This window comes from Pradoshia sp. Z5_111, assembly GCF_058267535.1.
In genome coordinates this window covers 749,730-807,400 of record NZ_JBZCPQ010000001.1, presented here as the reverse complement: position 1 = coordinate 807,400, position 57,671 = coordinate 749,730, and the positions used below count along the sequence as shown (strand labels likewise).

Annotated in this window: 42 protein-coding genes, 15 tRNA genes and 1 pseudogene (2 of these 58 cut by a window edge); 51 read left to right on the top strand and 7 right to left on the bottom strand. The window is 38.0% G+C overall.

Features of this window, described 5'->3' with window-relative positions; all coding sequences use genetic code 11:
• The 14 genes and pseudogenes from AC4D4A_RS03945 to AC4D4A_RS03880 form a co-directional block, all read left to right on the top strand.
• Positions 1 to 799: the 3' portion of a carbohydrate ABC transporter permease gene (locus tag AC4D4A_RS03945; RefSeq protein WP_490994665.1), read on the top strand. 77 nt of this gene lie to the left of the window's left edge; only the last 799 of its 876 coding nucleotides appear in the window; its start codon lies off the left edge, out of view; it ends in the stop codon at positions 797 to 799.
• Positions 800 to 812: 13 nt separating this feature from the next.
• On the top strand, positions 813 to 1,661 hold the full coding sequence (locus AC4D4A_RS03940) for a carbohydrate ABC transporter permease (protein ID WP_490994664.1): 849 nt from the start codon (positions 813 to 815) through the stop codon (positions 1,659 to 1,661).
• A 6-nt stretch (positions 1,662 to 1,667) separates the two neighbouring features.
• Positions 1,668 to 3,392, top strand: coding sequence for a cache domain-containing sensor histidine kinase (locus AC4D4A_RS03935; RefSeq protein ID WP_490994663.1), 1,725 nt, complete (start codon positions 1,668 to 1,670; stop codon positions 3,390 to 3,392).
• Positions 3,389 to 4,963, top strand: coding sequence for a response regulator transcription factor (locus tag AC4D4A_RS03930; protein ID WP_490994662.1), 1,575 nt, complete (start codon positions 3,389 to 3,391; stop codon positions 4,961 to 4,963). Before AC4D4A_RS03935 ends, AC4D4A_RS03930 begins: the two co-directional genes overlap by 4 nt.
• 3 nt (positions 4,964 to 4,966) lie before the next feature.
• Positions 4,967 to 6,406: a glycoside hydrolase family 1 protein gene (locus AC4D4A_RS03925; protein ID WP_490994661.1), complete on the top strand. Its 1,440-nt coding sequence runs from the start codon at positions 4,967 to 4,969 to the stop codon at positions 6,404 to 6,406.
• Between the two features lie 294 nt (positions 6,407 to 6,700).
• Positions 6,701 to 8,026, top strand: coding sequence for a hemolysin family protein (locus AC4D4A_RS03920; RefSeq protein ID WP_490994660.1), 1,326 nt, complete (start codon positions 6,701 to 6,703; stop codon positions 8,024 to 8,026).
• A 903-nt stretch (positions 8,027 to 8,929) separates the two neighbouring features.
• Positions 8,930 to 9,238, top strand: coding sequence for an HIRAN domain-containing protein (locus tag AC4D4A_RS03915; RefSeq protein ID WP_066104124.1), 309 nt, complete (start codon positions 8,930 to 8,932; stop codon positions 9,236 to 9,238).
• Between the two features lie 264 nt (positions 9,239 to 9,502).
• A complete protein-coding gene (locus tag AC4D4A_RS03910; protein ID WP_066104120.1) occupies positions 9,503 to 10,108 on the top strand; it encodes a hypothetical protein in 606 nt (201 codons plus the stop codon).
• A 479-nt stretch (positions 10,109 to 10,587) separates the two neighbouring features.
• Complete coding sequence (locus AC4D4A_RS03905; RefSeq protein ID WP_148629657.1) at positions 10,588 to 11,085, top strand: hypothetical protein; 498 nt, start codon at positions 10,588 to 10,590, stop codon at positions 11,083 to 11,085.
• Between the two features lie 376 nt (positions 11,086 to 11,461).
• Positions 11,462 to 11,810: pseudogene (locus tag AC4D4A_RS03900) on the top strand (GyrI-like domain-containing protein); the annotation flags it as partial.
• Between the two features lie 234 nt (positions 11,811 to 12,044).
• Positions 12,045 to 12,719: a response regulator transcription factor gene (locus AC4D4A_RS03895; protein WP_066104114.1), complete on the top strand. Its 675-nt coding sequence runs from the start codon at positions 12,045 to 12,047 to the stop codon at positions 12,717 to 12,719.
• Positions 12,716 to 13,732 (top strand): sensor histidine kinase, encoded by a 1,017-nt coding sequence (locus AC4D4A_RS03890; protein WP_490994659.1) that lies wholly within the window; start codon positions 12,716 to 12,718, stop codon positions 13,730 to 13,732. Before AC4D4A_RS03895 ends, AC4D4A_RS03890 begins: the two co-directional genes overlap by 4 nt.
• A 297-nt stretch (positions 13,733 to 14,029) precedes the next feature.
• Positions 14,030 to 14,797 carry an ABC transporter ATP-binding protein gene (locus AC4D4A_RS03885; protein WP_066104111.1) on the top strand — a complete coding sequence of 256 codons (768 nt, stop codon included), beginning with the start codon at positions 14,030 to 14,032 and terminating at the stop codon, positions 14,795 to 14,797.
• The gene (locus AC4D4A_RS03880; protein ID WP_490994658.1) at positions 14,787 to 16,790 is read left to right on the top strand and encodes an ABC transporter permease; all 2,004 of its coding nucleotides are present in this window, start codon (positions 14,787 to 14,789) and stop codon (positions 16,788 to 16,790) included. The genes AC4D4A_RS03885 and AC4D4A_RS03880 overlap by 11 nt, the downstream gene beginning before the upstream one ends.
• A gap of 341 nt (positions 16,791 to 17,131) precedes the next feature.
• Here AC4D4A_RS03880 and AC4D4A_RS03875 read toward each other — a convergent pair whose 3' ends face one another.
• The 4 genes from AC4D4A_RS03875 to AC4D4A_RS03860 all read right to left on the bottom strand — a co-directional run bounded on the left by AC4D4A_RS03875 (position 17,132) and on the right by AC4D4A_RS03860 (position 21,997).
• Positions 17,132 to 17,866, bottom strand: coding sequence for an alpha/beta fold hydrolase (locus AC4D4A_RS03875; protein WP_490994657.1), 735 nt, complete (start codon positions 17,864 to 17,866; stop codon positions 17,132 to 17,134).
• A 729-nt stretch (positions 17,867 to 18,595) separates the two neighbouring features.
• Positions 18,596 to 19,552, bottom strand: coding sequence for an alpha/beta hydrolase (locus AC4D4A_RS03870; RefSeq protein ID WP_490994656.1), 957 nt, complete (start codon positions 19,550 to 19,552; stop codon positions 18,596 to 18,598).
• 53 nt (positions 19,553 to 19,605) lie between these two features.
• Complete coding sequence (locus AC4D4A_RS03865; protein ID WP_490994655.1) at positions 19,606 to 20,364, bottom strand: glucose 1-dehydrogenase; 759 nt, start codon at positions 20,362 to 20,364, stop codon at positions 19,606 to 19,608.
• A 13-nt stretch (positions 20,365 to 20,377) separates the two neighbouring features.
• Positions 20,378 to 21,997, bottom strand: a complete 1,620-nt coding sequence (locus tag AC4D4A_RS03860; protein ID WP_490994654.1) for a flavin-containing monooxygenase — start codon at positions 21,995 to 21,997, stop codon at positions 20,378 to 20,380.
• A 96-nt stretch (positions 21,998 to 22,093) separates the two neighbouring features.
• Between AC4D4A_RS03860 and AC4D4A_RS03855 the strand changes: the two genes are divergently transcribed.
• Complete coding sequence (locus tag AC4D4A_RS03855) at positions 22,094 to 22,786, top strand: LuxR C-terminal-related transcriptional regulator (protein ID WP_490994653.1); 693 nt, start codon at positions 22,094 to 22,096, stop codon at positions 22,784 to 22,786.
• Between the two features lie 205 nt (positions 22,787 to 22,991).
• Here AC4D4A_RS03855 and AC4D4A_RS03850 read toward each other — a convergent pair whose 3' ends face one another.
• The gene (locus tag AC4D4A_RS03850; protein WP_490994652.1) at positions 22,992 to 23,801 is read right to left on the bottom strand and encodes an SDR family NAD(P)-dependent oxidoreductase; all 810 of its coding nucleotides are present in this window, start codon (positions 23,799 to 23,801) and stop codon (positions 22,992 to 22,994) included.
• A gap of 136 nt (positions 23,802 to 23,937) precedes the next feature.
• Here AC4D4A_RS03850 and AC4D4A_RS03845 point away from each other — a divergent pair, with 136 nt between their 5' ends.
• From AC4D4A_RS03845 to AC4D4A_RS03835, 3 genes are read left to right on the top strand one after another with little or no spacing between them, the layout of a single operon-like run.
• Entirely contained in the window at positions 23,938 to 24,690 is a 753-nt protein-coding gene (locus AC4D4A_RS03845) for an SDR family NAD(P)-dependent oxidoreductase (RefSeq protein ID WP_490994651.1), read from the top strand.
• A 21-nt stretch (positions 24,691 to 24,711) separates the two neighbouring features.
• Positions 24,712 to 25,455 carry an SDR family NAD(P)-dependent oxidoreductase gene (locus tag AC4D4A_RS03840; protein WP_490994650.1) on the top strand — a complete coding sequence of 248 codons (744 nt, stop codon included), beginning with the start codon at positions 24,712 to 24,714 and terminating at the stop codon, positions 25,453 to 25,455.
• Between the two features lie 54 nt (positions 25,456 to 25,509).
• The gene (locus tag AC4D4A_RS03835) at positions 25,510 to 26,097 is read left to right on the top strand and encodes a TetR/AcrR family transcriptional regulator (RefSeq protein ID WP_490994649.1); all 588 of its coding nucleotides are present in this window, start codon (positions 25,510 to 25,512) and stop codon (positions 26,095 to 26,097) included.
• A gap of 1,036 nt (positions 26,098 to 27,133) precedes the next feature.
• Here AC4D4A_RS03835 and AC4D4A_RS03830 read toward each other — a convergent pair.
• The gene (locus AC4D4A_RS03830; RefSeq protein WP_490994648.1) at positions 27,134 to 29,728 is read right to left on the bottom strand and encodes an NEW3 domain-containing protein; all 2,595 of its coding nucleotides are present in this window, start codon (positions 29,726 to 29,728) and stop codon (positions 27,134 to 27,136) included.
• Between the two features lie 296 nt (positions 29,729 to 30,024).
• On the opposite strand from AC4D4A_RS03830, the gene AC4D4A_RS03825 reads away from it, so the two are divergent.
• The 24 genes from AC4D4A_RS03825 (at position 30,025) to AC4D4A_RS03710 (ending at position 46,314) form a co-directional block, all read left to right on the top strand.
• Entirely contained in the window at positions 30,025 to 31,230 is a 1,206-nt protein-coding gene (locus AC4D4A_RS03825) for an ROK family transcriptional regulator (protein WP_490994647.1), read from the top strand.
• A 12-nt stretch (positions 31,231 to 31,242) separates the two neighbouring features.
• Complete coding sequence (locus AC4D4A_RS03820) at positions 31,243 to 32,334, top strand: extracellular solute-binding protein (protein ID WP_490994646.1); 1,092 nt, start codon at positions 31,243 to 31,245, stop codon at positions 32,332 to 32,334.
• Positions 32,335 to 32,348: 14 nt separating this feature from the next.
• A complete protein-coding gene (locus AC4D4A_RS03815) occupies positions 32,349 to 33,452 on the top strand; it encodes an ABC transporter ATP-binding protein (RefSeq protein WP_490994645.1) in 1,104 nt (367 codons plus the stop codon).
• Positions 33,449 to 35,140 (top strand): ABC transporter permease, encoded by a 1,692-nt coding sequence (locus AC4D4A_RS03810; RefSeq protein ID WP_490994644.1) that lies wholly within the window; start codon positions 33,449 to 33,451, stop codon positions 35,138 to 35,140. The genes AC4D4A_RS03815 and AC4D4A_RS03810 overlap by 4 nt, the downstream gene beginning before the upstream one ends.
• 261 nt (positions 35,141 to 35,401) lie before the next feature.
• Positions 35,402 to 36,892 (top strand): argininosuccinate lyase, encoded by a 1,491-nt coding sequence (gene argH / locus AC4D4A_RS03805; RefSeq protein ID WP_490994643.1) that lies wholly within the window; start codon positions 35,402 to 35,404, stop codon positions 36,890 to 36,892.
• A gap of 109 nt (positions 36,893 to 37,001) precedes the next feature.
• Complete coding sequence (gene nagB, locus AC4D4A_RS03800) at positions 37,002 to 37,745, top strand: glucosamine-6-phosphate deaminase (protein WP_490994642.1); 744 nt, start codon at positions 37,002 to 37,004, stop codon at positions 37,743 to 37,745.
• Positions 37,746 to 37,801: 56 nt separating this feature from the next.
• Positions 37,802 to 38,290 carry a hypothetical protein gene (locus tag AC4D4A_RS03795; protein WP_490994641.1) on the top strand — a complete coding sequence of 163 codons (489 nt, stop codon included), beginning with the start codon at positions 37,802 to 37,804 and terminating at the stop codon, positions 38,288 to 38,290.
• A 390-nt stretch (positions 38,291 to 38,680) separates the two neighbouring features.
• Positions 38,681 to 38,762, top strand: a tRNA-Leu gene (locus AC4D4A_RS03790).
• Positions 38,763 to 38,769: 7 nt separating this feature from the next.
• Positions 38,770 to 38,844, top strand: a tRNA-Gly gene (locus AC4D4A_RS03785).
• Positions 38,845 to 38,858: 14 nt separating this feature from the next.
• Positions 38,859 to 38,944: transfer RNA gene (locus AC4D4A_RS03780), tRNA-Leu, on the top strand.
• An 18-nt stretch (positions 38,945 to 38,962) separates the two neighbouring features.
• Positions 38,963 to 39,039, top strand: a tRNA-Arg gene (locus tag AC4D4A_RS03775).
• Positions 39,040 to 39,118: 79 nt separating this feature from the next.
• Positions 39,119 to 39,194, top strand: a tRNA-Ala gene (locus tag AC4D4A_RS03770).
• A gap of 118 nt (positions 39,195 to 39,312) precedes the next feature.
• Positions 39,313 to 39,405, top strand: a tRNA-Ser gene (locus AC4D4A_RS03765).
• A gap of 47 nt (positions 39,406 to 39,452) precedes the next feature.
• A tRNA-Met gene (locus AC4D4A_RS03760) sits at positions 39,453 to 39,526 on the top strand.
• A 5-nt stretch (positions 39,527 to 39,531) separates the two neighbouring features.
• A tRNA-Asp gene (locus tag AC4D4A_RS03755) sits at positions 39,532 to 39,608 on the top strand.
• 16 nt (positions 39,609 to 39,624) lie between these two features.
• Positions 39,625 to 39,700, top strand: a tRNA-Phe gene (locus tag AC4D4A_RS03750).
• 43 nt (positions 39,701 to 39,743) lie between these two features.
• Positions 39,744 to 39,816: transfer RNA gene (locus tag AC4D4A_RS03745), tRNA-Thr, on the top strand.
• A 12-nt stretch (positions 39,817 to 39,828) separates the two neighbouring features.
• Positions 39,829 to 39,912 (top strand) — tRNA-Tyr (locus AC4D4A_RS03740).
• Positions 39,913 to 39,920: 8 nt separating this feature from the next.
• Positions 39,921 to 39,994, top strand: a tRNA-Trp gene (locus AC4D4A_RS03735).
• A 90-nt stretch (positions 39,995 to 40,084) separates the two neighbouring features.
• Positions 40,085 to 40,158: transfer RNA gene (locus AC4D4A_RS03730), tRNA-Gly, on the top strand.
• 84 nt (positions 40,159 to 40,242) lie between these two features.
• Positions 40,243 to 40,317, top strand: a tRNA-Asn gene (locus AC4D4A_RS03725).
• 3 nt (positions 40,318 to 40,320) lie between these two features.
• Positions 40,321 to 40,392: transfer RNA gene (locus AC4D4A_RS03720), tRNA-Glu, on the top strand.
• A 134-nt stretch (positions 40,393 to 40,526) separates the two neighbouring features.
• Positions 40,527 to 40,736, top strand: a complete 210-nt coding sequence (locus AC4D4A_RS03715) for a hypothetical protein (RefSeq protein WP_490994640.1) — start codon at positions 40,527 to 40,529, stop codon at positions 40,734 to 40,736.
• 1,036 nt (positions 40,737 to 41,772) lie between these two features.
• Complete coding sequence (locus AC4D4A_RS03710) at positions 41,773 to 46,314, top strand: NACHT domain-containing protein (RefSeq protein WP_490994639.1); 4,542 nt, start codon at positions 41,773 to 41,775, stop codon at positions 46,312 to 46,314.
• A gap of 1,220 nt (positions 46,315 to 47,534) precedes the next feature.
• Here AC4D4A_RS03710 and AC4D4A_RS03705 read toward each other — a convergent pair.
• Positions 47,535 to 48,569 carry a hypothetical protein gene (locus tag AC4D4A_RS03705; RefSeq protein ID WP_490994638.1) on the bottom strand — a complete coding sequence of 345 codons (1,035 nt, stop codon included), beginning with the start codon at positions 48,567 to 48,569 and terminating at the stop codon, positions 47,535 to 47,537.
• A 397-nt stretch (positions 48,570 to 48,966) separates the two neighbouring features.
• On the opposite strand from AC4D4A_RS03705, the gene AC4D4A_RS03700 reads away from it, so the two are divergent.
• The 9 genes from AC4D4A_RS03700 to AC4D4A_RS03660 all read left to right on the top strand — a co-directional run.
• Complete coding sequence (locus AC4D4A_RS03700) at positions 48,967 to 50,784, top strand: hypothetical protein (RefSeq protein WP_490994637.1); 1,818 nt, start codon at positions 48,967 to 48,969, stop codon at positions 50,782 to 50,784.
• A 205-nt stretch (positions 50,785 to 50,989) separates the two neighbouring features.
• Positions 50,990 to 52,039, top strand: a complete 1,050-nt coding sequence (locus AC4D4A_RS03695; RefSeq protein WP_490994636.1) for a hypothetical protein — start codon at positions 50,990 to 50,992, stop codon at positions 52,037 to 52,039.
• A 188-nt stretch (positions 52,040 to 52,227) separates the two neighbouring features.
• Positions 52,228 to 52,824 carry an Arm DNA-binding domain-containing protein gene (locus tag AC4D4A_RS03690; protein WP_490994635.1) on the top strand — a complete coding sequence of 199 codons (597 nt, stop codon included), beginning with the start codon at positions 52,228 to 52,230 and terminating at the stop codon, positions 52,822 to 52,824.
• Entirely contained in the window at positions 52,821 to 52,982 is a 162-nt protein-coding gene (locus AC4D4A_RS03685; protein WP_490994765.1) for a hypothetical protein, read from the top strand. Before AC4D4A_RS03690 ends, AC4D4A_RS03685 begins: the two co-directional genes overlap by 4 nt.
• 37 nt (positions 52,983 to 53,019) lie before the next feature.
• Positions 53,020 to 53,205, top strand: coding sequence for a hypothetical protein (locus tag AC4D4A_RS03680; protein WP_490994634.1), 186 nt, complete (start codon positions 53,020 to 53,022; stop codon positions 53,203 to 53,205).
• Between the two features lie 661 nt (positions 53,206 to 53,866).
• Complete coding sequence (locus AC4D4A_RS03675) at positions 53,867 to 55,459, top strand: long-chain-fatty-acid--CoA ligase (protein ID WP_490994633.1); 1,593 nt, start codon at positions 53,867 to 53,869, stop codon at positions 55,457 to 55,459.
• Between the two features lie 318 nt (positions 55,460 to 55,777).
• Positions 55,778 to 56,392, top strand: a complete 615-nt coding sequence (locus AC4D4A_RS03670; protein ID WP_490994632.1) for a TetR/AcrR family transcriptional regulator — start codon at positions 55,778 to 55,780, stop codon at positions 56,390 to 56,392.
• 67 nt (positions 56,393 to 56,459) lie between these two features.
• Positions 56,460 to 57,602, top strand: a complete 1,143-nt coding sequence (locus tag AC4D4A_RS03665) for an acyl-CoA dehydrogenase family protein (protein ID WP_490994631.1) — start codon at positions 56,460 to 56,462, stop codon at positions 57,600 to 57,602.
• Between the two features lie 43 nt (positions 57,603 to 57,645).
• A protein-coding gene (locus AC4D4A_RS03660) for an AMP-binding protein (protein ID WP_490994764.1) crosses the window boundary here: on the top strand, positions 57,646 to 57,671 show its beginning. The gene runs 1,603 nt beyond the window's last position; only the first 26 of its 1,629 coding nucleotides appear in the window; its start codon is at positions 57,646 to 57,648; its stop codon lies off the right edge, out of view.

Below are 57,671 nucleotides of genomic sequence, written 5' to 3'. Positions count from 1 at the left end.
CATTTATCCGATTCTCCAGTCCTTCTATTATTCACTCATGGATTGGAATGGATTCAATGAAATGACCTTCGTAGGGTTAGATAATTTTAAAAAGCTATTTGCGGATTCTCTATTTTGGAACTCTGTCAAAAATAATATATACGTAGTCTTAGTCTCTGTGCTGGGTCAAGTTCCACTTGCTTTATTTTTTGCCCTTTTATTAAACCGTAAACTGAAGGGTGCAAAATTATTTAGAACAATTGGGTTTCTGCCAGTTGTTTTATCAACCGTTGTAATCTCCTTAACCTGGAGTTTGATTTTCAATTCCCGTAATGGATTAATCAATGAATTTTTACGATCAATTGGGTTAGATTCACTCGCACAAAATTGGCTGGGAGATACAAAGTGGGCAATGGCATCTGTCTTAGTAGTTGTTGTTTGGCAGTTTGTTGGTCTATACTTAATTATTTTTCTGGCCGCATTACAAAATATACCTACTGAAGTATTAGAAGCCGCTAAAATGGATGGTGCATCGGAATGGGCAACAACCTGGAAGATTACGATTCCAATGATTTGGGAGACCATTCTAGTGGCGATTACGCTTTGTATTGCAGGCAGTTTGAAAACATTTGATTTAATCTATGTCATGACACATGGTGGTCCAGCACATTCAACGGATGTTATGGCGCTCTATATGTTTAATGAAACATTTTCAAAATTACAGTATGGTTATGGTAGTGCAGTATCCGTATTTATTTTCTTCTTTAGTCTGATCTTAATTGCGATTGTAAACAAAGTATTAGGAAAGAAAATGATTTAGGAGGTGGGTATAGATGGCGAAAACAAATGAAATACCTAAGAAAAGAAGCTTCAAAAAAGTTAGCATCTATATAGCATTAATTATATTTGCAATTATTAATGCGTATCCAATTATTTGGATGGCAATCAACTCCTTTAAATCCGAAAAGGAGTTTGCAACAAACCAATTTGGGTTTCCTAAGAATTTTATAGTAGAAAACTATACGGCTGCTTGGGATATTGCTAACTTAGGTGTCCTGTTTAAAAATAGCATTTTTATTACTGTAACGGCGACTGTATTAACCGTTTTTATCGGGGCTTTAGCATCTTATTTCTTATCTCGATTTGATTTCAAGATAAGCAAGTGGTTATATGGGTTTTTCATCTTTGGATTATTAATTCCGATTCATGCCACATTAGTACCTATGTTTATTCTAATGAAAAATTTAGGATTATTAAATACACCCATCACCTTACTCTTTCCGTATATCGCTTTTCATTTACCCATTACGATCTTTATTCTCACAAGCTTTATGAAGGGATTTCCTAAGGATATCGAAGAATCTGCCATCATGGATGGGTGCGGAGTTTTTAGAATCTTCTGGTCCATCATTCTCCCCATGTCACGTCCGGCAATCGCTACAACGGTCATTCTTAATTTCATCTACAACTGGAATGAATTTTCCTTTGCATTAGTTTTAATTAATGACCCAGAGCTTCAAACATTGCCGCTAGGTTTAGCAAACTTTGCAGGTCAATTTACAACCGACTATGGTGCCCAAATGGCTGGATTAACGATGTCTTTAATTCCAATTGTCATTTTCTACATGATTTTTGAAAAGAATATTGTTAAAGGTATGACAGCTGGTGCGGTAAAAGGGTAGATGAAAATGATTCGAAATTGGGGCCTAAAAAAGAAGTTTATGATTATATTCCTTGTTTTCATAACACTTCCAACAGTATGCTACGGAATACTCATTTACTACCAAACAACGGAAGTACTTAAAGGTCAGCTGGAAGAGGATATCATAGAAATGCTGGAAAAAGATGAACAAAGCCTTTTGTCCATTATGCGCGATGTTGAAAGTATGTCTTCCTATATGATCTACAGTGAGGACTTCCAGTCATTTTTTAAAAATACGGATGAAATTCCTCTTGCGGATCAAAGCAGTATGGACGGGATAAAAGGCTATTTTACTTTTCAATTGATGTCAAATGAGTATATATCCTCCATTTTGTTAAAAGGAGGAAATGGCGAAGAGCTGGCATTTGGTGAACCTGTTTTTGGAAACGAGGATAAGTTAGATCAGGCTGCCATAGACGGAAAAGGTTCTCCCATTTGGAGTGATACCTATGGAGTAACAAGTGGATGGGACGGGAAAAAATATGTGATCAGCCTCTCTAGAGTCATTAACGACTTAAATAAGATTAATCAACCAATTGGCATCGTAAGAATCCGTCTGGATCAGGAAAAAATCAAGAAAAATTTAGAAGTGAAACAAGGAAATTACCTGGTCATGTCAAAGTCAGGTGAAGTTATTCTTCATTCTAATCAAGAGTTACTAGGAAAAAAATACAATGATCCTGCCTTTATCGATTGGGTCAATCATAGTGAAAACCTAGCTTATGATTTTACAAAAAACAATCATACCTACAAAGCTGTTAAAAAAAAGCTGAGTGGGACAAATTGGACATCTATCGTGATTGTAAATGAGGAGCACTTGGTCAAGGAACTATATACCGTTCGAAATTCGATTCGTAATATGATTTTTCTTCTTCTCGTATGTGGAATCATCGCTTTTTATGGATTCTATCGCTCTAATATAAAAAGAGTAATTGAATTAACTAGCCAAACACATCAGCTTGAGAAAGGGGATTTCTCTGCGAATGTGGGCGTTTCAACAAATGATGAAATTGGTCAACTGGGTAAGCAATTTAATAAAATGGTCAAAACCATCCAAAGACATATTGATACAGAATACAAACTGACTATTAAACAAAAGGAATCTGAATTAAAGGCGCTTCAGAATCAAATTGATCCACATTTTCTTTACAATACATTAGACATGATTCGATGGACCGCACGCCTTGAAAATGCGATGGAAACAGGTCAACAAATTGAACAACTTTCAAAAGTGTTCCGTATGAATTTAAATAATGGTAAAATGTGGGTTACAATAGAGGAGGAAATAGCCTATATTGAATCCTATTTAGAATTACAGAAAAGCCGCTTAGGAGAACGTCTGTCTTTTTACATTTTTATTGATGAACAAATCAAACGCTCTTACATAATGAAACAATTAATGCAGCCACTAGTTGAAAATTGCATCCAGCACGGTTTTAAAGAATTACCCAGACAAGGAATCATTACCATTCGCTATTATCAGGCGGAAAATCAGTTATGGATCGATGTGATTGATAATGGTTGGGGGTTCGAAAAAGGTAAGCAAGATACAGGTTATGCAATGAAAAACCTAAAGGAACGTTTAGAGATTGCGTTTGGAGAACCTTATGGTTTGCTGGTGTTAGAAGCTGAATCCGGAGCATTGGTAAGGCTAATCCTGCCACTACTTTGGCAGCCCATAAACGTGGAGAAATCAGGTGAACACTCGTGACTTTTAAAATGTTAATAGTGGATGATGAACCTATTATTTCCCGTGGTCTGCGTTTAACGATTCCCTGGGAGACCATCGACGTCGAAGTAGTAGACACAGCACATGATGGTGAAGATGCCATCGAGAAGGTCATACAATATGGCGAAATTGATATTGTTATTACAGATATAAGGATGCCAAAAATGGATGGTTTGCAGCTGGCGCGTTTTCTGTATGAAAATTACCCTCAGATTCGGACGATTATTCTTAGTGGATTTGAAGAATTTGAGTATGCCCAGCAAGCTATAAAATTGGGTGTAGATAATTATTTTCTTAAACCGGTTGATATTAATGAGCTCATGGAAAATGTTAAAGAGATAACGAACGAAATGAATCAAAAGCGGCAGCAAAAAATAGAACGGGACAAAATAGGATTGAGAAATGCAATTCTCCAACAAGTAACAAATTTACAGAGGTCTGCACCTGCTAAATCAGACCATTACAACAGCTTCATGATTTATCCATTTATTAGTATGCATAAAAATTATATGCGAAAAATGTATAGTTTTTCAGAAGGTGAATATGAAGCGTTTTTAGGTGGATGGGAGAAAAGCATTGAGAGGAAACTGCGAGAATATGGACTTACCTCTTATTCGTTCTTTACGGAAAAAAATATATTAGTCACCTGTGTTCATAATGAAGATGGTCGGAAAGTGACGTCGGATATCCGGCAAAGCTTGATTCGAACTGATGGATTTACTCTACAATTTGTTTGGAATGATGAGTGGATTCCTGTTGAAGATTTCAAGGATGTACTAACAGAACTACTGAATAAAGGAAGTTATTTGGCTTTCACAGAGAGTAATAGCCTCGTGGTTTCAGATCAATTGAGACGGGATACCGTTCAATCGTATCCTACTAAACTTGAAGAGCAATTAATAGATGCTATTATCCAGATGAAGGATTTGGACCTACATACTTTTACAAATGAATTATTCGGATACTTTACAACACATGAATTTTTCCTGGATGAAGCTGTTCAGGTTTGCAGAGAGCTAATTAATAAAATTTTGGATCACTATAAGTCTCTGAGTGGGAAACAGGTAAGGAAATGGGATCTTTATTACAGCGATAGCATAAATGTTCATGAATATAACTCATACGAATTATTGAAAGAACTTTTTTATCTGGACCTTTCCTCCATTCGTAAATATCAATCTGAACTGAAGAATTTTGACAAACAGGATTTGTTAATCAATCACGCGAAGGAATACATACATGAATACTACAGAACAAATATTAGAGTTCATGAAGTAGCGGAGGTCCTTAATATAACCCCAAATTACTTTAGTTCTCTATTCAAGCAGAAAACAAGCGTTAATTTCAATGAATACGTTAACCAATTAAGAGTGGATGAAGCAAAGATCTTACTTGCGGAGACTCCTTTTAAGGTAAACGAAATATCCGAACAAGTAGGATTCCATGAATATAAGTATTTCGTGGGAGTGTTTAAAAAACTGACAGGAATGACCGCGACGGACTATCGGAAATTTAGAAACCTGCAAGATAGAAAAACTGGGGAGAGATCATAATAGATGGAAAAAATAACATTGAAGCTACCAAAGGGCTTTATTTTAGGAGCATCATCTTCTGCATGGCAAACTGAAGGCTGGACCGATAAAAAAGAGTCTCAGGATTCATATTTAGACCTATGGTACAAAAAGAATAAGAATGTTTGGCATAACGGATATGGACCTGCTTCTGCAACTGATTTCTACAATCGCTATAAAGAAGATATCAGTTATATGAAGGAAATTGGTCTTACCCATTTTAGAACATCAATCAATTGGTCTCGTTTTTTAGTGGATTATGAGAATGCTGTTGTGGATGAAGAATACGCAAGCTTTGTCGGAAACGTTATTGATGAATTAATTAGAAATGGCGTAGAGCCAATGATCTGTCTGGAGCACTATGAATTGCCTGCTTATTTATTTGAAAAATACGGCGGCTGGGGTTCAAAGCATGTGGTTGAATTATTTGTAAAGTATGCGGAGAAGGTATTTGAACGTTATGGGAATCGTGTGAAACACTGGTTCGTATTTAATGAGCCAGTTGTAGTCCAAACACGCATATATTTAGATGCGATTCGGTGGCCATATGAACAGAACACAAAAAAATGGATGCAGTGGAACTATAATAAAGGGCTTGCTACTGCTAAAGTAGTGAAGTTATTTAAGGAAATGGGATTAAAGAATCAAACAGGAGCCAAAATTGGGACCATCCTTAACCCAGAAGTTACCTATGCTCGTTCATCCTCTGAACACGACCAAAAAGCAGCTAGAATGTATGACCTGTTCTTCAATCGTGTATTCTTAGATCCAGCCATTAAGGGTGAGTATCCACAGGAATTATTTGAGTTAATGGAAAAACATAATATTACTTTTGAACACACCTCTGAAGAGTTGCAGCTCATTAAGGAAAATACGATTGATTATGTAGGCATTAATCTATATTTCCCACACCGTGTCAAAGCACGCACAACTGCATGGAATGAAGAAACACCTTTCCACCCTGAATACTATTATGAAAAACACGAGCTAGTAGGTAAGAAAATGAACCCGTATCGAGGCTGGGAAATCTACCCGCAAATTATGTTTGATATGGCGGTCAGATTAAAAGAAGAGTACGGAAACATTGAATGGTTTATTGCTGAAAATGGAATGGGTGTAGAAAATGAAGGCAGATTTAAGAATGAAGAACAAATCATTCAGGATGATTACCGAATTGAGTTTATAAGCGAGCACTTAAAATGGCTCTTAAAGGCAATCGAAGAAGGAGCCAACTGTAAAGGCTATATGCTATGGGCATTCACCGACAATGTATCACCAATGAACGCATTCAAAAACCGCTATGGTTTAGTTGAAATTAATTTAGACGATAACCGCAATCGAGCACTTAAGAAATCCGCTTACTGGTATAAACAAATAATCGAAACAAAAGAATTTGAAGCGGAGAATGATGATTTTTATAGGTGAGTTGGGATGAGTATTTCAGAATGTAACTAACCTCCAAGCCTGTGAAATCAAATTGATTCAGTAGGATTAATGGATACTCAGATGATAGCCAGCTATATGGACAGTCTTATTTTAAGCTGCTAAAAAGGCTATATTTTTAAAAAATATATAAAATAAGTCTGTGAAAGATACATTTAGATGATATATATATGGTAATGTATTATCTTGTTTTGAGCATAATAGGGAAATAGACTATGGTGTAAAGTATACGTTATATTAATTGAAAAATTTAATTAAGGAACGGTGAAGATTTTTTTGGACAGCATTTGGACCTCAATTGTAATTTTGTTAATACTTATCGTGGCAAATGGTATATTTGCTATGACCGAAATTTCAATTGTTACATCTAAGAAGAATAGACTAGAAAAATTGCGTGATGAAGGAAATTCCAGTGCTAGTTATGCTCTGAAATTAGCGGATGACCCGAATCAATTATTGTCGACTATTCAAATCGGAATCACATTAATTGGGGTCATTACAGGTGCATTTGGCGGTGCAACCATTGCAAGCCAGCTAGCTGTTTATATTGAACAAATTGATGTTCTTGCTTCTTTCAGTAATGAGCTAAGTCTGATCGTTGTTGTAGGACTTTCTACTTACTTATCATTAATTATTGGTGAGTTAGTTCCAAAACGGATTGGTATGGGAAATCCAGAAAAAGTAGCATGTGCAGTAGCGAAACCAATGTATTATTTTTCAAAAGTTGGACGCCCAATTATTTGGTTTTTAAGTAAGTCTACTGATTTTGCATTAAAATTATTAAGAATAAAACCCACAAACCAACCGAATGTAACCGAGGAAGAAATAACTCAATTAATTGAACAAGGTGTTCATAGTGGGATTGTCGAAGAAATAGAGCAGGATATGGTAGAACAAATTTTCTATTTAGGGGACAAACGTCTGAGTGATATTTTAACACCTCGTACGCAGCTTGTTTACATTGATCTAGAGGATTCATTTGAAGAAAATATGAAAAAAATTAATGAAAGTCATTACTCCAAATTTCCCGTTGGCAATGGAAGTTTAGATGATTTTCAAGGAATCATTCATAAAAAAGATCTTTTATCAAGAATTGTGGCAGGAGAGAATTTTTCTTTAGCGGATTCTGTCAAAGATACACTCGTTCTGCCAGAACAAATGAAAGTATATCGGGCATTGGAAACATTGAAAAAAACTGGCCAGCATGAAGCCGTTATAGTTGATGAGTATGGAGGAATTGAGGGCTTTGTCACTCTTCATGATATTATGGAAAATATTATTGGAGAAATGCCTGAAAAGGATAATGAAGAAGAGCCGCAAATTATAGAAAGAGAAGGAAACTCATGGTTGGCAGATGGTCTTGTTTCAATTGATACATTTATTAGGTATTTTGATTTGGAAGACTTTACGATCCTTAACCAAAGTAAAAACTTCCACACATTAGGTGGATTTATTATAAATAAAGTTGGATATATACCAAAAACTAAAGACACCATTCAAGTAGATGACTTACAACTTGAAGTAGTGGACATGGATCGTGCCCGAGTAGATAAAGTGTTAATCACAAGACTAGAAAGAGACTCAATAGAAGAAATAATATAGAGGATGGGACATAACTTATAAACGATCCTGAAAAGACGAACGATATCTAATTTATCGACTTTGTTACTTATTAAAGAGTTAAGTTGGAAGAAAGGTTCGTTCCATTGCGCTGCAGCCACTCGCTTTCCGCGGGGAGGAAGCTAAGCCTCCTCGGCTGCGCCTGCGGGGTCTCAGCCTTCCCGCAGGAGTCGGTGGCTTCCGCTCCATTCCACTAAGTTTAATACTGGTATACAGAAGTAACCAATCTATTGAAAACAAATAAAAATCCGAAGTATTAGGCGAAATATTTATTAAAATTTCACCTAATGCTTCGGATTTATCATTGACTGAAATACTTATATCCTAGCCTCTTTTTATATGTCGAAACTTTTTGTACATGAAATGTAAGAATATTCAATTTAATGTAATGAAAAATCTTAAAGGGAGAGAAATACGTTTACTAGACTGTGGTAGTGTTCCTTCAATATCCTTTATCAAGAACTTAGAAAAACTGGATTCCTTTGTATTTGATGGTACGACTATCATGGATGGTGATTTAAGCTATTGTGAGAGACTAGAATATGTATACTTTAATCAAAAAAAGCATTACTCTCATAAATTGAAGGATTTAAATTCAGAATTATAATAAAGGTAAAGAAACGTTAAAAGTCTTAGGAATTAATGTCGATTCTCTAAGGCTTTTTTAATTTTGTATATATTGGTATTCATACAGACTAAAAGGTGGACGAGCTACAAAATAGGTCCTATTAAGAAGATACAAGAACCGATAAGATCTGTGAGCTATCTTATCTCTTTTTTGTGACCAGCTAGGTTAAAACAAGGAACCAACGAAACTTATTTTTGTGAAATTCGTAAATATATAGAGAGTAAAGTAATAAAAAGTGTCGCATGGAGGGGATAGAAATGGCAGAGAAATATATATCCGTTGTAGGTGTTTGTCATTATTTTGGAGCGGATATTTTCAAGGTTGGTCAGAAGATAATCTTAAGAAAAGACTTTGATAATAAGCATGATGATGAAGCAATTCAAGCCGAGCTCGATACAATTGGCAAGGTTGGTTATGTGGCTAATAGTTATCAGACAGTTGCAAAAGGAACCCGCAGTGCCGGCAGAATCTATGATACATTCGAGGACGTATGCATGGGACAAGTGGCTTTCATTGTAAAGGATACAATCATCGTGAAATTATTAGGAAATGAAGAGAGTGCTTAAATCAGATCTGCCTGAAAGAATGGCATTAATTTTGAAGTGTTAAACGTAAGTGAAGTAGAGATACGCCGTCCTTAAAGTGAAAGTCTTATTTTAGTAGAGGCTGTGGGTGGCTCTCGCAAGATTTTGATTAAGTTGGAAGTAGAAACTAAAACGGAAAAGGCAGGATATTCATATGGAGTTGCTGACTTTATGTGAAATAATTGTTATAATTTAACAAAAAACCACCGTAGGCGGAGAAAGCTATGGAGACTGGAGTCTATACTTGTGAAGAATTTTTTTCTATCTACTTCTTTACTTATGACGGTAGTTTTAGTCTTGTTTCTACCTCTCATGGTTATTTATGCTTTGATTATTCATTTTACAGGCCAGTATTATGAGAATTTAATCTATTTAATTCTGTTTCTTTTTCTGTTGTGTCTTATAGATATGGGAGTGGGGACTATTATTGATAGCTTTCTTCACGCCGTAACGGACATTTATAAGGATATCTTTGTCAATAAGTTGATTGCGAGTATCTTAACTTTCGCTGGTAGTTATATAGTTATTAGCGCACTTGATTACTTTTTTACAGTCATCAATCTTTCTACAACTGTGAAAATAATTATCATAGCTATTCATCTTGTTGCTTCGCTGCTGTTTGATAAAATTGACCAAAGTGTGGATGGAAAGAATGAAACGGATGAAACCGATAGTGATATTTATCAAATAGATCCAATGATAGAAAACGAAATCGCTTCTTTGTTAAAATCTGAAATCAATTGGGTTGAATGTGTCAAGATAATCAAGGACAAGCATCCGGATGTTCCTAAAGAAAGAATTGTAGCTGTAACCCGAAAGTTACATATGGATAATAAAAATTCTTCTTTTTAAAAGTAAAGAAGTAGAAGAGCTGCCCTTAGTGGGCGGCTTTTTTAGTAGAGACACTTTTAACAATATTTTCAGTTTATCTGCTCTAGTATGCTATTAAATCACCTTTTAAAGTGGATTAGGAGGGTTTATCTTTAATAACATTTGTTCGTTACCAGTAATTTTTATTACACCAATCTCTTCTAATTGGATTAGATTAATGATTGCTATAGCTATTACTGGGGTTACGGTATTATGGTTATATTTAAAGAGTACTCTAGTGAATCTGCAAAAAGAGGTGTAGATAGAAAAATGTATTGTTTTAGGTGCCTATATGCAATATACTACCTTTGTGAATTAACATACAAATGAAAAAAACAATGCACATGATCATTAGCCAATCACAGGCTGATGATTGGTTAAGAGTTTGTTGAATAGGCATTGTTTCGCTTAAAGATTTGTCATTCACAAAAGTATAACGGTAAGTAAGATAGGTGACTATTATGAGCAGAAGTGTAAGACAATATATTGGAATTATTGCGGCTATTATCATTTACTATATCATCCATGAGGGAGCGCACCTCCTAGTAGCTTTTTATTACGGGGTTTTTAAGCAAATTAATTTCATGGGGCTTGGGGTTCAGGTGGATGTATATCATACCCTGATGACAGATATTCAGATGGGAATTTTCTGTCTGGCGGGTGCGATTGCAACTCTTGTTTTCAGTTGGCTTCTTATTATATTTTGTAAACCAATCTGTTCAGTAAAATCAAAGGTTTTCCGGACCATCGCATGGTATACCTCACTAGTCATGCTACTGCTTGATCCGCTATATTTGAGCGTACTTTGTGGATTTTTTGGTGGGGGCGATATGAATGGTATCTCACTGTTTTGGCAGGAATGGTTTGTGAGGGCTCTTTTTGCAGGAATTGGGATTGTCCATGCGTTGGTGATATTCCGGTACTTGCTACCTAAGTATACAAAGTCCTTTTCTGATTAAGATTATTAGCAATTGCAAAGGAACTAAACAAGATACAGGTGGAAAGCCTTGTGTATACCGTGAATATGTTTTGATTAGCAAGAAATTTAATAAAATGATATGAACCAAACGACTTATTTGATGCTGAGCCGAAGAACTTGTGGGAAATTCACTCTTTCTCTTTATTCGGAAGTAGAAATGCAAGCAATGAAATGATAAAAAGGAGAATGGCAAAAGATGCTGTTTCTCCTTTTATTTTTGTAAATGAACAAATAGGTTGGGAAATGTTTGGAGCAACAAGAAATCCAGTTTTAAAATAAAATGTAGCAGAATTAAAAAGGCTTATCAACGGGCAGTTGACAAAGAAACTGATTAATTAAAGCATACTCTAATTATTAAAAAGTCGGCAAAATTGAATGGAGTATTTGATAATTCTACAATTTTAGGTATACCTTAAGATAACCCAGAGATTACTCCTAAAGAGGAATATCGTTATGAAGTTTGCGTTGTTAAAAATAAAGATTTTAATGTGGTAAAACCAGCTCATGTTGGTAAATTTCCTGGTGGGAAATACGCTGTTTTCTCGCTTGATCATACAAAAGAGGCAGTCAGTTAATTTTTGGGGCAATATTTTTTCGGAGATAGAAAGAAATAATCTATCCATTAGAGAACAACTAATTATAGAAAGATATACTTCACAAATGATTGATAATCATTTGTGTGAAATATTAGTTCCTTTACGGTAACGGAGCAGGAGCAGGGACATTTCCTGAATTGCAGAATTCCAAACCTTATCTGATTTGTGATAAGATAAACATCATTTATTTGGGTTTTTCTACACGATAATCCAATATTCAAAGTAATATAATGAAAAATGAGCTATTGACTAAATATAAAATACAGCCTAGCTTCATTGTAGGGTGCAGGATTTTTGTTGCTCAAGAATGAACAATTGAAAAGCTCGTTAAGGGGTGATCACTATGCAAAACGCAAAAATATTAATCATTGAGGATGCAGAGACGCTTCGTAGAGAATTAACCGCATTTTTAAAAAATTATGGTTATGAAGTGGAAGCACCGGATGATTTTCAAAATGTCATGAACTATGCAAGTCAGGATGATGTTCATTTAATTTTATTGGATATTAATTTGCCTGTGTACGACGGTTATTATATTTGTCGCGAAATCCGTAAATACTCTCAGGTACCCATTATTATTGTGACAAGTAGAGACACGGAAGTTGACGAATTGATGAGCATGAATATAGGCGCAGATGATTTCATTACGAAGCCGTATAACACGCAAATTTTGTTGGCACGCATTGAAAATATTTTAAGAAGGACATATGCAAAACAAGAAAGTGCTGTAATGACTTACAAGGATTTGAAGCTGCATTTGGCTAATGGGACAATTTCCTATCAAGGCAAGAAAGAGGAACTAACAAAAAATGAATTAAAAATCTTACATTGTTTAATGAAAAATAATGGAATTATTGTTTCTAGAGAACAGCTGATGGAGGATCTATGGTCATCTGATTTATTTGTGGATGACAATACGCTATCTGTTAACATTACTCGACTTCGTAAAAAGATAGAAGCAATCGGTATGGAAAACCCGATTGAAACGAGACGAGGATTGGGGTATATCATGTCATGACATTGTGGGCATTTTTAAAGGAAAGAGTCGTTTTTATTACGGTTAATGTTTTTCTTTTTATGACGGTAGCATTATTTTTAGCTTTTATTTCTATACAAAAGGGTGTTATTGCTATAGTCGGGTTAGGCTGGTTTGGTCCGCTGCTTACATCTTATTTTCTTGAATTTATGAAGAAAAAACCTTTTTATGATGTGGTAATAGAAAATGTTGAAAATCTTGATCAAAAATATTTGCTATCTGAAATTATGGATGAGCCTGATTTTTTAGAAGGAAAGATTTTATATGACATTTTACGGACGAGTGACAAGCAGGTGCATGAATATGTCAACCACTACAAGACTATGCAATCGGAATACCAAGAGTATGTTGAAGCGTGGGTCCATGAAATTAAGACACCGATTGCATCTAGTAAGCTAATAATTGAGAATTATCAAGGTGGTCCGATTGTTGGCTTAACTGAGGAATTAACGAAGATTGAGGATTATATTGAACAGGCCTTGTATTATGCGAGAAGCAGCAGTGCCAGCAAGGATTATATTGTGAAGGAATTTCGTTTAAAAGAATGTGTTTCCAAAGTAATTAAGCGAAATGCAAAAGCGTTTATTCATAAAAAGATTCAGCTTAAGTTATCAGAGATAGATGATGTGGTCTATAGTGACGAAAAGTGGGTTGAGTTCATAGTGAATCAAGTAATCATTAACAGTATTAATTATTGTTATAAAGAAAATAGTTTCATCTCTATTTATACGACTAATCATGAGCATAATCTTATACTTCATATTGTTGATAATGGCATTGGTATTGATGAAAAGGATGTCGGAAGAGTATTTGAAAAAGGATTTACAGGAGAAAATGGACGCATATACAGAAAGTCAACAGGCATCGGTCTATATCTTTGCAAAATGTTGGTAGATAAGCTGCATTTAGGGATTACGATCAAATCACAGAAGGATGTAGGAACCGAGGTAAATATCATTTTCCCGAAAAGTAAATTGGTTTTATTAGAGTCTTGAGAGAAAGGCTCTTTTTTATTACGAAAATAAGATTATTACTGATTTGTGGTATGAATTTGTATGGTGGTTTTAGCCATCAATCTCCAGTGCAAGTTGACATGTAATTCGCCACTCTCACCGAAAAGTTAAGATCAATTATCTCCATCCGTCGTTTTCCTTTCCATAGACGAAGGATTCAAATCTACACGGTACTAAACTGGTAGCTTTCAAAAATGTAAGGTTTATGCAACCAACTTCAATATTTGTATTGCTGTAGGGGGGATATACTAAAAGCATAAAAGAGAGGAGAAGGTTGTTATGAATACAGTTTTGGAAGTAAAAGATATAGAAAAATACTATGGTAATAAAGGAAATGTGTCAAAAGCCATTAATCATATAAGTTTTGATGTAAAACAAGGGGAATTTGTTGGTATTATGGGTCCTTCAGGCAGCGGGAAAACGACACTGTTGAATTGCATTTCTACAATTGATCATGTAACAACGGGTCATATTCATATAAATGGTCAGGATATTACGACATTAAAGGCTGGAAAGCTTGAGAAGTTCCGCCGGGATGAGCTAGGATTTATCTTTCAGGATTTTAATTTGCTCGATACATTAACAGCGTTTGAAAATATCGCAATCGCTTTAACCATACAAGGTCGTAAGCCGGCTGATATTACAAAGCTAGTAAATGAAGTTGCCGATAAATTAGAGATTACAGCGGTATTAAATAAGTTCCCATATCAACTGTCGGGTGGACAAAAACAACGTGTTGCTTCAGCCCGAGCAATTGTAACCAACCCGTCATTAATTCTCGCTGATGAGCCAACAGGAGCTCTTGACTCAAAATCTGCCCGATTACTGCTAGATTCATTTGAAAAATTAAATAAGGAGTTCCAGGCTACAATTTTAATGGTCACACATGATGCGTTTACAGCAAGCTATGCACATCGAATCTTGTTTATTAAAGATGGGGCGATTTTTAATGAACTGGTGAGAGGTGATGATACGAGGAAAGAATTTTTCGGCCGTATCATTGAGGTGGTAACACTTCTCGGAGGTGATACGAATAATGTTATTTAAATTATCTGCTCGCAATGTGAAGAGAAGCTTCAAGGATTATGCAATTTATTTCTTAACATTAACATTTGCAGTCTGTATATTTTATAGCTTTAATTCGATTTCAGCTTCGGCTGCTATGTCTAGTTTAAGTGCCAGTCAGTCGGAAATGATTCAATCAATAACACAATTAATTTCAATAGTATCTGTTTTTGTTTCGATTGTGTTAGGGTTTCTGATTTTATTCGCAAACAATTTCTTAATCAGACGACGAAAAAAAGAGCTCGGAATTTATATGACGCTAGGTATGAGTAAATATAGTATATCGTTAATAGTTGTAATGGAAACACTTTTTATAGGTGTTTTATCGTTAATGGCCGGATTACTACTGGGAATATTTATATCTCAAGGATTGTCCGTTCTAGTGGTTTCGTTATTTAAGGCAGATATGACAAAGTTCGAAGTTGTCTTTTCAGGTGAAGCGATGTTTAAAACAATGAGCTATTTTGGGATTATCTTTCTGTTCGTTATGATCTTTAATAGTTTAGTGATTTCGAAGTATAAGCTCATCGACTTGCTAACAGCCGCTAGAAAAAATGAAAGCCTGAAGATCCGAAAAATATCAACATCAATCGCGTTCTTTGTTTTATCCTTCATTACTCTTGGGATCGCTTATACTGTTATTTTAAAATATGGTTTAACAGAAAGTTTGACTGTCACGTGGACCTGCGTTGGACTGGGGTCACTTGGAACGTTTTTGTTTTTTATGTCTCTTTCTGGATTTGTACTTAATATGCTGCAAAGAAATAAAACTTTATATTTTAAAGGCTTAAATATGTTTGTTCTACGCCAAATAAGCAGCAAGGTAAATACAACCTTTGTATCCATGACTATCATTTGCTTAATGCTCTTTTTCACAATTGGTGTTTTATCAACAGGATTTAGCATAAAAGCGGCGGGAGAAAAACAGCTTGTAAATCAAGTGCCGTATGATGCAACATTCTACCTGTATGGAAAAGAAGATACGCAAATAAAGAATATAGATCAAGCGATTGAAATATTGGGTATGGACTTGGATGAGATGGGTGAAAATAGTTCCTTTGAATTATATGAAGCGGATTCTACGTATAACGAATTATTGCGTCCTTTTGCAAATGCAGAGTTAGAACAATACTTTGATATGGCAATCTCTCGTAAAAAAATCTTATTGATGAAAGAATCTGATTATGTAAAGCTTTTGCAAATGCAAGACGTTGAACCGAAAACGTTTAATAAGGGAGAAGTACTCCTCATATCAGATGATGAGACTTATTTTGATGCAGTGAATGCCTATATTAAAGAAAATCAGTCCATTCAATTGAACGCTATGGATTATACGATTGTTAATCGTCAAGTAGAGTATGTACAATATATAAATGATTATCCAGGAAGAGTTGCATTTACCGTGATTGTTCCAGATCAAGCTATTGAAGGTATGACACCTACTATGTCACTGTCTAATGTTAATTACAGTAGTAATAGTCAAGTGAATGAAGACGAGCTTTATCATTTAACTCAAAATGAAGAAGTTTATTCTAAATATGGTTTTTATGTCAACGTAATGACTAAGCAAATGTTGTATGACCAAAGTATTGGATCGTCTACAATGATTGTCTTTATGGGTATTTATCTTGGGATTGTGTTCCTCATTTCAAGTGCAGCTGTACTGGCGCTTCAGCAGTTATCTGAAGCGAGTGATAATATGGAGCGCTATAGCATGCTAAGAAAAATAGGTGTAACAAGTACGGAAATTAACAAGGCTATATTCGGTCAGGTATTTATTTACTTCATGATGCCATTGTCTTTAGCAATCATCCATTCGATTTTTGGAATTAAAGTGGTCAATCAGGAACTTCTGATGATGGGTCAACCTTCCGTTTTCATACCGGCTTTGTTTACGGCTTTAATTATGGTTATTGTATATGGCGGTTATTTCATAGCAACATATTCAGGGTACAAGCGCATTGTGAAAAATTAAAAGAGAAGCTGTGTCAAAAAAGAGTTGTTTTGGCACAGCTTTTTTACTGTTTAAATTAGGGCTTGTAGGTGTTTTTAAATGCAAAATTTACTGTTTCAGAACGAATATCTGAATCTATGGGGAATCATACTAGTAAAAGGAATAATGGTTCGAGAATATTAGTAGTGTAATTGAATAATTGAAAAACATCTGTGAAGAGACTATGGGTTTTATTTAAAATAGTCAGAAATAATAGCGCTTGTGAGGCGCGGTTACCTAAAATGAAAGATAAAAGTTTAATAGCCCGCCCGTATAACGGGTGGGCTATTACAGTATCCGATATGTAAAAAGTAACTTCGGCCTTATCTTTGATATTGATTCAGCCATTTTAATGTTTCTTCTATTATTTCATCCTGCTGTTCTTTTGCTGAAATCGTGGATTTTCCGTCTCCATCTTGCGTTCCATACATTCCGAATTGGGCATGGTTTCCGCCTTTAACCTCATATAAAGTTGCTTCAGACGAAAGCAAATGTTTTGTATCAGCTATTTTATCAGTTGTTGTTAACCCATCAAACTCGGCATACAGGGAGAGGGTGGGGAGGTCAGTTTCTGAAAAATCACTAGAATTACTTGGATAGGAACCCAATAAGATTAAACCCTTTACATCTTCGAGATGTTCGTATGCATAAGATGCTGCGGCTACGCCGCCAAGTGAATGCCCGCCTACATACCAATTTGATATATCGTTGAACTCATCTATAATTAAATCCGCTTGATTAATATCGAGTAGGGCAAAGTTCAGGTTGACTTTCGGGACAATCACCAAATAACCTTTATCCGCTAAACCCTGGGCATAGTAGCTATATGCTTCAGGCTCTACTTTTGCTCCAGGATAAAGAATAATCCCACTTTTTGGTTTTTCAATAGGTTCGAACACAAGCCAGTTTTCTTCCATCTGATTGTCATCTAGATTTACGAATGATGTAACTTCTTCTGATGCTTTGTACGTTTGTTGGGACCAAAAATAGAATCCTGTAAGACCCAACACTAAAATAATCAATAGTATACTTAAGCTAATTGTAATAATTTTCTTCATAAAATGCCTTCTTCTCTTTCATAAATGATATACAATTTCAATTTTAGCATAAAGAGCTTCCGTGCTATGTATAAATTCTTTCCAAACCAACAAAGCAGGTGATTCGGTTTCTTAATCAAGTAAGATTTGTAAGTCAACACCGCAAATATCTTTCAGTTTGCCCACTCTTTAAACATTCGAAAATATTCAGAGATTAATGGTTAATCCCTAAAACAGTGAAAGGGTCAAAATCTTCATAATTACTTGATTTCAGCTACGATAAACAAGCAATCCGAGTTAACAAATGAAATTAGTGGGAGGAAGGGTTATTCTATAAATCAGTTAACCTTAATACGGATGGGGCATTCGTATTATATAATTCAGCCAGGACTTTTTGTTGAATTTTTTTATCTCAATTTAAGCTATCAGCAGCCAGGGAAGGGATGTGTCATTGGACATAGATGCCGTCAGCTAAACTGGTGCTTTCGCAACTAGTAGAAATATATTTGAGGCTAGTCGAGTCCTAAATCTTTTATAGCAAGCACATCTATAATACTGAGGTAATAGGGGGTTACGGATGTATACATAAAAGGCGGTAAAGAATGAACCCGGTTGTGATTACAGATGCAGTTGAATGGGAGAGGGAAATTCAGATTATTTTAGATGAAAGAAAGCTTTCGGGAGAGAAATCCTTTCGATACTACTAAATCAATAAAAAGACTGTGCTGGGTGAGAGCACAGTCTTTACAACTATTTTACTTCTACTTCTATCTTTCGATGCAATCCATATTTTGAGGCATCAATATATTCTTGAATTGTTTTGTTTGCTATGTCAGCGTGTGGATTTAATGACTCGAAGCCATGGTATGCACCAGCATGTAAGTGAAAGTCGACATCAACGCCTGCCTGTGCTAATTTGGTTACGTATTGCAATGTCTCGTCACGGAACGGATCGAGTTGACCTACGCAAGTGTATGTGTACGGTAAGCCTTGTAAATCTTCAACGGTTGCTCGAGCAGGTGCCGCGCTATAAGGGATATGTTCACTTCCTTTTAAATCGCCTAAATACATCGACCATCCATATTCATTTAGGCTATGATTCCATACGTAATTACCTTTAATTTCTTTGTTTGAGAAACTATCATTTAAATCGTTGATCATAGGATATAAAGGCATTTGGAAAATCAAATGCGGGCCTTGACGATCTTTTGCTAATAACGCTAATGCTGCAGTTAAGCCACCACCGGCACTTGAGCCTGCGATACCTATACGATTCACATCAATATTTAAAGTTTCACTATTATCAGCTATCCATTTCAATGCACTATAGCAATCTTCCAAAGGCGCTGGATAAGTATGCTCTGGTGCTAAACGGTAATCAACAGACACTACAACACAGCCTGCTTCTTTTACGAAACGCTGACATAATCCATCATCACCTTCTGGTACGCCCATTACATAACCACCACCATGAATCCACAACAATACAGGCAATGTATTAGTCTCACTTTTTAATTTATAAATACGCACACGTAATGGATCACCATCTGGACCATCAATCATTTGATCTACTACATCCATATCATCTGAAATCGGTGGTTTTGGAGAGCTTGCCATTCCTTCACGCACCTCGTCTAAGTATTCGAAATTTAAAGGTGGGAAAGCATCTAACAATTCTCGTAAATCCGGGTGAACACGTTTAATCATAAGTACTCCTCCTTTGATAACGCTTACATTATATTTATTGAAAAGTGCGATGTTTAATAAGCTAACCAACCAGCATCAACAGGAATGACTGCACCATTAATAAAGCTTGCCTGATCACTAGCCACAAGTAAAATGACATTGGCTATATCAATTGGCTCTGCTATCTTTGGTGCATTCATAGCACCTGATCCTACTCTTTGTTGCCCTAATTCATTTGGATTATTAAATACGGTGCCCATTTCTGTATTAACACCACCAGGTGCTAATACGTTACACCGAAGACCTTGATCAGCATACATAAATGCTGTGTTTTTTGTTAAACCAATGACACCATGCTTGGCTGCTGTGTATGCTACGCCTGCACGGGCACCGCTCATTCCAGCCGATGATGCTAAGTTAATAATGACTCCATGCTTTTGGGGTAAAAATATTTGAACCGCAGCACGACACATTCGCATTGTACCTGTTAAATTAATATCGATGATTTTAGCCCAGTAATCATCTTGGATATCACCAATCGGAGAGAAATTGTCCATGAAGCCTGCATTATTAACAACAATATCGACTTTTCCATAAGCTTCTAATGTTTGTTGAAATAAATCTTCAACATCACTTGCTGACGTAATATCAACTTTTACGGCTATTGCTTTTCCACCGGTTGCGATAATTTCATTTACTGTTTCATTTGCCTTTTCCATTTGGATATCCGCTACAACTACTTTTGCGCCATGCTCTACAAATAGCTGTGCGGTGGCTTTGCCAATACCTTGTGCTGCACCTGTAATAATCACTACTTTCTCATGTAGTATCACTTCTTCACATCCTTTAATTTTCTGAAATCGATGAGTACAATTGAAATTCTGCATAATTTGCAGCAGCTACTGCATCGCATTTCGCACGGTAATGATCAAAACCACCTAAATAAATGAGGAAACTACGAGGTTTCCCTTCGATGTTGGAACCGGTATACCATGAGTCTCCTTTTGTATATAGAGTCATTTCCGCTACTTCACGATTATGTTTGCTCCAGGCTTCCTCAGCCGCTTTCGAAGGCTCAATCGCATCAATGTCCTGCTTTTCTATATAATTGATACAATTGCTAATCCAATCTACATGCTGCTCGATAGCAGTAGGCATGACTACTATAACTGATGGGCTTTCTGGACCTGTAATCATAAAGAAATTTGGGAAATCATTTGTGGCTATACCGAGAAATGTCCGAACATTACCGCCACCTTGCCATTTATCATTTAATGATATGTCGTTTCTTCCTTTAATATCCATTCTTAGCAGAGGACCGGTCATGCCGTCATAGCCTGTTGCGTATATAATGACATCTAATGGTATTTCTTCTGTAGTCGTTTGAATACCGGAAGCGGTAATTCTTTCAATTGGTGTTTTGCGTAAGTTGACTAAACGGAGGTTTGAGCGATTATACGTTTCATAATAGTTCGTCCCTAAGGTTAACCGTTTAACACCATACATATAGCTCGGTAATAAAGATTCGGCTGTTTCCTTGTCTTGAACAATAGTTTTAATTTTATTGCGTATAAAGTCCGACACACATGCATTAGCTTGTTCATTGACCATCAAGTCATTATAGGTAGACGTCATATTAAAACCACCTGTATTCCAAGCTTCTTCAAACACAGCTTCTCGATCTTCGGCTGTATCCTCTAATGCAGATTTATTGCCAATAGATATAGCACTACCAGATGAGGAATAGTGTAATAAGTTACGAGTTTCTACATAGTTTTCTTTCGATTGATCAATAAATTTCTCTGTATAATCATAATTATTTGCTGGTAAGACGTACTGGGCTGTACGTTGAAACACAGTTAATTGTTTCGCAACTTTTGCAACCTCAGGAATTAGTTGGACACCGCTAGAGCCTGTTCCGATAACACCTACTCTTTTATTAGTAAGGTCGACAGGATCTTTCGGCCATTTTCCAGTATGATACGCTTCTCCTTTGAACTGATTGATTCCTTCAATTTTAGGTAAATTTGTTGCCGACAAACACCCGGCTGCGGAAATGAAGTATTTCGTTGATACGACCTCTCCATTTTTTAGCCGTACTTCCCAAACATTTTGTCGTTCATCGAATGTTGCGCCTACTACTTGCGTATTAAATTGGATATCTTTTCTTAAATCTAATTCATCTGTTACAAAGTTTAAGTAGTTTAAAATTTCTTGTTGCTTAGGGTATTTAGATGTCCAATTCCACTTTTTATACAGGTCCTCGGAAAATGTGTAACAATAATAAATGCTATCGATATCACATTTTGCTCCAGGATATAAATTCCAGTACCATACACCGCCAACCTCAGCTCCAGCTTCGTAGACGATAGCATTTAAGTTTAACTCGCGGAGCTTATGAAGCATGTAGATTCCAGCAAATCCAGCACCTACAACAACTGCATCTACTTGTTTATTAGGTTGCATAATGATTCCTCCTTTGTATTACATTTTAATTAATATTCAGAAAATTGAAAATTCCTCTAGATTAGGGTAATCTATACTAAATAAGGGGGGAGAAACTTGCATGCATATACTACCTTTTTAAAAAACATTTTTTCACTGCGCAGCAATCATACGCAAGAGGAATTATACATAAAGCTACTTGAGTCATACATGCAGAGCTTTCCCGTAAAAAGTGCATATTTACTTCGTTATTCTCCTATTCTTCAAATAGGGGAAGGGATTATTGCAATTAAAATGGATGATTATAAATTTATAACGCAATATGCCGAGGACCTTCGTAACGTACCAATTATTATGCAAGCTTTAAGAGAACGACGTGCGCTCTATGTAAAGGGGGTCGATTATTTAAAATTAATGCCGAGCAAATATATTACAAACAAAGAATCTGACCAATTTATCGTTGTCCCGATCTTTTGTGGGAATGTATCAATAGGCTATATATGTGGGGATGAGTTTGAAGAGGATTTCCAAATTTCAAATACTCTTTTGGAAGCGTTTACATTATTTGGACGTATAACAGGGGAACTTTTTGTACTACAACCTAAAGATTCAGAAATTTGTCCCTTAAGCAAGCGGGAACTTGAAGTAATGCAGTATGTAGCATTAGGAAAAAGTACAAAAGAAATAGCCGATTTTATTCAATTGAGTGATTTAACTGTGAATCAGTATATTAAATCAGCGATAAAAAAAATGCAGTCACAAAATCGTGTTGAAGCAATTGTAAAGCTTTGTAAATTAGGTTTGGTCTAATACATGGAGTACTTAGCCTATTAAATTCAAGTTCTATCTATGAGAGAATAATCCTATGAATGCTAACTACGGGATTTACTACGCTTTTACAATTCAGCTTGTCTTTTATAGACTTCAAATATAAAAAAGCTTACTCAAATTAATTTAAGTAAGCTTTCTAATATAAAAGTTAAAGAATACTATTTATGGTTTGTAAAGAGGGGGATTACCAACTTAAATTAGCATTTTTCACAGCATTTACAGTTGGGTTTTGTGCAAGCATACCACCGTCAGAGTTGATAACTTGACCAGTAATAAATGATGATTCATCGCTTGCCAAGAATAATGCTAAGTTTGCAATATCCATAGGATCACCGATACGATCTAATAACTTAACGTCTTTGTAAATGTCGATTAGAGCGCTTAAAGCTTCAGGTGCATTTTCAATCCGGTCTTTTGGCAGAACCATCCCCGGTGCGATGGCGTTACAGCGGATGCCTTGTTTCCCAAATTGTACGGCTGTTGAACGAGTTAAAGAAATAACCCCAGCTTTTGCAGCAGCATAAGCAGATTTCGTCATCTCACCAACTTGACCACCCATAGAGGTTGTATTGATGATGGAACCGCTGCCATTTTCGAGCATGAAAGGAATTGCATATTTTGTTCCAAGCATGACTGATTTTAAGTTATAGCGCATTGTTTCATCCCATTCGAATACATCCATATCACGAACATTCAAATCATTTTGGAAATCTAAGCGTGCAGCATTGTTGTGTAAAATATCTAAACGCCCATACGTATCGACAGCAGTTTGGATCATGTCCTTAATCATTTTTTCGTCACCAATATCAACTTGTTTTGCTATAATTTCTCCACCTGCAGCTTTAACTTCACCAACTACTCTTTCCAATCCAGCAACATTTATATCTGCTGCTACAACCTTTGCTCCCTCGGCTGCAAATAGTTTTACAGTAGCTTCTCCCATACCAGATGCAGCACCGGTTACGATGGCCACTTTGTCTTTTAAACGATTCATTGTGAAATCCCCCTATTATAATTTTGGAAAAAAACGTATCTATTAATTGTGTTTTTATATACGTTTTGCTAACTTGATTATATGAACTAATTTACACTTTGTAAAACAAAATGATTGAATTGGGGAGGTTAGGAATATGAGGTTGATAGATAAAGTTGTGATAATTACAGGCGCAGCAAGTGGACAAGGGGCAGAAGAGGCACGATTATTTGCCAAAGAGGGTGCTAAAGTAGTTGCTACAGATATTCAAAATGCTCTTTTACAGAAAGTTGTAACTGAAATTCAAGATGCAGGTGGTGATGCGATTGCCGTATTACATGATGTAACGTCCACTGCAGATTGGCAAACAGTAGTGAGTACAGCTATTGAAACATTCGGTAAAGTGGACATTTTAATTAACAATGCAGGAGTAACTGGACAGATTGGTCAAACCATTGAAGAGATTGACGAGAAAACTTGGAATTTTATATTAGATATCAATACACGTGGTCCATTTTTGGGCATGAAAGCTGTAATACCTGAAATGAAGAAAAATGGGGGAGGGAGTATCGTCAATATTTCCTCATTATCAGGAATATATGGTATAGGTAATCCAGCTTACAATAGTTCAAAAGGTGGTTTGCGTACTTTAACCAAAAATGTAGCATTGGACTATGGTAAATATAATATACGTGTCAACTCGGTTCATCCGGGTGTCATTGACACGCCTATGATTGCGGAGTTTACAAATGATCCAAAGAGCCGTGATTATACTTTAGCTTCAATTCCAATGAATAAGCTCGGTAAACCATCTGATATTGCTTATGCTGTATTATTTTTAGCTTCAGATGAATCGCAATTTGTGACTGGAATTGAATTAATTGTTGATGGTGGAGCATTATTACTATAGTTAATAAAGGGAGAGAGAAACATGAGATTACAAGGGAAGGTAGCAATTATTACAGGTGCAGCAAACGGAATGGGCGCTGCTGAAGCGAGAATGTTCGCAAAAGAAGGGGCAAAGGTTGTAGCGACTGATGTGAATGAAGAAAAGTTAATGGAGCTTGCTGAAGAGATTAAAGCTGCAGGCGGAAACGTGTTAGCGATGAAGCATAATGTGGCTTCTGAAGAAGAATGGAAGGCTGTTGTTGCGAAAGCCGTTGAAACATTCGGTAAAGTGGACGTACTAGTAAACAATGCAGGTGTAGCCATTAACAAGAATTTCTCAACCATGGAAATGTCTGAATGGAATTGGGTAATGGATATCAACTTAAACGGGTGTGTTCTTGGTATGAAGTATGCGATTCCTGAGATGAAAAAAGCAGGCGGTGGTTCTGTGATTAATATCTCATCAATCGGTGGTATTGTAGGAATGGCTGGTTCAAGCCCATATACAGCAGCTAAAGGTGCTTTGCGAGCATTATCAAAATCAGCAGCTGTCGAATACGGAAAAGATAAAATTCGTGTAAATTCTGTACACCCTGGGATTATCGTAACTCCAATGACTGCTCATACTATGGAGGCAAGCATGCCATACTATTCACTACATACACAGTTACCTTATATGGGTGAACCAGAAGACGTAGCAAACGGTGTGCTTTTCTTAGCATCAGATGAATCTCGCTTCATGACTGGTGCTGAATTAGTCATTGATGGTGGATGGACTGCATTATAATATTATTTAATCGCCTACTCTTTTCATGCTACTATAGAGAAGTAGGTGATAATAATGAAAATAGATCCACGGCAATTGAAATCAAAAGAAAAATTACATGAAGCATACTTATCCTTGTTAATTGAGGGACATGACAAATTATCCATTCAACTAGTATGCCAAAAAGCAGAAGTGACTAGACCGACATTTTACAAACTGTATAAGGATATAAATGAGTTGCGTCGGGATTTAATAGACATGTTACTAATGGAATTAAAAGAAGCTTTAACAATCCAAAATCCTAAGCCACTTAATGTCATATCTAAAGATGAAATGCCAGAAAACTTAATTTTGCTTTTTCAGCATATTCAAAAAAACAACATCGCATATGAGACGTTGCTAATTTATCAACCTGATGCATTATTTATAAATGGTATTCAAGACATTATAAAGGAATATGTAAAAGATGGGATTTATTTTTCGCAAACTCGTCCCTATTTAATTCATGTAGATGAGCAGCTTATCATTGCTTATGTTGCAGGAGCCTATTTGGAAAGTGTGAGATGGTGGATTAAAACCAATTATGAGACCTCGGCAATCGATATGGCTAAGACTCTTATCGAACTTTCTTTAAATGGACCGTATATAAAAAGACTGCCTTAAATGATACAATTCGGCAAGAAAACCTCCTGAAAGTTCTGTTTAAATGCCGCTCTATTATTGACAATAGAGTGGCTTTTTACCTAGAGCTCTGAAAGCATCTACAGAAATTCAAAGAAGAGGTTTAATAAGATAGCACAATATGCATGGTTTAGATTCCGACAGGGGCGACCCAACCCTCGATTTACTATTCTGATAATGCAAAACAAAACCATAAATAGAGTCCAAACATCTTTAATTCAGGTTTCCATTGATTATTTATACAAGCTGAAGCGCTTACTTCCATTTTTTCTAGTAATTCTGTACAATTTTTGTGGTGGGGGTAGGATACTATCTTTGTCTTTGGTATTGACCTAAAGTCGGATGGATCTTGTAGTCTACTAGGTGTTGTATCAGGAGCTGAAGTACCTATTATAAGAGAAATTGAGTTACATTACATATAAGATACGTTCGAATACCCACTGAAAGGACGGATGGTGTCATATATCAGCAAAGATTTGCTCCATCACACTAATATTCATTTTTTTATCAGCCTGTTCGAGTGATTATGTTGAGGGTTTGCCTAAAACACCATATAAAGAAATAACAGCCAATATGGTTGCTTTTGATGATAAAAACATCCCTTATTCGATAAAATTGGCGATTAAACACATTAGAAATGTACGAAGAAGGCAATGATTTTGAGTGGAGATTGGAATTATGATTTTACAGTTACTAACATGACTGACGGTCATATTACAATACAGTATTTTGGTTATTTTCAAAAGGACTCTCGCGGTTTTATCTTAATAGGTAAATGTAGGATGAACTAATTGAACCTGTTCAATTAAAGCCGGGAAAGGAAGTTCATGATAGAAATTACATGATGATTCGAATCTGAATCTTCCAGCTAATAAAGATGTGCTCAATCAGTTTGGACATCGGCCTATATGGTATTTGAGATTAATCATGAAAAGTATTATATAAATATGCCATTTAACATTCACTGATAGATACAGATACAAAATAGGGGCCGCCGTAGCTGCCCCTATTCTTCTTTTTATTCCCCGCTACCGCTATAGCTGATCAAGTTGGTGAAAATCCGGTAGGCTCCGGGTACTTGGTCCTGGATTTGCCGATAGAAGACGAGATTCGTATAAAGATAGGTTCCTTCGCCGTATTCAGCCATGAGGATGCCGCCTTCGAACGGGTCCTCGCCAGGGTCGGCCATCTTCACGAATGTTTCATATTCCGGTCCCCAGGCCATTGGGAAGTAGAGTCCTCGCTCCTGAACCCAATTGTCCCAATCTTCTGTGCCGATTTTATTTGGATAGTTGAACAGCGCCGATTCTGGCTTCAGTACTTCTACATCGGCCGTCTCGTCGGTGACACGCCAGCTGATGGACGGATTTCCGATTGTCAATGGATACGGTGCTGTAGTTTCGGCGTTCCAGCCGTCATTCGGTTTATGGTACTGAACGACAAGATGGCCGCCACTAGCGACGTATTCCTTGAGCCGCTCATTATTTGCCGCCAGGTCGCTCCGGGACAAGTAGGCACGGATTCCGGTCACGATTGTGTCGTATTGGCTCAGGTCACCGCTCTCGAGATCAGCTTCTGTCAGCTTGGTCATTTCAACTCCTGCATTGGTGAGATAATCGGCCACCTGGTCAAAGCCACTGTCGATATAGCCAATGTTCAGTAATTCATCAGTGGCAAGTTCAAACGCCGCTCCGTTGACAACAGCCGGATATAAGTAATAGAAGGTGCCGATATGGTCATAGCTGATTTCCTGGATGGTGTCGGTAAACTTCTTTCCGTCAGCTGTGGCGACCGCTTCGACCTCAAAGCTTCCAGCCTCTACCTTTGCAGGCGGCTTGAGCTTGAATTGTACTTCTTTTTCCTCCCCTTGCTTGCTGAGGTTGATCGCCGTTTTAGCAGGTGCTGCGGTCCAGCCATCAGGCAATGTCAAGGATACTTGTCCGCTGGTTTTACCGTTGCGATTGTTCTTCACCTTAACGGTCACAGGGATTTCATCCTGGACGTTTGCTGTATTTACAACGATATCCTCAGGTGAAAGCGTCAGGCTTAAGTCAGGCAAAACGGCGATGGTTTCGCCGAATTCAACTGGATGGGCTGTTTTTGCTCCGTTTGCTTCATAGCTGACAGCCGCCTGGATCGCTGGCTCCTCATATGCATGGTAGTAGCTCGCATCCTTTGGCACCTGGACTGTGAAGGTTACCGTCTCAGTCTGGCCCGGCCTCAAGGTCAGCCCCTTGTTGTGCTTGCCGCGATCTTTTCCTTTGTCTTTCCCTCTGTCATGTCCCCGATGCTTTCCTTTCTCCTTGCCTTTCCCTTCATCTGATTCCTGAACCTTCCAATCTTTTTGTGCAGTCAGGGAGGCAGAGATGCCTTTCAATGTCTCGCTTCCTTTGTTTTTTAGAGTTACCTTGATTGAGGTTTTGGCGCCTCTTGTTAGGATATCCACGCCTGAGTCGATGGAAGTCTCAAGGCCGGAAGCTTCAAAGCTTGCTTCCTGCAGCTGTTCCTCCTTGAGGGAGAGCTTGTGGAGCAGGTCGTTTTTCAGCTGTGCATCTAACCGTACCCGCTTTGTTTTCTTAGTTAGCTCCCGGACTTCCTTGAGCGCTTTTTGGCTTTCTTCAAATATCTCCTCATTGTCAGGGTAGCTGTCGATGATGCCGTTAAGCCTGTCTTGGAGTTTCGAGAACTGCTGCTTTAGGCTTCTTTCCTTCCTTGGCAGCTCATCGGCCCATTCGGAAAAGTCATACGGAATTCCGGCGAACAGGTCGTTGTCTCCATCTGCAACAACAGCAGACTTGATCAGTTCAAGATGGCTCTGCCGGGGGGCAACAGGGATGTCGTTGCCCATGCCTTGGCTTTTATGCATGAATCGGGACTGTTCGCCAAGCTGCGGATAAGACATTTGGTAAATCGGGTCGTAATCGCCGATTTCAATCGACGTAGTGGCTGTGGCCTGTGAAGTAGCAGGAAGATAAAATTTCTTCACCTGCCAGACGCTGAGACCTTCCCTCAGATGTTCAGGGAATACAGACGAATCGGCTGCATCCTCAAACGCCTTTTCACTCAGGATCGAAATCGTGCGGTGATGGCCGTGCTGGCTTGCGTCATTACGGAATGATGGCATGAGAATATCTGGCTGATAAGTACGGATAAAACGAATGAGGCGCTCATACGTCAATTCCTCACCCCATTTTTCGAGTGTTTCTTCTGTGCCTTTTGAAAAGCCGAAATCGTAAATGGCATCAGATGTTGTTTCACTCAGGTGATAGGCTTTGACACCGGTGATCTTCGCTGCTTCAATCATTTCTCGGGAGCGAATGATGCCAAGGCCATTGTCGAGCTCTGACCCAATTTCATTCTGGCCGCCTTCACCGCGGTTGGCAATCAGGCTGGCTGTTTTCACTCCCAGCCCACGAGACAGATAGGCGAGCAGGTCGCTCCGTTCATCGTCAGGGTGTGCGCCGGTATTAAGGAAGGTGACGGTGGTGCCGAGCGGCTTGACTGCACTCCAGAGTTCAGCATCAGGCTCCTTTGCGCTGGCAGCAGGTTGGAAGAATGGGAATATCGACATGACGAGTAGGACAGACAGGAATCCACTAAGGAACTTCTTCATCTTTTTACCCCTTTCAATATTTGGTGGCTGACCAGAAACGCTACACCCTCCTTTACTCTTTAGGTACTGAAGTTAGTTACAGAAATTAACCAACTAAAAGGTATTCCTTCTCTATATTTACCATATAAAGGAAGTTGAAGTAAATAAAATCTATTCTGAATATTAAAAATAATTATTTTGAACTAGCCGCATTATAATTTTGAATATTTTTAATATTATGTATTGTAAACATTTGTATTTTTTAGTATATTTTAGTTGATTCTGAAAACTTACTAACTGATTAAGGCCGTGATGTTATGAGGGAAACTTCGAACCATGTGCGAGACAATAAGAAGAAAAGGGTATTGCAGTGCATTAAGAACAACTCTTCGATTTCTAGGTCGGAAATCGCCGCAAGGATTCACCTCAGCAAGCCGACTGTTTCTGCACTTGTTGATGAACTAATCCAGGAAAGCTGGGTTCGTGAACTAGGGAGTGGCAAATCTACCGCTCAGGGGGGAAGGAGGCCGATCAAGCTGCAATTTAATGAAAAAGCTGGCTATGTCGTCGGCACGGACATAGGTGGAACAAAGGTCAAGACAGTTTTGGCCGATCTTGGAGGAAATATAGTCGCTTCTTCAAATTTCAGGACATCACAGTACTTGAAGACGGGCGTATTGAGGCAGATTTCAAAGGAAGTCGAGGAGATGATTGAAGAAAGCGGCATCAATCCCTCGCAGATTTGGGGGATGGGCGCCGGCGTGCCTGGTATCACTGATACGGAGAACGGGGTCGTCATCGAGGCGCCAAGCCTTGACTGGGTTCGCTATCCATTCCTTGCCGAAGCGAGGAAATATTTTCCCTACCCTGTCTATGTGGACAATGATGTGAATGTCGCTGCGCTCGGGGAGCAATGGCTTGGTAATGCCAAAAACAAGGGAAACATCCTGTTTATCGCCGTCGGCACAGGCATCGGCAGCGGTATCATCATTAATAACCGGCTGTATCGAGGATCGTCCTCTGCTGCGGGTGAGATTGGCTATATGGTCACGGACAAGGAACATATAAAAAGTGATTTCCAACCTGTTTTCCATCGATACGGCTACCTTGAAAGCGTAGCCGGAGGCAAGGCGATTGGCGAGAGGCTGACCAGTAAGATTCGGCAGTATCCGGAGCATCCTCTCTATAAGGAGGTGGCTGCCGGAGAGCTTCCTAGCGAAATGGCGTTCAAGTTTGCCAGGGCTGGCGACAGGCTTGCACTAGAAGTGGTGGAGGAATCGATCGAGCATTTGGCGTACGGGGTGATTAACGCGGCCAGCCTGTTAAATCCGGAAGTCATCATCTTTGGAGGAGGTGTTATGAAATCCGCTGACTTTATCTTGCCGAGACTGAAAGAAACGGTGAGCCAGTATTTGCCCAGCTCCGTTGAACTGAATATTTCCGGACTTGGAGACAATGCAGGCGTCCTTGGATCCGTCTCGATGTTTTTGCGTGAGCATGAAAGCATCATTCAAACTATGTAAGGGGGAATTAAGATGAAAAAGAAAAAATGGTCCATATTCACGGCGGTATCGATGTCCGCGGTACTCCTTTTGTCTGCCTGCGGTGGCTCTGAATCAACTGGTGGGGGTTCTGAAGGTAAAGGTGGCGGTAAAAAAGAAGAGTTAGAAGACAAGGTTGTTGTCTACTCTCCGCACGGCAAGGACATTCTATCCAAATTCGAACAGCAGTTTGAAGAAAAATACGGGATTGACGTGGAGTGGCTCGATATGGGCTCGCAGGAAATCCTTGACCGAGTCCGTTCTGAAAAGAACAATCCACAGGCGGATGTATGGTGGGGAGCTCCATCAACCAACTTTGATCAGGCTAAAGATGAAGGGCTTCTTGAGCCTTATGAGCCATCCTATGCTGCCAGCCTGGAAGAAGGATTTTATGATCCGGATTGGCACTGGTCTGGAACAAGCCAGACGCCTGAGGTCATTATGTACAACAGCAAGGAGCTGAAAAAGGAAGAAGCGCCGAAGGATTGGGATGAACTGCTTGACCCGAAATGGCAGGATGAAATCATCATCCGCTATCCACTGGCTTCCGGCACGATGAGGACAATCTTCTCCGCGATGATTTACCGCGATTTCAAGGATTCGAATGATCCAAAGGCTGGTTACGAATGGCTCGAAAAGCTAGATGCGAACACGAAGGAATACGCGGCAAACCCTGAGATGATGTACAACAAGATTGCCAAGGGAGAAGGCCTCCTATCCGTATGGGCGATGCCGGATGTCGTCATGCTGAAGGAAAACAAGAACTATCCGTTTGAATTTATCGTTCCAGAAAGCGGAACGCCGGTCCTTACGGAAGGAATCGCTGTTGTGAAGGGCGCAAAACATTCGAAGGCCGCAGAGGCTTTCTATGAGTTCGTTAACACAGAAGAAGCGGCGAAAATCCTCGCTGAGGAATTTTACCGGATCCCGACAAGGACAGATGTAAAGGACCTCCCTGCGTGGATCACCGAAACAGAAATCAAGCCGATGGACATCGACTGGAAGGTTTTCCAGGAGCAAAGTGACGGCTGGATGAAGTATTGGGATGAGAACATCAAGAGTGGAGAGAAAGAAATTAAAGAATAGGAAGTGTACCCGGTATGGCGTCAATAACAATAGATAATGTCCAGAAAGCCTTTGGTAAAGTAGTGGCCGTTGATCAGCTCAATCTCGACATCAAGGATGGTGAGTTCTTCACCTTTCTTGGGCCGAGTGGCTGCGGCAAGACGACAACGCTCCGGATAATCGCGGGCTTCTATTATCCGACTAAGGGTATTGTACGCTTTGGCGACAAGGATATGACGCGCGTACCTCCTGAAAAACGCAATACGGGCATGGTGTTCCAGAATTATGCCCTTTTCCCTCATATGACGGTGTTTGAAAATGTCGCGTTCGGTTTGAGGGTCAGGAAGGTAACGTCAAGTTCCGTCAAGGCCCGGGTAGCGGATGTGCTCCGCAAAGTCAGGCTGGAGCAATACGCAGAGCGTCAGGTCAGTCAGCTAAGCGGAGGCCAGCAGCAGCGGGTCGCCCTTGCAAGAGCGTTGGTAATCGAACCGGAGATCCTTCTCCTTGATGAACCCTTAAGTAACCTGGACGCAAAGCTGCGCGACGAAATGAGAAGCGAGATTCTGCGGCTTCAGAAGGAATACAAGATAACAACGATTTATGTTACGCATGATCAGGCAGAGGCGCTTTCGATGAGCGACCGAATTGCCGTATTCAATTTTGGGGTCTGCCATCAGGTTGGCACGCCATCGGAAATTTATAATGAACCAGCGAATGATTTTGTCGCCGATTTCATAGGTGAAATCAATCTTCTTCCAGCGGAGGTCGAGAATGTGGGGGAGGATAGGCTGACGGTTTCAGCCAAAACGGCGGGCGCCCCGCTCAAACTCCAGGTCCGCAATACTCCGTTCCATTATAAAACTAAGAACAAAGGTAGCTTGGCCCTGTCGATTCGTCCTGAATCGATCAGGATCCTCGCTGGCAAGGAGGAGCGTGCGAATGTTTTCCCTGGAAAGGTCTCCAAGGTCGAATTTCTCGGTTCGCTCGTTCAAACGGTCATCGAGGTTCAAGGCCATCAGCTGCAGGCAAGCCTTTTAAATAACGTCTATTCCAACCTGAAGGTGGGGGATGAGGTATGGGTGGAACTTCCTGAGGATCAGATTCGGCTCATTGTGGCAATAAGTGGTGATACGCCATGATAAAAAATCGCGATAACCGACTGACGCTGTGGATTCTGATCCCCGTCTTGCTCGTCCTCATTGCATACGTGCTCTATCCATCGCTGAAAACGATGATTGAAAGTATGCAGCGTGACGGCATGTTTTCGATGGCCAATTATCAGGATTTCTTTGTCCAAGAATCGAGGACGAACCTTGAAGCACTTTGGAATTCCGTGTACATATCAGTGCTGAGCGTCATTTTCAGTGCGCTGATCGGGATTCCCCTCGCGTTCATTTTTAATCGGTATGAATTTCCGGGCAGGGGATTCTTTGCTTCGGCGGCAATCATGCCAATCGTGCTGCCGTCTTTGGTCGGCGTCATGGCGTTCATGTTTTTATACGGAGAATCGGGCCTGATCCCGAACGCGATCAAGGACTTGTTTGGCCTTGACGATGTGCCGTTCAGCATTGGCGGCGTCTCAGGCATCCTGATCGTCCACGCCTATACGATGTATGTGTATTTTTATATGACAGTGTCGTCGGCAATCAATAAAATCGACCCGTCACTAGAGGAGGCCGCCTCCAATCTGGGGGCAAGCCGATTCAAGGTGTTCTGGAAGGTCACCTTTCCGCTCCTGACGCCGGCGATTGTTGCCGCATCGCTGCTCGTGTTCATGATTTCGATGGCCTCTTTCAGCGCGCCGTTCCTGCTTGCCGGCGGCTACCGGGTTTTGAGTTTGCAAATCTATTTCTCTAAAATCAATGGGGATATGGAGATTGCGGCGACACAATCTGTCATTCTCTCGGTCGTGTCGATTTCGTTCCTATTGTTTATGCGCTGGTACCAGAACCGTAAAGATTACCGGATGGCCACAAAGGGGATTGGCGCCCACAGGAGCGAAGTGAAGAGCCCAGTAATGAAGGCCTTCATGGTGACAGCCGGCATCATCGGTGTTATTATCCTGCTGCTGCCGCATTTTACGATCCTGCTCCTGTCACTTGTGCCTGACGGGACGTGGACATGGCAGACGTATCCGAGTGTGTTCAACTTTGAAAACTACCGGATGCTTTTCCAGGACCCAAATATTTTCAAACCGCTCCAAAACAGCTTGCTGCTGTCGGTGATTGCAACGGTCGGGAATTTCGTGTTCGGTATATTCGCTTCGTACCTCCTTGTGAAAAGGAAGTTCGTGGGCAAGAGCTTCGTCGACATCCTCGTGATGATACCGTGGGCTTTACCGGCAACCGTCATCGGGATGAACCTGATCTTTGCTTTCAACGAGCCGACACCGTTTTCCTTCGGGCAGATTTTGGTCGGGACGTTCTGGATTCTGCCGCTGGCCTACTTTGTTCGGCATATCCCGCTCGTTGTTCGTTCAACGAACGCAGTACTCGAGCAGCTTGACGACTCGATTGAGGAAGCTGCGCGGAGCCTCGGGGCGAAATGGTTCTACACCTTTAGGAAGGTCATCCTCCCGATTATCATGCCGGGAGTGCTTGCGGGTACACTTCTTGCCTTTGTAGAATCGGTTGGGGAATTCCCGACATCCGTCCTTCTTTACACGCTGTCGAACCGCCCGATATCCATTGAAATCATGAATCAGCTTCGCATGTTCAATATGGGGCAGGCCGCAGCCTATGGGATGATTCAGATCACCTTGATCGCCGTCGTCCTGTTCATCTCGAACAAGTTCTTTGGCGTCAAAGCCGAAAATTCCTTGTCGTAAGAAAAGCGGAAACGCCTTGTACAACCCCGACAAACATAGGACAAGAAAGCATAAAAGCTGCCCTCTAACTTTTATTGGCCTGGCTGGGCTAGGAAGTCGAACTGGAAGGTTCTAGCTTCAAAGTTTTATAGTATATTATCTTCAAAACATGACCCAGCCCCAAGATTCTTTTGGGGCTGTCCCTTTGACACCATGGAATCTATTCCATGCTCAATCAAGCTACCGCCTTTTAGAATGAGGCGTAAAATCGGAGATGAAATGATGAAAAAGCGAGAAGAATTCATTCAGAGTGAAGGGATTTACTTTCCGGGAAAAACATATGCAGAAGAGCTTTTGATGCCTGTGTTTAACGACCAGCGTGATTATCTGTTTGAGGTGATGTTTGATATCCACCGCGCTCATGTCATCATGCTGGCCGAGCAGAAAATCATTGAGGAGTCAGAAGCGAAGACGATGCTTGAGGGCATCAACAAGGTTGGAGAGACAGATTGGACTCAGCTTTCATACCTTCCTGAATTTGAGGATTTGTTCTTCATGATGGAAGCAAAGATCGGCGAGGAAATCGGCAGCGAGCTTGCTGGAAAGATTCATATCGGCCGGAGCCGAAATGATATGGGGATCGCGATGTATCGCCTTGTTCTGCGCCGTCATTTGCTTAGACTGATTGGCAATATGAATCGCCTGTCAGAAGCGCTGCTTGAACAGGCAGCTGATAACAAGGAGACGTATATGACAGGCTATACGCATACACAGCCGGCACAGCCGACGACGCTCGGTCATTATCTGCTTGCAATCTATGATGTCCTTCAGCGTGACATCAAGCGGATGCAGGCAGCTTACCGGACAGTGAACCAATCTGCGCTTGGGGCCGCCGCCCTGACAACTACGGGATTTCCTGTCAACCGGGAGCGGATGCGTAATCTGCTTGGCTTTGACGGGATTATTGAAAACTCCTATGATTCGATTGGCGGTGCAGATTACTTACTTGAGACAGGAACGGCCTTGATGACATGCATGGTAAACACCGGACGTTGGATCCAGGACTTCCTTCAGCATGTGACGCGGGAATTCGGCACCTTCCGTGTGGCGGATCCATATGTCCAGTGTAGCAGCATTATGCCGCAAAAACGAAATCCGGTTTCGATTGAACATTCGCGCTCTATTGCAAGCAGTGCGTATGGCGATGCGCTTGCGGCTGTCGGGATGGTGCATAATACACCGTTTGGCGACATCGTTGATACCGAGGATGATCTTCAACCCCATCTATACCGGTCTTTCAACAATGCCAGCCGTGTGATGCGGCTGATGTACGCAGTCATTGCCACGCTTGAGGTCGATAAGGAGCACGCCCGGAAGATGGCGAATAAATCAAGCATCACAATTACGGAGCTGGCGGATACGCTCGCGCGTGACTACGGGATCTCGTTCAGGAAAGCTCACTCAATCTCGAGCAGAATTTCAAAGGAAACCGCAAGTCTCAGGAAAGAGCTATATGACTGGGATATTGCCGAAATCAACAGCATGATTGCTGAAACAGTAGATGTTAACTTGACCAAGGAGGAATGGCAGAAAATCATTTCTCCAGAGTATTTTGTTGAAATCCGGAGCATCCAGGGTGGGCCAAGCCCGAAGGAAGTCGCGCGGATGATTGCCGAACGGGAAAAGACATTGGCCACACAGGACAAGGAGTATCTCGCTATTGTGGAGGAGCTTGAGCAAAAGCGGAAAGAACTACTTGAATTCCGGTTTTAAAAGAGGAAGGAGAAAAGTCATCCGGATTTTTCTCCTTTTTTATGGATAGATAGATTTTAAGAGGGTAAAAAGAATCGTATAAATAGTGATGATGCGGAGGGTGATAGGAATGAAATTGATCTGTGTAAAAGATACCGGCGAGATGAGCCAGCGTGCCTGTGACATGCTGGCTGAAGAGATTGACAGGCTAGAAGCACCAGTGCTTGGGCTTGCAACAGGCTCAACGCCTGAAGGTCTGTATCGCTGCATGGCCGGGGAATTCAAAAATGGGAATCTTAGCCTAAGAAAGGCGACAAGCTTCAATCTGGATGAGTATGTGGGCATCGGCTCAGATGATCCGAACAGCTACCGTTACTATATGGAGGAGAAGCTGTTCCGCCATGTTGACATCATGCGAGACCGGACGAATGTTCCGAATGGGATTGCCGCCATCCTGGAGGAAGAATGCTTCGCCTATGAAAAGAGGATTAAGGAAGCGGGAGGCATTGATCTCCAGGTGCTTGGGCTTGGACAGAATGGCCATATTGGTTTCAATGAACCTGGCACCTCATTTTTGAGCCGGACGCATATCGTAGACCTCGCTCTATCTACGCGCAAGGCAAACGCCAGGTTTTTCACCAGTTTTGAAGATGTGCCAAAGCAAGCAATCACTATGGGAATCAGCACCATAATGGAAAGCAGAATGATCCTTCTGCTCGTTTCGGGGAAAGAGAAGGATCCCGCAGTAAAACGGCTGTTTGAAGGCAAAATATCTGAGAACTTCCCCGCTTCGGTTTTAAAGGAGCATCCGAATGTCATTGTCATCGCCGATGAAGACGCACTTGGAGGATTTAACCCTGATTTAGTAGAATAAAAGAAAATAAGCCGGGCGAGGACGCTCTCCCAACGTCTCTTTTGGAGGGGAATGACATGGTTGGAGTAAAAACGGTAAATCTTGACGGTGAGAAAGTCCATATTTTCAATAGTGCGATTTATATATTGGAAACTTCATCCGGATTTTCATTAGAGCTCGACATCATCGTGAGCGAGGTAGCTCTAAAGAAATATAGCAGTCGCGAGAGCATTATCGCTGAAATTGAGCTGAGCGATAGCAGAGTAATCAGCTCATTCATGTATATAAAATCCATTCCTGGTCGTCTCCCACAGTTGAACTTGAATTGCTCGATTGATGGTCCCAATGAGTACCAGGGTCTTTACTCTATCAATGAGAACGAGACCAATTTTCCTAATATTGAGAAGGGTATTTCCCTTGCCGACATAAGGAAAGTCGAGATGCCTGATGAAAAGATCACCCTTAAGCTCACGCTGCCAATTGACCAGGTCGAATGGCTTCGCGGAAAAACATCAAAAGAGCTCAAACAGATATTCAAAGCAATTATCTATGACCATATGAATTAAATATACCAATATATTTTAAAGAAAATAAAGGGAGTCGGATGAAAGAACTGTTTCTTTAGCTTGATTGGTACAGACTCAGCGAAGAATGAGAGTTACTTCTTCATTACCAATTGGAAATCAGGAATAGAATTATAAAGCTTTATATAGCGTATAAGCAAGGGCTCTAACACCATATGAGGAACCTGTACTCCTGTGTATGATAGTGTATTCATGGAAGTTTAATCTTTTGGATATAGGAAGAAAAATAAATTAATATTACCATATATTACTTGTTGAAATATAGATAAATACAGATTAGAATAAAAAAGCAGTTAACGAGATAGTTTGAAATTAATTAAAAGCTCGAGGATCACAGGTACGAGTCCTTCATGGCTCACCATCTATAAACATGCGGGTGTGGCGGAATTGGCAGACGCACCAGACTTAGGATCTGGCGCCTTACGGCGTGGGGGTTCGACTCCCTTCACCCGCACTTATATGCGGAAGTAGTTCAGTGGTAGAACACCACCTTGCCAAGGTGGGGGTCGCGGGTTCGAATCCCGTCTTCCGCTCCAATGCCAAGTTATATGCCGGGGTGGCGGAATTGGCAGACGCACAGGACTTAAAATCCTGCGGTAGGTGACTACCGTGCCGGTTCGAGACCGGCCCTCGGCACTAGTTTTTTGCAAGAATGCGCCCGTAGCTCAATTGGATAGAGCGTTTGACTACGGATCAAAAGGTTAGGGGTTCGACTCCTCTCGGGCGCGCCATTCCTTTCAGGGAAGTAGCTGAGCTTGGTAGACTACTTGGTTTGGGACCAAGGAGCCAGGTTCGAATCCTAAAAAATATGGGGCCTTAGCTCAGCTGGGAGAGCGCCTGCTTTGCACGCAGGAGGTCAGCGGTTCGATCCCGCTAGGCTCCACCATTACTTAACTTAAACCCAATAGGATTTTGATTTTGACGATGTAGCACAGGTGGTTAGAGCAGACGGCTCGTGACTTTCCGGCCGCAAGTTCGAGTCTTACAAGGTCCACAACCTATATGGAGGAATACCCAAGTCTGGCTGAAGGGACCGGTCTTGAAAACCGGGAGGCGGGTTAAACCGCGCGGGGGTTCGAATCCCTCTTCCTCCGCCATATATACCTTAAATACCTTGTAGTATATGGAAACAAATTATTATTGTCGCGGGGTGGAGCAGTCTGGTAGCTCGTCGGGCTCATAACCCGAAGGTCGCAGGTTCAAATCCTGTCCCCGCAATAAATGGTCCGGTAGTTCAGTTGGTTAGAATGCCTGCCTGTCACGCAGGAGGTCGCGGGTTCGAGTCCCGTCCGGACCGCCATTTACATAATGAAGTCGGCTCAGTAGCTCAGTCGGTAGAGCAAAGGACTGAAAATCCTTGTGTCGGCGGTTCGATTCCGTCCTGAGCCACCATTATAAATTAATATTTAATAAGTAATTATTTCCTAAATATTATGCCGGTGTAGCTCAATTGGTAGAGCAACTGACTTGTAATCAGTAGGTTGGGGGTTCAAGTCCTCTTGCCGGCACTCAAAATAATCGGAGGGGTAGCGAAGTGGCTAAACGCGGCGGACTGTAAATCCGCTCCTTCGGGTTCGGCAGTTCGAATCTGCCCCCCTCCACCATTCATTATAGGGGCATAGTTTAAAGGTAGAACAGAGGTCTCCAAAACCTCCAGTGTGGGTTCAATTCCTACTGCCCCTGCCAATAGTTATGGCGATTGTTACGAAGTGGTTAACGGATCGGATTGTGGTTCCGACATTCGTGGGTTCGAATTTCATCAACCGTCCCATAGATGCGGGTGTAGTTTAGTGGTAAAACCTCAGCCTTCCAAGCTGATGATGAGGGTTCGATTCCCTTCACCCGCTCCAAAAAATCATATTGGCCTTTAGCTTAGCTGGTTAGAGCACACGCCTCATAAGTTTCAGTATAGTTAGAGTCGCCCACATTATTATTCCGCAGTAGCTCAGTGGTAGAGCACTCGGCTGTTAACCGAGCGGTCGTAGGTTCGAATCCTACCTGCGGAGCCATTTGGCCCCTTGGTCAAGCGGTTAAGACACCGCCCTTTCACGGCGGTAACACGGGTTCGAATCCCGTAGGGGTCATAAAACCATGTACAATAGGTACATGGTTTTTTTCTATTTGCGACAATCTTCTTATAGCTGTTGACCCTCAATTTTTATCTTTAGTGGGACCTATGGATGCTTCTCTGATTCTAATGTAAGTTTAGGGATTACTTTTGAGTAAAGGTAATAAGGTAGAAGAGGAGGATGCTATTCTGAAATGCACAGAAAAAACCGTAGGCGATGCTGATAGTACACCTCTCGGTTCCGATGAATACATAGGGATTGGATTACCTACTCTTATGATAACGAGAAACATTCTTCTACCAATCCCTGATAAAGGTAATTATAGAAGGAGATTCACACGTAAAAGTCAGATTCGATAAGGACTCAAATCAATCCGGTGAACATTTTGGACTTCACTGAATTAACGGAGGCAACTAAATCCGTTGGAAACACTGGCTTGTACAGTATTTATCGGATGTATAAAAATTCAGGTATAATGATTTTTTTCTGAAAAAAAGAGAGAAGGATCAACCCCTTGAGACACTTGTGGTTAAGCCTTCTTAAAAAGTATGGACCCCCACCCTGTCAATTTACTATTCCTAATCTTATACACAATATATGCATAAATATAGTCCGAACAGTCCATTAATACAGGGTGGCAACGACAATTTATACAAGCTGAATCGATTAATTCCATTGTTTCTAGAAGTTCTGTGCAATTTTTGTGCATTCTGTATAAGAATGACTATGGTGGGTGAAAGGTAGGGTACAATTCTTATGGTTAATGCAATTAATAAATATAACTTCTCTATAGCGATTGATTATAGATTAGCGTTGACTACTCTCCTAATGGAATGCCAGTGAATAATTGGTTATGTAAATAAAGTAAGCCTAAGGACTGGTAGATAGTCATCTTGCTTTATTAAATGGATATGTTAAAGTACTGGGAAATTCGAAAAAATCGTAAAAACCAGCTTTGAGTATTCAAAATTAAAGCTGATTTTTACAATTAAAAAATAAGTGATTAAATAGAATGACGATGTTTTAGCCAATAAATCTAACCTATTAGATGGGTTAATGCATTCCCTCACTAAGATCACGTTATACTAAAGTAATGTAGTAATATGAACCTCTTTCCCCCTCTATTTCTTTCGTTCTTTATGTAGCAAATATCTTTCCCCAAAGTTAAATAATCGTAAATGTACTTTACTGTTTCCTCAATGAATTTATCTGAACCTCACTCGCGATATTTAGTTCAAAAAAATCCAAATCATGTTATAACAATCCAAAATTCCCTTTAATTCCTTTCCCTGCTGTAGTAAAAATTTGTTAATATTATGTTATATTATGGGATTTAATTCAAATGATTATAAATTTTATGAACTACAAATAAAATTTTCAGAGGGGGACTTTATCTTGTTAGATTTAGATTTTTCTAAAATAAGAAGTTTTGATGGAAGCCAAGACAATGGATTTGAAGAACTTATCTGTCAACTTGCACATTTAAAAAAGCCTGAAAACGCTAATTATTTTGTGAGAAAAGAGGGGGCTGGAGGGGATGCTGGTGTTGAATGTTATTGGAAGCTCCACGACGGTACAGAACATGTATGGCAAGCGAAATATTTTACAGATAGGATGGAAGATGAACAATGGAATCAGATTTCTAAGTCTGTTGCTACAGCTATAGACAAGCATCCACAATTAACAAAATATTATGTTTGTCTGCCTAGAGATTGGACAGACAGTAGAAAGGTGACTTCCTCTGGGAAACCTGTCCGTTCAGCCTGGGTGAAATGGGAAGAACACGTAAAGAAATGGGAATTGTTGGCTGGTTCAAAAGGGATGAAAGTTGATTTTATATACTGGTGCAAGCATGATATTAGTCTCATGCTTCAAACCGATGATTCTCACTTCGCGGGCAGAGCTTTATATTGGTTTAATGAACCTATTGTTCATCCACAGATACTTAAAAATATAGCTTTAAGGTCGAGAGAAGCTTTAGGGGAGAGATTTACACCAGAGAATCATTTAGATTTACCTATAGCTGATCAGTTTGATGGTTTGAGCCTAAGTCCAGAGTGGAAAAAGCGTCAAAGGGATAAAAGAACCTTAATTATGAATCAAATAAAAAAACTTGATACAGAGTTTTTTACAAAGATTAATCTTCAAAAAGATAAGAATTGTTGGGCAGATTTATATAAGGAACTTAAAAATTTAAATAATGCGTTCAATGTGTTAATAGACCACCAGACTTCTATTACTCACTTTAAAAGACTTCAAGATATATATTGCACCATAGAAATATTAATAGAAACATGTCGTTCTACTATCTTTGATATGTTGGATAAAGAAACAGATGAGGAAATAATAAAGAAATGGAGGGGATTTGAGAATAAATTCCATCGGATAGAGGGGGAATTATCTGAATTGAAATCATTCTTATTTGGAAAAGCTGTACAAGCTACGATGAGTAAAGCTGCGTTGCTTTTAGGGGAAGCTGGTATTGGAAAATCGCATTTGCTGTGTGATATCGCACTTAAACGATTAGATTCTTCCTTGCCAACACTCTTTTTACTTGGTCAAAGATATTCTGGAGGCAATCCACTCAATTTTATACTAGAACAATTAGATATTCGAGGAGGATCTTATACCCAGGTTCTAGGAGCGCTAGATGCAGCTGGTGAGGCAAAGAAAACTAGAACACTAATTATTATAGATGCAATTAATGAAGGGCATTACAAGGATGAATGGATAGATCATATTTCTTCGTTCCTTATGGAAATTTCTAATTATCCTCACCTATCCATAATATTGAGTTGTCGTAGTACATATGTAGATTACATTCTCCCTGAATTACCAGAAGAAAAGCTTACCCGTGTATATCATACTGGATTTAGGGGCTTTGAACATAGGGCAGCTATGAAATATTTAGCTAATCAAGGTATCTCAAAGCCAAGTGTTCCAATTATTTCACCAGAATTTAGTAATCCGTTATTTTTAAAAACATGTTGTAAAGCACTAAAATTAAATGGATATACATCTTTTCCAAAAGGATTATATGGACAAAGTAATCTGTTTAATTTTTATATAGAGAGTGTTGAAAAAATTATAAATAGGAAAAAGAAATATATTCCTGGTCAAAGAGTAGTACAAAATGCCTTGAGCGAATTCGTTCAATTACTTTATCCTGATAACTTGTTTGGTATTAATATTTCAGAAGTATTTAAGAAAATAAATGAATATGATACCAATCCCCACCTCGGAGATAATTTAATAACACTGTTAATTGATGAAGGAATATTATCATTAGATATTATTCCGGAACAAAATAACAAACGTGGAATAGAAGTGGTGCGATTTACTTATGAAAGATTTAGTGATCATTTTATTGCACAATATATCATTAACCAAATAGACAAAGAAGATATCATAATTCATTTTATGGAAGATGGATTAATTGGAAAGTTGATAAAAAATGGTCGTGGCAAGTCAGGTATAATCGAAGCACTCGGAATTGGCTTCCCCGAGAAACTTAATAGAGAATTTATTGATTTTGTGCCAGAGGATTCAATAAATTATGATTGGTTATTTTCCAGCTCATTTATAGATGTTATACAATGGAGAGCAAAAGAATCTTTTACAGAAAGGTCTATTGAACTTCTAAACATGATTCACGGTTATGTATATCATTCTGTAGCAATCGATAAAGTATTATTTTTATCTACAGAACCAGAACACCCATGGAATGCAGATTTTTTGGATGGAAACCTTACACGTATGACTTTAGCTGAGCGGGATAATTTTTGGTCAACCCATATTGCTATTAATGATCAGGAAGAGGATGAGGATCAAGCTGAGTCAATAGTAAGAACAATAATAGACTGGTCTCTTTTGGCAAATCTACATGAGGTAGAGACTGAAAGATTAAGACTAACGGCAATAACATTATTATGGATGACAACTACATCAAATCGAAAAGTTCGTGATCAATCTACAAAATCATTAGCAAGGATACTATCATTTTCACCAGAATTAATACCAAACCTTATAAAAAAGTATCACAATATTAATGATCCCTATATGGTGGAGAGGCTATACGCTGCTGTTTATGGTGCAGTTTGTAATATTAATAGTGAAGAGATAATAAAAGAACTTGCACGGGTTGTATTCGAAAATGTATTTGAAAATGGAGAACCATATCCACATATATTAATGCGAGATTATGCAAGGGGGGTATTGGAACTTGCGTGTAATAAAGGGATTCTTCCAAGCACGATAAATCCAGAAGTATTTAGACCTCCTTATAAAAGTGTATGGCCAATAAGTAATCCATCGAAAGAGGATATAAATAAATTAATTGGAGATAAATTTTCATCAGCAATAAAAAATTCAGTTAATGGTTTTATGGGTGATTTTGGAAAGTATACAATGAGTTGTGTTCATAATTGGTCTCCTACGCCATTAATTGGAGCAAAACCTGAAAGTTCATACGATATACATCTGAAATTTGCCGAAATATTACCTAATGAACTGAAAAGTAGGTACATCACATTCGTTAATAGAAAAATAAGTGAAACTAGAAATGAATATTTTAATTTTGATGAATTATTAAAATCTATGAATCCTTGGGAAGATTTAAAGGAAGATGAAAGTCAAGTAGAAAAAGTAGATGAATGGGATACTCTGGTAGAAGATATAAACACTAATTTAGACGATGACCAAAAAGAATATTTTAGATGGGTTAGTGGTCTAGGTATCAATGATAGATTAGCAAAGTTTAGTCGAAAATGGGCTCAGAGATGGGTATGCAAAAGAGCATATGAATTAGGATGGGATCCATCTTTATTCTCAGATTTTGAAAGAATGTATGCCAGATACCATGATAGATCGCCTGCGGGGATTGAAAGAATAGGAAAGAAGTATCAATGGATTGCTTTTCATGAACTTTTATCATTGATGTCAGATAATTTGTACTGGATTAACCGTGGCTATAGTGATGTTGATGATTCTATGTTTTGGGGACCTTGGCAAATTCATTTACGAGATTTGGATCCAACTCTTTGGCTACGTGAAACAGGAGATTCAGGATGGAATGAATTTGGGGATAATTGGTGGCAACCTTTTGCGTTTCCATTTGTTGATGAAAATTTAGAACATCAGAAATCTTGGCTGTGGGATAAGACAATTATTCCTCCGATTAAGGATTTATTAGAGGTGACAAATCCATTTGATAAGGAAAAATGGATGGTTTTAAGAGGTTTTTCTAAATGGAGTAAGAAACCTGAAAAAAACGAAAATATAATACCTAGTCAGGATGGTTGGTATAGGATTAATGCTTGTATTGTGCACAAAAATGACGTAGATACTCTTAAAGAGGAGCTAAAAGGAAAAGATTTATGTGACCCAAATATTTTAAGTCCAAGTTCAACAGGACATCAGGGGTACTTAAGGGAATACCCATGGCATCCATGTTATAAAGATATGAATGATTGGATTGACCCAAAATCTGATTCTAATGGGTATGGATTAATAAATGTAAAATATCTTGTCCCTACTATTTCGTATGAATGGGAGTCTGTCAGCATTGATAAATCATTAAATAAATCAATATCAATATATTTACCAAATAAACATCTAATAAGCGAATTGAGTCTTAGTTTAAATCAAAATGAGTATGGAGAATGGTTTGATACAAAAGAAAATATAGCTTTTTTAGATCCGAGTACTAAGGAAATAGGACCTTCTTACGCACTAATAAAATCTGAATTATTGAAAGATTGGTTAGATGCAAAAAACCTTCAATTGATATGGCTAGTTGGGGGCGAAAAACAACTTTTTACAAGTATGGCTAGCAAATTTTTTGGTAGGCTTGTGTATAGTGCTATTTATACTCTTACTGATACAGGAATAAAAGGCGATATATGGTTTATAGAGGAGCAAGGTGAAAATGATGATTAATTTTTGGCTATTTACTAGATAGTAAAAAACTTCGTAATAATGTTTTTGCTCTAAACATCTTTTATTAAATAAGGATAACCGTTATTAAAGTCAAACAAGAAAAAATTTCATGTAATTATTGAATACAATGATACTTTCCAGTTCGATAATGTACTAAATATGACTCTCTATAGCAAAGAGTATTTCTTATATTTTCAAGTGTAATATTTTAATACACTTTAATAGAAAAGTTATTATGCAAATAATGCTTTATCTATGGTATACTAGTTCGATTTACCGATCAAAAAAGTATAATCATATTGATTTAAAGAGAGACAGGGATTTTTTAATTGATATAATGAATTCTAACTTAAGTATCAGAACAGTACATGCTTTCGTTCATTAGCTTGAGTAAGAATCTAAATCAGTAGTAGATTACAAAGATATTATACTTTCAATGAGTCATTATTTATTAAAAAAAGGAGCGGTAAAGTGGAAGGAGTTTGGGGAATAGAAGATGAAATTTCTAAGTTAATAATTGGATTAATGACGAAACTTCTGGTTCACCAATTTCTGAAATAAGAGATATTGCGGAAGAATGTCTTGACATTAGGGATATGATGTTTGAAAAGCAAATTGGGCCAATTAGATTACTAAGCTAAAAGCTGATGGAAAGATGAAAATATTTCTGATTTCAATATTAGAAATATCCCAGCTAGGAATACATTAGATATTCCTCTAGTAATACGTTGAGTAATACAAAGGTAATAAATCCAATACTATAAATAATGTAATCGCAACAAGTGTCGTGAAAAGTAATTGATGCTCTTAAACTCCACGGTGTTGAGTGTATGTGGTAACACCCGTAGAGTTTATCTCGCAACACATTTTAAAAGAAGGCAACTATCTTTTGATATTGTTGCCTATTCTTGTTCTTTGAAATGTAATGAATCCGAAGATTGCTATCAATGCTACAGGTAACTTTATTCACTAGAGAGTTCAAGACTAGCAGAAAAAATTAGGACACATATAATTGTGTATATCGCGTTAGTCTACATTAGAATTACTAAAGAAATATCTAGGTGGTTCGAGAAAAGTAAAATAGAAAATCTATCAAGAAAACCATTTGAAAATAGTTAGTTAACTAGAAAACTCTCCTTATTTAGACGAGTTTTCTAGTGTCTGCTAATCTTTTAAAGATTGTTAAGTTGTTTATCAAAGAAAATACCCTAAGAACACATCTACCTCAAATTAGGCATTATATACTTTAAAGTAATAAATTTCTCCAAATCCTTTAAATAAAAAATTATATTATTAAAATATCTTCTTTTGGCATATAAAGCTGATGAGATTTGATGGTCTTTAGTTTGTTGATTAAATATATATTCGGCTAATAGAGTTGGTAGGGCAAATGAAAAGGTAACATGCTGTAAAGTATATTCATCAATAGAAATAGTCCAGTAATGTTTACTTTCATCATAATTCCAAGTTATATATACATCGAATGTTGTTTTTTTCGTTCTATGTAATAAAGTTTTAAGATTTTCACTAGTACATGGCTTTAGTAGAATGGTAAAAGGTGAATTTGTAGAAGCTAAATATAAATCGCCAAAATATCGTATATATTCAAAATAATTTTGGAGCGCTCTTCGTAATTCTTGATTTTGTTCATTCCTTCTATCGGTATTTAATCCAAAGAATTCGTTACGTATAATTTGCCTTATATCATTTAATGAATAATCTTGAAATTCTTTATAAATGATTTGTGAAGTTTCACTAATGACATTTCGTAAACCTTCGTATTCATCACCGCTTAAGTCTATTAAATGAATTTTGTGTGCGATAGCTAATTTAATAGCGTTTTTTGAAAACCCACTTGTAGAAAAGATAGCATATTGATAGTTATAACGTTGTGTTAATAAGTCCTGTCCATTTAAGTCTATAGTTTGATAATTAGAATTTAGGTCTTGAAGAATTCCAATACCAGATCGAATAATATCAATTCCTGTTGTAGTATTCTTAAATTTTGCTTCTAAAAATAAACGGACTGGATATGTAAATGGTAAAGAAAATGGAAATTGTCCCAAAACATCTGCTTGGTGTATTCCCCCTCGACCTTTAATATTTAGACCGTTTCCACGTAAAATAAATTCGGGATTCAAATGTGGTTTGTTTAAGACATTATTAGTAATCAAATTATACCCACTGTTTTCAACTAATTTTGCTAAAGCTTCTTCTAATAAATATCCACGTAGCATAGATTTCGAAATACGCATAATATAATTGTTACTCCCTTTTATAAAATACTATAATTGAAATTAAATTAGATTTTAGTTTTCCTAAAAAATGACATATGTTTTCTGGCTATGGAGTGTGAGAGCTCTCTATTACAGAAAGTATCTAATATTGAAGTCAAGAATACTGGATTTCTGTGTTAGTGTAAATCAAACCACCACTCTAAAATATGGTAATATTATACTATGTAGATAATGGTATATTGCAAATTATACCATATTATAATATTAGAAAATCTCATTAATCTCTGGAATTCTCTATATTAATTGATAGAAAGGATCTCTCATTTTTAATATCGTACAAGGTTACATAACGTCTATTCTATACATTAAATTTTCTTTATAGGATAGTAGTTATATTTAGGTGGAGGTGGTTTTAATGGAAAGTAGTTCGATGAAATTGGAATATAATATCAATGGGATAGGTAAAATTACTCCTGTTATATATAAGTTTCCCAAAGCTCTATACCAAAATAAAAGTCTTAATCTTGATAGAAAATTAAGAGATACAAACCAATTAGGTGCAATAAGATATATTCATAATGGAGCACATTATACAAGATATGAATATGTTTTATTACAATATATGCTAATTAATTTTGTTCAGAAAAACAGTGAGATAGGTTTAGGGTCAAGATTTAATTTTAAATCTTGGGGTATTGATAAAGAATTTAAATATACAGAGAAAATATCAGGTGCAGAAGTTTTAGAACTTATTGTTTTATATGCTAATATGGGGCATTTTAAAGACACATTTTCGAGCAACAAAGTATGGTTCCATTACCTTTTAGAAGATCATTACGAAGTAAGGAAAGCATTAAAAAAGGGGTTAAGTAGTGAAGGGAAAAAGTTATTAGATAAACTAATAGATAATTTGGATTACCAAAAAATACAATGGTTAAATGCATTATATATGTTAAGTAGAACGAGTGAGTTACAAGATTATAGAGTTATAAGTGAAAAGATTGTAAAAAAAATTTTGTGCAATGAAAATGATAAATGGTTAGATCTTTACAATAAAATAAGGAAAGTTTCATATATAGTTCTTGACAGTCATTTTTCATATATTCCAATTGAGATTAGTTTACAAAATGTTTTATTTAATCATAGTTTGTTTATAGATGAAATATTAAAAAATAATTCAAATTTATTTGGCACTCTAGAGCGTATTAACGAATTACTTGAAGATACTTTATATCTAGAGAATAATGCGTTGTTGGTAGGAACATATAGAAGTTTGGATATTTATAAAAAGTTAAATGATTTTCTAAATAATAATAAGGATTTAAAAGATGTAGCTAAAATAAACAAATTAATATTAGATATGGAAGAGTCACCATTATATGAAGAAACAAATATTATTGAGAATGATATACCTTGGAATAAAGAAAAAAATTTAAGCTTAACATTTAGAATAAAAGAGAGAAAAGGTTTCCCGGCAGATGTTTTTAAAAGGGAAATGGAAGTACTAAAAAAGTTAGGTCCAGATTGCTATGTAGGTTTTAGTTATTCACCAAGTTTTGAAAAATACAGGACGGTTTATTCAATAGGTAAAAGATTGAGTGGTAAAAAATTACTAAATAAATGCCTTAGTATAATTTCTCAAGGGGTAGATGATTATATAAAGTATCAACACTTATCTTTAAAAGAGGTTAATAATGGACCCTTAATAGATGTAGTTATTAAAAAAATAATTACATATTTATTTAGGAACATATTAAAGGATGATTATTTCTGTGAGTATAATTATTCAAATAAATTATGTCCATTTATCTTGGAAATAGGAAGCAAAAAGGCGTTAAATAAATTAAATTTATATATAGAAGAGTTTAAAAAAATCTTTCCTGAGGATAAAGATGGATTACACGAATTATGTGCTCTAAGGTATAGAATAAATAATATTAAATATAGAGGATTAACAATAGTTTATGCAGGATCATTAAGATTTATAGATAGTAATAAGAAATCTGTCTGTGAATTAGATGGGTTAATTTTAACTCCAAATAATAAAAAGAGTTATTTAGAGGTAATTGAAGCTAAAAATCTCAGTACTAAAAGTCAAAGGAAATCTGTAGCAATGAAACAATTAAATGAAAAATTTTTACCATTAGTTACTGATATTATAGATAAAGATATAAAAGTTAAAGAAATTGATAACTTTGGAGCTTATGTAAGGTTGATGAGAAATAGCTTTTAGCTATTAATTTTCATATATTATGTTAAATTAATTATTTTATTATAACTACTCTCCACATTAAGTAAAGGTCAGGTTGTTGTGAAAAAAATTATCTTTCACTATATTCCCTTAAAATGTGGATATTATTTAAATAATGAAAAAATAAAAGGATTGGGAATGAAAAATAAATTTTAGTCAACTAAACTTATTTAAAGATTTCAATTGAATGGAGTATCTTGGACTAATTATGAGTATAAATTCTAATTATTATAAAAGTTTAAAAGGTTATCAGAATAGAGTAGTAGCTTCAAGTGGAACTTACTTTTGTAGTAAATATACAGTTTTGCGAGGTGCTTTAACTGTTGGCTTGGCTCCTAAAGGATTTTTAAGTGTTCCTAAAGAAGTCGCTGAATGGAAAATAGCTACTGTTAATGCATTCATCGATTTTTCTACTTCTCCACTAACTATAAAAAATATTAATCATCTGGAAACTAGTGAAAAAGTTAATATTGCATATTTCCTAGGAATGGTATTTTCCCAAATATATATGCAATCTCACTATGGAGTCAGGCATTTAGAACATCTAAAAAATCCAGGAATAACAGTTTCTAAAAGTATGGAAACAAAAATGAATCCTGATTTATGGGGAATTAGTACAAACATAACTACAAGCAAAAAAACACCCACACCAAAAAGTTTTTTAGTGGAGGCTAAAGGTTCAACTACAAGGAGTATTTATTTTAATGATAAAAATGTTGAAAAAGCTATAAAACAACTTAAGGTAGTAACTCAAATTGACTATAAAAGTTCTGTAGGTGCTACCCCGCAAATATTTAATAGTTCATTGTCAAATTTAGAAAAACTAGTTGTTGCCACTCACCCAAATGATAATGGGGAAATTACTCAACATATTGTGGATCCAACTAATGGTCAAGACAAAGTAGTGGAAGTTAACGGAGATGAAACTGTATATAAACATTACCTTGGAATAATGAATCTAATTGCAAATGAAAAAATTGAGACTTCTGTTATATCAGGTATTAAGTTTAAAGGTGTGAAACTTAATAGCCTTGGTTTTTTTGTAGGAATAAGTGAAAATGTTTTTGATATTTATGATTCATATAAAGATAAGGAAGTAACAAGTAAATCACTTGAGGGATTAAATTATAAAATTAATAAAGAACTAGATAACTTAAATCTGAGAAATAATATTGAAAGTGATAAAATGTCAATCGGAATTGATGGTATAGTAATCTTTAAAGCAGATTATTCCTAATTACCTTTAATGTGTAATGATGTTTATTTTTAAAATTATTTGGTAAAGGAGAATCTCCGAGATGTTAGATAGAAAAGTGTATATTATTAGAAATCGGAATATCGAGTTAATCAAACCGTTATATTTTTAAGTGTTTGTACATACTATTACCATCCCTACCTCCATCCACAAAAATGGAGGTCTTTTTATTGTCAGTTAAAAAAGTAGGTAAGATATGGTCGTTTATGATTGATGCTGGTGTGGATTCACGTACCGGCAAGAGGAAACAGATTTATCGCAGTGGTTTTAAAACCAAACGTGAAGCGTTGGAAGAGATGGCGAAGCTTCAGTTGCAGATTAGTACAGGAGAATATACGGAACCGGAGAAGACTCTTTTTAATGAATATATCGAATCCTGGCTGCATAAGACGTACAAGCATGAAGTCCAGTTGCTAACCTATGAGAAAGCTGAACAAATCGTCCAGTATCATTTAGTTCCACATTTTAAATCAACGCCGTTATCCAAGATAACACCCTATGATATTGATCAGTTCTATGCTGCCAAGCTTCAGGAAGGATTAGCGAACGCAACCGTAAGGAAGATGCATAATCTTCTCTCCAAGGCTTTGCAGAAAGGGGTAAAATGGGGATTGATTAAGAGCATCATGCTCGTGATGCAACGCCCCCGACAGTTCATAAACAGGGTAAGCAAACTTGGACGGTTGAGGAAGCTAAAATATTTCTTGAAATTTGTGAGCGGGAAGGTGAATTCATTCCCTTCTTGTTGGCCATCTTCACAGGAATGAGACGCGGAGAGTTATTAGCGCTTCGCTGGAATAACATCGATTTGGATAAAGGTGTGATTCACGTAATCGAATCGTTGGTTAGGACGAAAGAGAAGGGCTTATATGTGAAGACAATGAAATCGGCTCAAATCTGTACGAGAGGTTTTTCTTTCTCCTGATGTGTGAGATGCATTAGTAGAATTTAAAAAGGTTCAAGTGCCGAATAAAATGGGAATTGTCATTGCTTCTTCTGTCGGAACGTATATGGAGCCGCGAAACCTTTTGCGAAAATATCGGTGGTTAATCAAGCAAGCGAGGGTTCCTTATATGGCATTCCATAATCTCAGGCATACTCATGCAACGATTCTTATGAGGATGGGAGAGAAATCCGAAAGTGGTTAGTGAGCGGCTTGGACTTGCCAGAGTCGGCATAACACTCGATATCTATTCTCATACAAACGAGGAAATGTAGAAGTGGACAGCGAATCGGTTCGGTGAACATTTTGGATTTAACGGAAATGATGGAGACAGCTGAAACCATTGGAAATAGTGGAGTTGTGCAGTGTCGTGTACAGCTTCTGTGCAGTATTTGTCCAATGTATTAAAATACAGGCGTAATTGGATTTTTACTGAAAAATAGAAAAAAGGCTCAACCCTTTGATACACTTGGGATTAAGCTTTCTAAAAAAGTAAGGTTCCCCACCCTGTCAATGTACTAGTCTGAATTCTTAATTTCATCAAAGTAAGCTCATTTCTATTTTTCATTTAGACCGCAAACAATAAGGGATTATTCATTCAAGCATTCTTCGGAATGCTTTTTTATATTACTTTTTCTTTATTATTGCAGGAAATATAGTTCTTGCTTGTCGAATTAATTATTTGGGAGAGAGTTGAATATTTTAGCGCGAAGAGATTTTAAGAAATTGATATTCCGCGTGAAGTGATATAAGTTAAATTGATTCCTCCTAACATTTGATAAAAATGTACTGCTGCAAGCCAGTGAATATGTTTCGCCTAATTAATTCGGAATATTTTGATTTTTTTAGTAAAGGGGGATACAGTAATGAACGTACCATTAATACTTACGCAATTTTTAGATAGGGCCGTAAGCTTGTATGGGGACAAGCAGGCCATCATATGTGAAGACAGGGTATTTACATATCATGAACTAAATGAAAGAGTTAATCGATTATCCCATGGGTTAAAAAAATTAGGGGTTCAAAAAGGGGATCGTATTGCCTATTTAGCGCCAAACTCCGTTGAAATGCTGGAGGGCTTTTATGGGATTTTCCAATTGGGCGGTGTGATGGTACCACTAAATAGTCGATTAAAGCCAGATGATTATCAATTTATTTTAAACCACAGTGAATCGAAAATTTTATTCGTTGATCAAGACCTTTACCATTTGATTTTGCCAATTAAAGATAAGCTAAAAACGATTGAAAAAATTATAGTTCATTATAAAGATTCAGAGACAGAAGAGTTAGGATATGATGTTTGGTTGGAAGAGCAAAGTAACGAGGCATTTGAGAGATTTCCGTTAGAAGAAGATGATGTATCCAGCCTTCTTTATACAAGTGGAACAACCGGAAATCCAAAGGGAGTCATGCTGACTCATCGAAATAACTATATTCATGCTTTAAGTACTATGCATCATCTTCGCATAACGGATGAAGATGTGTTACTTCATGTCTTACCGATGTTCCATGTAAATGGTTGGGGTTCTCCGTTTTATTATACGGCTAACGGTGCTACTCAGGTCTGCTCTCGAAAAACGACACCTGAGATGATTTTTTCTGCCCTGGAAAAACATAAAGTAAACATTATGCATATGGCACCAACCGTGTTAAATGCACTCCTGCAATATTATGACCAGAATAGTTCTAATATTGAACAAACAGTTCGAGTTGTCATTGCCGGTTCGGCACCACCGCCAGCCTTTGTTAGACGAGTGGAAAAAGAGCTAGGCTGGGATTTCATACAAGTATATGGAATGACTGAATCTTCTCCTTTAAGCTTGATTTCAGTTGTTCGCTCAGAATTAAAGGAGTTATCTACTGAGGAACAATACCGTATTAAATCGAAGGCTGGGATATCGATGGTTGGCTGTGATGTTAAAGTTGTGACTGAACATGGCGAAGAAGTCGAGCATAACGGTAAAGAGATTGGGGAAGTCATTACAAGAAGTAATGGAGTCATGTTAGGATACTGGAAGAATGAAGAGGCAACGATGGAGGCGATTAAAAACGGATGGCTTCATACGGGAGATATGGCTACTGTAGATGAATATGGACATATTGATATTGTCGATAGGAAGAAAGATGTTATTATAAGCGGAGGAGAAAATATCTCTTCCATCGAGGTTGAGGGCGTGTTATATGACCACCCCGATGTATTAGAAGCAGCGGTAATCGCTGTTCCTCATGAAAAGTGGGGAGAAACTCCGCATGCCTTTATTGTTCAAAGAGAGGGAAGAAACGTTTCTGAAGAGGAATTAATTGCATTTACAAGAGAGAGGTTAGCTCATTTTAAAGCGATAACAGGAGCAACCTTTGTAAGCGAACTGCCAAAGACAGCTTCTGGGAAAATACAAAAGGTAGTCCTTCGTAATGATTACTGGGAGGAAGCCGGAAAAGGCGGGAAATTCGTCAATTAATAAAATATCAACTGAAGATTATTTTGGTAGGATATGTAGTAGGTTAGAATAGCAAAAAAATATAATCAATATATTAAAGACTCGCAATCTGACTAGCGAGTCTTTAAATATTTTAGAAATGAGTTTGCTCTTTCTTAGAATCTATTTAAGGGTGCAACATATTTCGATTTAATTAATTTAAGAACTACACTCCATATAGTTTTCGCATTCATTTTAACCAGCCAATTTAAACCTAAATATTTGAATAAATAAAATAATTTGACAATTTTGCGAAGTTTAAGTTAGAATCAAAATCATAATAAATGAACATAGAGAGGGGTGAAGAAAACGGAATTAAAGGATCGCATTCTGGATACATCTGTTAAGCTATTTGAAAAGCATGGCTTTCATGGTGTTTCAGTAAATGATATTGTTCAGGCCAGTGATACTTCAAAGGGTGGTTTTTATCACCATTTTCAATCAAAGGATGAATTGCTTTTCTCTATACACGACACATTTATCTCCTATGTCTTACGTAAAGCCAAAGAGGCTATCCACCATTATCAAACTCCACCAGAGAAACTTCAGCAGATTATTTACTCGTTTACGAAAGTATTTGATCTCTACCAATCTCACATATCAGTCTTTTATCAGGAAAGTAAATATTTAAAACCGGAACTGGATTCAACTATTAAACTGAAGCGGGATGAGTTCAGGCTATTAATATACGAAGTCATTAAAGAAGGTCAGGATTCCGGAGATTTTCGAAAAGAGATTCCTTTTGAAATCAGTGGTCTTGCCATATTGGGAATTGTGAACTGGACCTCAAAATGGTACCAACGAAACGGGCCGATGCCGATGGATCAGATTTCTGTGTATTTTACTGACTTTATTATGCATGCTCTATTAACTGAAGAGGCAAAAAGGAAATACGCACATTTTTTTACCACATAATTAAAGCGCTTACATATCTATAACAGACCAACCAGTCGGTCTTTCACAAAAGAGTAGGAGGATGAAAATGAATTTTGAATTGAGCACGGAGCAAAAGATGGTCCGCAATATGGCAAGAGAATTTGCGGAAAAGGAAATTAAGCCAATTGCGATTGAATTAGACCGGGAATCAAGATTCCCTGAAGAAGTATTTAAGAAAATGGGTGAATTGGGTCTGCTCGGAATTCCTTTTCCAGAAGAATACGGAGGCTCCGGTGGAGATACGATCTCTTATGCGCTTGCTGTAGAGGAAATTGGAAAAGCATGTGGAGGTACCGGCTTGAGCTATGCAGCTGCTGTATCACTTGGATCGAGTCCGATTTATTATTTTGGAACCGAGGAGCAAAAGCAACAGTACTTAACTCCATTGGCAAGTGGTAAGGCCTTAGCATCATTTGGATTAACGGAGCCTAATGCCGGATCAGATGCCGGAGGGACGAGAACAAAGGCCGTGCTAGAAGGTGATGAGTACGTAATTACAGGAGAAAAGTGCTGGATTACAAATGCAGGATTTGCAGAAACGCTTACGGTCACTGCGGTATCTGGTAAGACCAATGCCGGAAAAAATATTATTTCCGCCTTTCTTGTACCAACCAATACGCCAGGGCTAAAAATTACTAGCAATTACGACAAAATGGGTGTTCGAGCTTCGAATACATCAGAAATTATCCTCGATCAAGTACGAGTTCCAAAGGAAAACCTCCTTGGAGATCCTGAGGGAGGATTTAAACAATTCTTATATACACTGGACGGCGGAAGAATTTCAATCGCAGCTTTGGCTGTTGGGATTGCACAGGCGGCTTTTGAAAAAGCTCTTGCTTACAGTAAGGAACGAATCCAGTTTGGACAGTCCATCTCTAAGTTTCAGGCTATACAATTTAAGCTGGCTGACATGGCAATGGAAATTGAGCTGGCGAGAAATATGGTATTAAAGGCTGCCTGGCTTAAAGATCAAAAAAAGAATTTCACAAAGGAATCTGCCTATGCCAAGCTATTTGCTTCTGAAATGGGATTCCGTACATGCAATCAGGCGATTCAAATTCATGGTGGATATGGATATATGCGTGAATACGAAGTGGAACGTTACTTGCGTGATATGAAATTATTGGAGATTGGCGAGGGTACCTCAGAAATTCAGCGACTTGTTATATCCCGCCAACTAGGTTGCTAGCCTTATATTTTTATAAGTGATAAGGAGGAACGAGATGGCGGATTTGGTTCAGAAAACAGTGGGTGCTCT

Excerpts from the sequence above, each read along its gene's own strand:
- AC4D4A_RS03940 (WP_490994664.1), top strand. The coding sequence starts at position 813 with ATGGCGAAAACAAATGAAATACCTAAGAAAAGAAGCTTCAAAAAAGTT.
- AC4D4A_RS03935 (WP_490994663.1), top strand. The coding sequence starts at position 1,668 with ATGATTCGAAATTGGGGCCTAAAAAAGAAGTTTATGATTATATTCCTT.
- AC4D4A_RS03925 (WP_490994661.1), top strand. The coding sequence starts at position 4,967 with ATGGAAAAAATAACATTGAAGCTACCAAAGGGCTTTATTTTAGGAGCA.
- AC4D4A_RS03915 (WP_066104124.1), top strand. The coding sequence starts at position 8,930 with ATGGCAGAGAAATATATATCCGTTGTAGGTGTTTGTCATTATTTTGGA.
- AC4D4A_RS03905 (WP_148629657.1), top strand. The coding sequence starts at position 10,588 with ATGAGCAGAAGTGTAAGACAATATATTGGAATTATTGCGGCTATTATC.
- AC4D4A_RS03895 (WP_066104114.1), top strand. The coding sequence starts at position 12,045 with ATGCAAAACGCAAAAATATTAATCATTGAGGATGCAGAGACGCTTCGT.
- AC4D4A_RS03890 (WP_490994659.1), top strand. The coding sequence starts at position 12,716 with ATGACATTGTGGGCATTTTTAAAGGAAAGAGTCGTTTTTATTACGGTT.
- AC4D4A_RS03885 (WP_066104111.1), top strand. The coding sequence starts at position 14,030 with ATGAATACAGTTTTGGAAGTAAAAGATATAGAAAAATACTATGGTAAT.
- AC4D4A_RS03880 (WP_490994658.1), top strand. The coding sequence starts at position 14,787 with ATGTTATTTAAATTATCTGCTCGCAATGTGAAGAGAAGCTTCAAGGAT.
- AC4D4A_RS03875 (WP_490994657.1), bottom strand. The coding sequence starts at position 17,866 with ATGAAGAAAATTATTACAATTAGCTTAAGTATACTATTGATTATTTTA.
- AC4D4A_RS03870 (WP_490994656.1), bottom strand. The coding sequence starts at position 19,552 with ATGATTAAACGTGTTCACCCGGATTTACGAGAATTGTTAGATGCTTTC.
- AC4D4A_RS03860 (WP_490994654.1), bottom strand. The coding sequence starts at position 21,997 with ATGCAACCTAATAAACAAGTAGATGCAGTTGTTGTAGGTGCTGGATTT.
- AC4D4A_RS03850 (WP_490994652.1), bottom strand. The coding sequence starts at position 23,801 with ATGAATCGTTTAAAAGACAAAGTGGCCATCGTAACCGGTGCTGCATCT.
- AC4D4A_RS03845 (WP_490994651.1), top strand. The coding sequence starts at position 23,938 with ATGAGGTTGATAGATAAAGTTGTGATAATTACAGGCGCAGCAAGTGGA.
- AC4D4A_RS03840 (WP_490994650.1), top strand. The coding sequence starts at position 24,712 with ATGAGATTACAAGGGAAGGTAGCAATTATTACAGGTGCAGCAAACGGA.
- AC4D4A_RS03835 (WP_490994649.1), top strand. The coding sequence starts at position 25,510 with ATGAAAATAGATCCACGGCAATTGAAATCAAAAGAAAAATTACATGAA.
- AC4D4A_RS03830 (WP_490994648.1), bottom strand. The coding sequence starts at position 29,728 with ATGAAGAAGTTCCTTAGTGGATTCCTGTCTGTCCTACTCGTCATGTCG.
- AC4D4A_RS03825 (WP_490994647.1), top strand. The coding sequence starts at position 30,025 with ATGAGGGAAACTTCGAACCATGTGCGAGACAATAAGAAGAAAAGGGTA.
- AC4D4A_RS03820 (WP_490994646.1), top strand. The coding sequence starts at position 31,243 with ATGAAAAAGAAAAAATGGTCCATATTCACGGCGGTATCGATGTCCGCG.
- AC4D4A_RS03815 (WP_490994645.1), top strand. The coding sequence starts at position 32,349 with ATGGCGTCAATAACAATAGATAATGTCCAGAAAGCCTTTGGTAAAGTA.
- AC4D4A_RS03810 (WP_490994644.1), top strand. The coding sequence starts at position 33,449 with ATGATAAAAAATCGCGATAACCGACTGACGCTGTGGATTCTGATCCCC.
- argH (WP_490994643.1), top strand. The coding sequence starts at position 35,402 with ATGAAAAAGCGAGAAGAATTCATTCAGAGTGAAGGGATTTACTTTCCG.
- nagB (WP_490994642.1), top strand. The coding sequence starts at position 37,002 with ATGAAATTGATCTGTGTAAAAGATACCGGCGAGATGAGCCAGCGTGCC.
- AC4D4A_RS03795 (WP_490994641.1), top strand. The coding sequence starts at position 37,802 with ATGGTTGGAGTAAAAACGGTAAATCTTGACGGTGAGAAAGTCCATATT.
- AC4D4A_RS03705 (WP_490994638.1), bottom strand. The coding sequence starts at position 48,569 with ATGCGTATTTCGAAATCTATGCTACGTGGATATTTATTAGAAGAAGCT.
- AC4D4A_RS03700 (WP_490994637.1), top strand. The coding sequence starts at position 48,967 with ATGGAAAGTAGTTCGATGAAATTGGAATATAATATCAATGGGATAGGT.
- AC4D4A_RS03695 (WP_490994636.1), top strand. The coding sequence starts at position 50,990 with ATGGAGTATCTTGGACTAATTATGAGTATAAATTCTAATTATTATAAA.
- AC4D4A_RS03685 (WP_490994765.1), top strand. The coding sequence starts at position 52,821 with ATGAGACGCGGAGAGTTATTAGCGCTTCGCTGGAATAACATCGATTTG.
- AC4D4A_RS03675 (WP_490994633.1), top strand. The coding sequence starts at position 53,867 with ATGAACGTACCATTAATACTTACGCAATTTTTAGATAGGGCCGTAAGC.
- AC4D4A_RS03665 (WP_490994631.1), top strand. The coding sequence starts at position 56,460 with ATGAATTTTGAATTGAGCACGGAGCAAAAGATGGTCCGCAATATGGCA.